Origin of the sequence: Lawsonibacter faecis, assembly GCF_014287675.1 — a bacterium.
GTDB classification, from domain to species: Bacteria; Bacillota; Clostridia; order Oscillospirales; family Oscillospiraceae; genus Pseudoflavonifractor; species Pseudoflavonifractor faecis.
On the sequence record NZ_JACOPQ010000004.1, the window covers coordinates 172,392 to 229,391 of the forward strand.

At 63.5% G+C, this 57,000-nt stretch carries 49 protein-coding genes, 1 tRNA gene, 1 pseudogene and 1 riboswitch (2 of these 52 running past the window's edge); of the genes and pseudogenes, 34 read left to right on the forward strand and 17 right to left on the reverse strand.

Annotated features, from left to right (window positions below; all coding sequences use genetic code 11):
* From H8S62_RS06615 to H8S62_RS06665, 11 genes are all read left to right on the forward strand, one after another.
* On the forward strand, positions 1-108 hold the end of the coding sequence (locus H8S62_RS06615) for a peptidoglycan DD-metalloendopeptidase family protein (protein WP_155150485.1). 1,443 nt of this gene lie to the left of the window's left edge; 108 of the gene's 1,551 nt are visible here — the last part of the coding sequence; its start codon lies off the left edge, out of view; the stop codon is at positions 106-108.
* A 273-nt stretch (positions 109-381) separates the two neighbouring features.
* Complete coding sequence (locus H8S62_RS06620; protein WP_155150482.1) at positions 382-723, forward strand: hypothetical protein; 342 nt, start codon at positions 382-384, stop codon at positions 721-723.
* 361 nt (positions 724-1,084) lie between these two features.
* Positions 1,085-1,987: a hypothetical protein gene (locus H8S62_RS06625; RefSeq protein ID WP_186918813.1), complete on the forward strand. Its 903-nt coding sequence runs from the start codon at positions 1,085-1,087 to the stop codon at positions 1,985-1,987.
* Entirely contained in the window at positions 1,984-2,529 is a 546-nt protein-coding gene (locus H8S62_RS06630; RefSeq protein ID WP_186918814.1) for a hypothetical protein, read from the forward strand. Before H8S62_RS06625 ends, H8S62_RS06630 begins: the two co-directional genes overlap by 4 nt.
* Positions 2,530-2,572: 43 nt before the next feature.
* A complete protein-coding gene (locus H8S62_RS06635; protein ID WP_173023889.1) occupies positions 2,573-3,073 on the forward strand; it encodes a shikimate kinase in 501 nt (166 codons plus the stop codon).
* Between the two features lie 252 nt (positions 3,074-3,325).
* Entirely contained in the window at positions 3,326-5,146 is a 1,821-nt protein-coding gene (locus tag H8S62_RS06640; RefSeq protein WP_155150472.1) for a DEAD/DEAH box helicase, read from the forward strand.
* Positions 5,147-5,581: 435 nt separating this feature from the next.
* Positions 5,582-6,445: a metallophosphoesterase gene (locus tag H8S62_RS06645; protein WP_186918815.1), complete on the forward strand. Its 864-nt coding sequence runs from the start codon at positions 5,582-5,584 to the stop codon at positions 6,443-6,445.
* A 43-nt stretch (positions 6,446-6,488) separates the two neighbouring features.
* Entirely contained in the window at positions 6,489-8,351 is a 1,863-nt protein-coding gene (mnmG, locus tag H8S62_RS06650; RefSeq protein WP_186918816.1) for a tRNA uridine-5-carboxymethylaminomethyl(34) synthesis enzyme MnmG, read from the forward strand.
* Between the two features lie 73 nt (positions 8,352-8,424).
* Positions 8,425-9,462, forward strand: coding sequence for a tRNA 2-thiouridine(34) synthase MnmA (gene mnmA, locus H8S62_RS06655; protein ID WP_186918817.1), 1,038 nt, complete (start codon positions 8,425-8,427; stop codon positions 9,460-9,462).
* A 232-nt stretch (positions 9,463-9,694) separates the two neighbouring features.
* Positions 9,695-12,979: a MucBP domain-containing protein gene (locus H8S62_RS18490; RefSeq protein ID WP_186918818.1), complete on the forward strand. Its 3,285-nt coding sequence runs from the start codon at positions 9,695-9,697 to the stop codon at positions 12,977-12,979.
* 317 nt (positions 12,980-13,296) lie between these two features.
* Positions 13,297-15,975: a MucBP domain-containing protein gene (locus tag H8S62_RS06665; RefSeq protein WP_186918819.1), complete on the forward strand. Its 2,679-nt coding sequence runs from the start codon at positions 13,297-13,299 to the stop codon at positions 15,973-15,975.
* A gap of 50 nt (positions 15,976-16,025) precedes the next feature.
* On the opposite strand, the gene typA is transcribed toward H8S62_RS06665, so the two are convergent.
* Complete coding sequence (typA, locus tag H8S62_RS06670) at positions 16,026-17,852, reverse strand: translational GTPase TypA (protein ID WP_186918820.1); 1,827 nt, start codon at positions 17,850-17,852, stop codon at positions 16,026-16,028.
* 256 nt (positions 17,853-18,108) lie between these two features.
* Between typA and H8S62_RS06675 the strand changes: the two genes are divergently transcribed.
* The 3 genes and pseudogenes from H8S62_RS06675 to H8S62_RS18500 form a co-directional block, all read left to right on the forward strand.
* Positions 18,109-18,185, forward strand: a tRNA-Arg gene (locus H8S62_RS06675).
* 140 nt (positions 18,186-18,325) lie between these two features.
* Positions 18,326-18,721: a hypothetical protein gene (locus H8S62_RS18495; protein ID WP_341481028.1), complete on the forward strand. Its 396-nt coding sequence runs from the start codon at positions 18,326-18,328 to the stop codon at positions 18,719-18,721.
* Between the two features lie 6 nt (positions 18,722-18,727).
* Positions 18,728-18,889: pseudogene (locus H8S62_RS18500) on the forward strand (peptide chain release factor family protein); the annotation flags it as partial.
* Positions 18,890-19,023: 134 nt separating this feature from the next.
* Here H8S62_RS18500 and H8S62_RS06685 read toward each other — a convergent pair.
* Positions 19,024-19,455, reverse strand: a complete 432-nt coding sequence (locus H8S62_RS06685) for a flavodoxin (protein WP_186918821.1) — start codon at positions 19,453-19,455, stop codon at positions 19,024-19,026.
* 40 nt (positions 19,456-19,495) lie between these two features.
* Complete coding sequence (locus H8S62_RS06690) at positions 19,496-20,077, reverse strand: DUF3793 family protein (protein ID WP_155150447.1); 582 nt, start codon at positions 20,075-20,077, stop codon at positions 19,496-19,498.
* 333 nt (positions 20,078-20,410) lie between these two features.
* Between H8S62_RS06690 and H8S62_RS06695 the strand changes: the two genes are divergently transcribed.
* The 8 genes from H8S62_RS06695 to H8S62_RS06730 all read left to right on the forward strand — a co-directional run bounded on the left by H8S62_RS06695 (position 20,411) and on the right by H8S62_RS06730 (position 27,781).
* On the forward strand, positions 20,411-20,620 hold the full coding sequence (locus H8S62_RS06695; RefSeq protein WP_155150443.1) for a FeoA family protein: 210 nt from the start codon (positions 20,411-20,413) through the stop codon (positions 20,618-20,620).
* Positions 20,621-20,781: 161 nt separating this feature from the next.
* Positions 20,782-20,994, forward strand: coding sequence for a FeoA family protein (locus H8S62_RS06700; RefSeq protein WP_243141954.1), 213 nt, complete (start codon positions 20,782-20,784; stop codon positions 20,992-20,994).
* A gap of 108 nt (positions 20,995-21,102) precedes the next feature.
* Entirely contained in the window at positions 21,103-23,286 is a 2,184-nt protein-coding gene (gene feoB, locus H8S62_RS06705; protein ID WP_186918822.1) for a ferrous iron transport protein B, read from the forward strand.
* Positions 23,287-23,333: 47 nt separating this feature from the next.
* Positions 23,334-23,507, forward strand: a complete 174-nt coding sequence (locus H8S62_RS06710; RefSeq protein ID WP_186918823.1) for a FeoB-associated Cys-rich membrane protein — start codon at positions 23,334-23,336, stop codon at positions 23,505-23,507.
* Between the two features lie 153 nt (positions 23,508-23,660).
* The gene (locus H8S62_RS06715; protein ID WP_186918824.1) at positions 23,661-24,047 is read left to right on the forward strand and encodes a YbaN family protein; all 387 of its coding nucleotides are present in this window, start codon (positions 23,661-23,663) and stop codon (positions 24,045-24,047) included.
* A complete protein-coding gene (locus H8S62_RS06720) occupies positions 24,037-25,794 on the forward strand; it encodes an ABC transporter ATP-binding protein/permease (protein ID WP_480175763.1) in 1,758 nt (585 codons plus the stop codon). Before H8S62_RS06715 ends, H8S62_RS06720 begins: the two co-directional genes overlap by 11 nt.
* 5 nt (positions 25,795-25,799) lie before the next feature.
* The gene (locus H8S62_RS06725) at positions 25,800-27,431 is read left to right on the forward strand and encodes an amino acid ABC transporter ATP-binding/permease protein (protein ID WP_207723477.1); all 1,632 of its coding nucleotides are present in this window, start codon (positions 25,800-25,802) and stop codon (positions 27,429-27,431) included.
* The gene (locus tag H8S62_RS06730; RefSeq protein WP_186918826.1) at positions 27,431-27,781 is read left to right on the forward strand and encodes a nitrous oxide-stimulated promoter family protein; all 351 of its coding nucleotides are present in this window, start codon (positions 27,431-27,433) and stop codon (positions 27,779-27,781) included. The genes H8S62_RS06725 and H8S62_RS06730 overlap by 1 nt, the downstream gene beginning before the upstream one ends.
* A gap of 443 nt (positions 27,782-28,224) precedes the next feature.
* Here H8S62_RS06730 and H8S62_RS06735 read toward each other — a convergent pair whose 3' ends face one another.
* The 5 genes from H8S62_RS06735 to ybaK form a co-directional block, all read right to left on the reverse strand.
* A complete protein-coding gene (locus H8S62_RS06735) occupies positions 28,225-28,683 on the reverse strand; it encodes a low molecular weight protein-tyrosine-phosphatase (RefSeq protein ID WP_186918827.1) in 459 nt (152 codons plus the stop codon).
* Positions 28,684-28,704: 21 nt separating this feature from the next.
* A complete protein-coding gene (locus tag H8S62_RS06740) occupies positions 28,705-28,854 on the reverse strand; it encodes a hypothetical protein (protein WP_155150422.1) in 150 nt (49 codons plus the stop codon).
* A gap of 219 nt (positions 28,855-29,073) precedes the next feature.
* Complete coding sequence (locus H8S62_RS06745; protein ID WP_186918828.1) at positions 29,074-29,949, reverse strand: DUF4358 domain-containing protein; 876 nt, start codon at positions 29,947-29,949, stop codon at positions 29,074-29,076.
* Between the two features lie 103 nt (positions 29,950-30,052).
* Complete coding sequence (locus H8S62_RS06750; RefSeq protein WP_155150416.1) at positions 30,053-30,220, reverse strand: hypothetical protein; 168 nt, start codon at positions 30,218-30,220, stop codon at positions 30,053-30,055.
* 53 nt (positions 30,221-30,273) lie between these two features.
* A complete protein-coding gene (gene ybaK / locus H8S62_RS06755) occupies positions 30,274-30,753 on the reverse strand; it encodes a Cys-tRNA(Pro) deacylase (protein WP_155150413.1) in 480 nt (159 codons plus the stop codon).
* A gap of 109 nt (positions 30,754-30,862) precedes the next feature.
* On the opposite strand from ybaK, the gene H8S62_RS06760 reads away from it, so the two are divergent.
* Positions 30,863-31,873: a M42 family metallopeptidase gene (locus tag H8S62_RS06760; protein WP_423788666.1), complete on the forward strand. Its 1,011-nt coding sequence runs from the start codon at positions 30,863-30,865 to the stop codon at positions 31,871-31,873.
* 457 nt (positions 31,874-32,330) lie between these two features.
* Here the strand turns inward: H8S62_RS06760 and H8S62_RS06765 are convergent, their stop codons facing one another.
* Complete coding sequence (locus H8S62_RS06765; protein ID WP_186918830.1) at positions 32,331-33,395, reverse strand: branched-chain amino acid aminotransferase; 1,065 nt, start codon at positions 33,393-33,395, stop codon at positions 32,331-32,333.
* Positions 33,396-33,791: 396 nt separating this feature from the next.
* Between H8S62_RS06765 and H8S62_RS06770 the strand changes: the two genes are divergently transcribed.
* From H8S62_RS06770 to ftsH, 6 genes are all read left to right on the forward strand, one after another.
* Entirely contained in the window at positions 33,792-35,783 is a 1,992-nt protein-coding gene (locus tag H8S62_RS06770; protein WP_186918831.1) for a DHH family phosphoesterase, read from the forward strand.
* Between the two features lie 324 nt (positions 35,784-36,107).
* Positions 36,108-36,554, forward strand: coding sequence for a 50S ribosomal protein L9 (rplI, locus tag H8S62_RS06775; RefSeq protein WP_155150401.1), 447 nt, complete (start codon positions 36,108-36,110; stop codon positions 36,552-36,554).
* 102 nt (positions 36,555-36,656) lie between these two features.
* The gene (gene dnaB / locus H8S62_RS06780) at positions 36,657-37,997 is read left to right on the forward strand and encodes a replicative DNA helicase (protein WP_155150399.1); all 1,341 of its coding nucleotides are present in this window, start codon (positions 36,657-36,659) and stop codon (positions 37,995-37,997) included.
* Positions 37,998-38,133: 136 nt separating this feature from the next.
* Positions 38,134-39,507: a tRNA lysidine(34) synthetase TilS gene (gene tilS / locus H8S62_RS06785; RefSeq protein WP_243255461.1), complete on the forward strand. Its 1,374-nt coding sequence runs from the start codon at positions 38,134-38,136 to the stop codon at positions 39,505-39,507.
* Positions 39,508-39,512: 5 nt separating this feature from the next.
* Positions 39,513-40,058, forward strand: coding sequence for a hypoxanthine phosphoribosyltransferase (gene hpt / locus H8S62_RS06790; protein WP_173023577.1), 546 nt, complete (start codon positions 39,513-39,515; stop codon positions 40,056-40,058).
* 768 nt (positions 40,059-40,826) lie between these two features.
* Positions 40,827-42,845: an ATP-dependent zinc metalloprotease FtsH gene (gene ftsH, locus H8S62_RS06795; protein ID WP_186918832.1), complete on the forward strand. Its 2,019-nt coding sequence runs from the start codon at positions 40,827-40,829 to the stop codon at positions 42,843-42,845.
* Between the two features lie 279 nt (positions 42,846-43,124).
* Here the strand turns inward: ftsH and H8S62_RS06800 are convergent, their stop codons facing one another.
* Positions 43,125-44,309: an MFS transporter gene (locus H8S62_RS06800; protein ID WP_186918833.1), complete on the reverse strand. Its 1,185-nt coding sequence runs from the start codon at positions 44,307-44,309 to the stop codon at positions 43,125-43,127.
* Between the two features lie 113 nt (positions 44,310-44,422).
* On the opposite strand from H8S62_RS06800, the gene H8S62_RS18330 reads away from it, so the two are divergent.
* Entirely contained in the window at positions 44,423-44,545 is a 123-nt protein-coding gene (locus H8S62_RS18330) for a hypothetical protein (protein ID WP_256286067.1), read from the forward strand.
* 33 nt (positions 44,546-44,578) lie between these two features.
* On the opposite strand, the gene H8S62_RS06805 is transcribed toward H8S62_RS18330, so the two are convergent.
* Positions 44,579-45,196, reverse strand: a complete 618-nt coding sequence (locus H8S62_RS06805; RefSeq protein ID WP_186918834.1) for a TatD family nuclease-associated radical SAM protein — start codon at positions 45,194-45,196, stop codon at positions 44,579-44,581.
* Positions 45,197-45,337: 141 nt separating this feature from the next.
* Entirely contained in the window at positions 45,338-46,105 is a 768-nt protein-coding gene (locus tag H8S62_RS06810) for a TatD family hydrolase (protein WP_186918835.1), read from the reverse strand.
* A 169-nt stretch (positions 46,106-46,274) separates the two neighbouring features.
* Between H8S62_RS06810 and H8S62_RS06815 the strand changes: the two genes are divergently transcribed.
* Together H8S62_RS06815 and H8S62_RS06820 are read left to right on the forward strand one after the other, a co-directional pair.
* Positions 46,275-47,270 carry a hypothetical protein gene (locus H8S62_RS06815; protein ID WP_155150388.1) on the forward strand — a complete coding sequence of 332 codons (996 nt, stop codon included), beginning with the start codon at positions 46,275-46,277 and terminating at the stop codon, positions 47,268-47,270.
* 34 nt (positions 47,271-47,304) lie between these two features.
* A riboswitch (Fluoride riboswitch) is annotated at positions 47,305-47,377 on the forward strand.
* Between the two features lie 48 nt (positions 47,378-47,425).
* Positions 47,426-48,625 carry a chloride channel protein gene (locus H8S62_RS06820; RefSeq protein ID WP_186918836.1) on the forward strand — a complete coding sequence of 400 codons (1,200 nt, stop codon included), beginning with the start codon at positions 47,426-47,428 and terminating at the stop codon, positions 48,623-48,625.
* A gap of 602 nt (positions 48,626-49,227) precedes the next feature.
* Here the strand turns inward: H8S62_RS06820 and metG are convergent.
* From metG to H8S62_RS06835, 3 genes are all read right to left on the reverse strand, one after another.
* Entirely contained in the window at positions 49,228-51,198 is a 1,971-nt protein-coding gene (gene metG / locus H8S62_RS06825) for a methionine--tRNA ligase (protein ID WP_186918837.1), read from the reverse strand.
* Positions 51,191-52,096, reverse strand: coding sequence for a hypothetical protein (locus tag H8S62_RS06830; protein WP_186918838.1), 906 nt, complete (start codon positions 52,094-52,096; stop codon positions 51,191-51,193). The genes metG and H8S62_RS06830 overlap by 8 nt, the downstream gene beginning before the upstream one ends.
* 157 nt (positions 52,097-52,253) lie before the next feature.
* Positions 52,254-53,849: an ABC-F family ATP-binding cassette domain-containing protein gene (locus H8S62_RS06835; protein WP_155150381.1), complete on the reverse strand. Its 1,596-nt coding sequence runs from the start codon at positions 53,847-53,849 to the stop codon at positions 52,254-52,256.
* A 217-nt stretch (positions 53,850-54,066) separates the two neighbouring features.
* Here H8S62_RS06835 and H8S62_RS06840 point away from each other — a divergent pair, with 217 nt between their 5' ends.
* Together H8S62_RS06840 and H8S62_RS06845 are read left to right on the forward strand one after the other, a co-directional pair.
* Positions 54,067-54,432 carry a DUF1622 domain-containing protein gene (locus H8S62_RS06840; protein ID WP_155150379.1) on the forward strand — a complete coding sequence of 122 codons (366 nt, stop codon included), beginning with the start codon at positions 54,067-54,069 and terminating at the stop codon, positions 54,430-54,432.
* A complete protein-coding gene (locus H8S62_RS06845) occupies positions 54,429-55,250 on the forward strand; it encodes a putative RNA methyltransferase (protein WP_186918839.1) in 822 nt (273 codons plus the stop codon). The genes H8S62_RS06840 and H8S62_RS06845 overlap by 4 nt, the downstream gene beginning before the upstream one ends.
* A 166-nt stretch (positions 55,251-55,416) precedes the next feature.
* Here the strand turns inward: H8S62_RS06845 and H8S62_RS06850 are convergent, their stop codons facing one another.
* Both H8S62_RS06850 and H8S62_RS06855 read right to left on the reverse strand, forming a co-directional pair.
* The gene (locus H8S62_RS06850; protein WP_173023594.1) at positions 55,417-55,893 is read right to left on the reverse strand and encodes a GtrA family protein; all 477 of its coding nucleotides are present in this window, start codon (positions 55,891-55,893) and stop codon (positions 55,417-55,419) included.
* Positions 55,893-57,000, reverse strand: the 3' portion of a protein-coding gene (locus H8S62_RS06855) for a hypothetical protein (protein WP_186918840.1). 440 nt of this gene lie beyond the right edge of the window; 1,108 of the gene's 1,548 nt are visible here — the last part of the coding sequence; the start codon falls outside the window, past its right edge — the gene reads right to left on this strand; its stop codon occupies positions 55,893-55,895. Before H8S62_RS06855 ends, H8S62_RS06850 begins: the two co-directional genes overlap by 1 nt.

A 57,000-nucleotide genomic window follows, 5' to 3' on the forward strand; every position in this document is an offset into this window, starting at 1 on the left:
CAGGTCGTTGGCTACGTGGGCGCCACCGGCCGGGCCAGCGGCAACCACTGCCACTTCCAGGTGAAGATCAACGGCACCACCGTGAATCCCCTGTCCTATCTGCCCTGACCACAGACTGCAAGAGGCCGTCCGCTGCTGCGGACGGCCTCTTTTTCCACATCATGTTCACAAGTGTGGATTGTGTATACTTTTTTAAAAAAACCGCTTGCAATTATCGAACATATGTTGTATGATGTTCTCGAACGGGAGTTCTAAATACGGCAAACGAGAAACTTTTTTCCACAGGCGGCGTCTAAATGGGGAAAGCAATCAGAAAGTCCGTTTTTTGGGACAGGGCTTCCGGTATGCTGAGGGTACCGCAAAACGAATGGGGGAGATTTCATGGAGACCACCTACTACAATCTCGATGCCAAGCGCCTGACCGTGTACGACATGGCCAGCGGCGAGAGCGTGCCCCGGCCCCGCAGCTATACCTGCATCCGCCGCAGGTCCTCCCGGGCCAAGCCCGGACAAGTGCTGGATATGGAGGCATACCGCCGCAAGCTGGCGGGCGAAGAGGGCGGCCTGTCCGGCGAGACCGCCGGGAAGCTGGAACAGGCCGCGGCCCAGCCCAGGGCGCAGAGGCGGCTGCGCCGCTCTGCGCTGGTGATGGACTTTTGCGCCACGGCGGCCGTGGTGGTCATGGCCGTGGTGGTGATTAGCCAGTTTATCCACATTCTTTGAGGGTGCATGTTCAGAAAACAGATCCGCTGCAGGCCCAAAGGGCGGCGGCTGAATATCACAGGCAGGCCGGACAAAATGTCCGGCCTGCTTTTTTGCCTTACTCCACCCCCGGCGAAGCCGGGGGTGCGCTTATGCAGCTTTGGAGCGGATGCGGCGCCCGGCCCAGGCGGCCAGAGGGCACGGCGGTGATTGCGCGGTGCACTCTGCCTGTGGTATAATAACCGCAAAGACGTTAAAAGCCTGTTTTGGAGCGCGGCTGGCGCCTTCGCTGGGCGGAGGATCGCCGGCTGTGCCGGATACTCAAGACCCCGGCGCGTTTGTAAGAATCATTCAGGAGAGAAAGAGAGCGAGGTGTGCGCGTGTGAAGAAGGTGACATGCAAGGACTGCGGACGGGTATACGATTTCGACAAGGACGATTTCTGCCCGAAATGCGGGAGCTTTAATCCCCCCGTGGACGAGGGCGCCACCATATTGGAGCGGGACCTGCTCTCCCGCTTTGAGGGGAACCGTACCCAGCAGGCGGCGGACGGCGCGCGCCAGAGGGAGCGCCAGAAGGCGCGATCCACGGAGGCGATGCCCCAGCGCAGTTATTCTTACGCCTGCGCCCCTTCCGTGAAAGTGGCAGCGCCCCAGGCGAAGGGCCAGTACTGGCACGGCGGCGAGCCCTGCGAGGAGGCTGAGGCGAAGGGCGGCGCCCGCAGAGGGCTGATCGTGCTGCTGGCGGCGGGCGTTGTGCTGCTGGCCGCGCTGGTGGTCTTCGTGGTGCTGCCGACCCTGGGCGCGGATGGGGAGAGCGCATATGAGACCCACGCGCTCTCCGGGGATTTCTCCATGGGTGCGCTGGAAATCAGCATCGACGATGTGCGCTGGCTCACCCTGACCGAGGGGTCCCGGCTCTACCGGGAGGGGTACGACCTCCTGCTGGTGGACGTGTACATTACCGGCGGGGCGGAGTTTGACAGGCAGTTCCCCTTTGGGAGCGTCTACCTCGCCATGCCCGGGGACTGGTATATCCCCCTGGAGCGCGACGAGCTGACCGCCGGGCGGCTGAGGGATCTCTCGGTCTATATGGTGGAGCTGCGGGACGTGGTGTGGGAGGACCCGCTTATGGGTTCCTTCGCCTTCTATGTGCCCAGGGGGGTGGACACCGCCACGCTTTGCCTGGAGGAGACGGAGAAGAAGCTCTTCAGCGGCGAGGGCACGCTCAAGGCTGTCCATCAGGTGCCCCTGGAGCTGTCCGGACGTGAGGGGGCGGAGAAATGAGCCGGAACCTGCACTGCTCCGACTGCGGATATACCTGGCAGGGTGCGGGGGGCCAATGCCCCCGCTGCGGATCCCGCCGGGTGAGATACCTCCGGGAGGGCGGGAAGAGCCGGGGAATTCTGGCGGCGGCGGTGATCGCTGCGGCGCTCCTCTCCGTTCTCATTTTCACAGGCGTGGGGACCGAGTTGGCCCGCACGCTCACCGGGGGAAATAGCGGATCGCACATCGCAGTGGAGGAGATGGAGATGGAGGTGGAGCGCCTCTATGAGGAGCTCTACGCCGTGACGGTGACCATGCGCAACAGCGGGAGCGGTGCCATCCAAATCTCGCTGGACGACATGGACTTTTTGGACGACCAGTATGAGGAGCTTTTCCCTGCCGCCGTCTGGCCCGACGGCGGCGAGCACGACAGCGCCTATCTCCCCGCCGGGCGAGCGGGGGTCCTCACAGGGGTGGTGAGTCTGACCCCGGGCACGACAAGGGTGGGCCTCTACTTCTGGGACGGAGAGGAGAGCACCAGTCTGTGGGCGGACGTGGAGTAGCGGGTCCGGGGGCCAAACCAACAGCAATAAGGAGCCATCAAGCGTGAAAAACATCATACTCATCGGGATGCCCGGATCGGGGAAGAGCACCGTGGGCGTCCTGCTGGCGAAGACCCTGGGGTACGGCTTTGTGGACACCGACCTCACCATCCAGCAGCGGGAGGGCGCGCTCCTCCAGGAAATTCTGGACCGGCGGGGCCTGGAGGCCTTTCTGGACGCGGAGGCGTCGGCCATCTGTTCGGTGCGCTGCGAGCGCAGCGTCATCGCCCCCGGAGGCAGCGCCGTGTGCCGGGAGGATGCCATCGGCCATCTGCGGGACCTGGGCAGGGTTCTCTATCTGCGCGTCCCCCTGGAGGAGCTTCAAAGACGGCTGAGCGACATCAAGACCCGGGGCATCGCCATGGGACCGGGCCAGACCCTGGCGGACATCTACGAATACCGCGCGCCTCTCTACGAAAAGTACGCCCACACGGTGGTTGACGTGGGCGGAGAGAGCCTGGAGGAGACCGTGGCCGCGGTCCTCCGCGCCCTGATCGACGGCTGACTTGTAATTTCTCACCGTTGTGGTATACTATACTGTAATTTGAGGCGGTGCGGAGCCGCCTCCTACCGTGATGCACGTTGATACGGCTTGGGACCACGCCCACCGGGTTGGATTGGTGGGCGTCGTTTTGCTGTCACGCTCTGCGCCGCGCGCGGGCGGGAAACGGGGTCTGCCGCTGCCGGCAGGCCCGGACCCGTCCTGCGTGGGTCGGCGCAAAGCTCTCTCCGCAATTCAGTAAAAAGGAATGTATCTATGACTTTCAAAGAACTCGGCCTGATTGAGCCCATCCTGAAGGCGCTGGCCGAACAGGGCTATGAAAAACCCTCCCCCATTCAGGAAAAAGCAATCCCCCCCGCCCTGGCGGGCCGGGACGTCCTGGGCTGCGCCCAGACCGGCACGGGCAAGACCTGCGCCTTCGCCACCCCCATTCTCCAGGAGCTCAGCGCCCGCAAGAGCCAGGGGCGACCCATCCGCACCCTGATCCTCACCCCCACCCGTGAACTGGCCCTCCAGATTCAGGAGAGCTTCGAGGCCTACGGCAGGCATCTCCCCCTCCGTTCCGCCGTCATTTTCGGCGGCGTGGGGCAGGCGCCCCAGGTGGACAAGCTGAAGCGGGGCGTTGATATCCTGGTCGCTACCCCCGGCCGGCTCATGGATCTCCAGGGCCAGGGCTTTATCGACCTGTCCAAGCTGGAGATCTTTGTACTGGACGAGGCGGACCGGATGCTGGACATGGGCTTCATCCACGATGTGCGAAGAATTCTGAAGCTCCTGCCCAGCCGGAAGCAGACCCTCTTTTTCTCCGCCACCATGCCCCCCGAGGTTATGGAGCTGGTGAATACCCTGCTTAAAAATCCGGTCAAGGTGGCGGTGGACCCGGTGTCCTCCCCGGTGGAGGTCATTGACCAGACCGCCTACCTGGTGGACAAGGGAAACAAGACCAAGCTGCTCGCCGCCCTCATCCGGGAGATGAAGGTGCGCAACGCCCTGGTCTTCACCCGCACCAAGCACGGGGCCAACAAGGTGGCCGCCGACCTGGAGAAGGCAGGCATCACTGCGGCCGCCATCCACGGCAACAAGTCCCAGACGGCCCGGCAGCAGGCCCTGGCCGACTTTAAGGCGGGTAAGGTAAAATGCCTTGTGGCGACCGACATCGCCGCCCGCGGCCTCGACATCGAGGAGCTCTCCCACGTCTTCAACTACAACCTCCCCGAGGTGCCCGAGACCTACGTCCACCGCATCGGCAGGACCGGCCGGGCGGGCCGGGAGGGTACCGCCGTATCCTTCTGCGACTTCGGTGAGAAGCAGTATTTAAAGGATATTGAGAAGCTCATCGGTAAAAAGGTGCCCCTGGTGGAGGACCATCCCTGGCCCATGGAGGTCTTTGAGGTGGCCGTAAAGGACTCCAAGGGCCGCATGGTCAACGCCGACGACGCGGAGGCGAGAGCCGCCGCAAAAGAGCGCCGCCGGGCGCGGGACGCGGCCAACAAGGCGGCTGCAGAGGCCAGGAAGACCGGGGAGAACGCCGCCGACGCGGCACGCCAGGAAGCGCCCGCGCCGAAAAAGCGCAAGCCCCAGGAAAAGAAGGCCGCCGCCCCCGCGGCGCCCTCCCTGCCCGAGCAGCCCAAGAAGACCAAGCGGGGAGTCCGCCAGCAGCGGCTGGAGGACACGATGCCCGCCGCGCCAGCACAGGCCAGCGGCGATTTCCGCCGCCGGGATCCCCTGGCGGGGGATGTAATTATGGACTCCACAGCCCGGCTTCTGGCCCCCAGGCCCCGGACGGCGTCCACGCCCGCCGCGGCGCCCCAGCGGCAGCCGGGCGCCCAGCAGAGCCGGAAGAAAAAGGCGCCTCAGGCCGCCCCCCAGCCCAAGGAGTCGTCCCAGGCCCAGAAGAAGGCGGCGCCTGCGAGCGCGCAGAAGAGTCCCAAGAGCGGCGAGAAGCGCCATGACCGCAGCCGCGGCCGTGGCCGCCGGGGCGGCCCGCCCGAAGTGGTGCTCCGCACCGGCAACCAGAAGGACTCCACCGAGCAGCCCAGCCTGATGAAGCCCTACTATATCAGCTACGACGACTAAACCGTGGTCGAATGAATCAATGAGAAGGGGCCGTCCCGCGGGGACGGCCCCTTCTCAGTTTGTCAAAGAAGCCCTCGGGGCTTCTTTAACAGAAGGCTGCATGACGGATGGGGCAACTTCTTCCAAAGAAGTCGAGTCCCATCCGTCATGAGAAGCGTCGTTTCTCAGGCGCATGTCCCCAGAAATGACGGACTTGATTTTATGCCGTCGTCTGCGGACAACGCGGCACTGCGTTGCTTTCTCTGCTGAGGTTTTTGACAGCCATGCGTGGTGCGGAGCGTCTGACGGCGAAAGAAGGCCGTCGAGGCGTACTGAAGAGAAGGGATGCCCTGAGAGAAGCTTCCATGAATTGCAGCGCCCCGCGCCCTTTCTTTTCTTGCAAGCGGACGGCGAATCGTGTATACTGATTGGACTTCAATGCAGGAGGCCCTGCCCATGCGCACGCGCTCTCATCGTCCCCGGCACAGGGGACTTCGTATTCTGCTGATACTGCTGGTCCTGACTGTAGCCGGGTGCTGGTTTTTTTACGACCAGCAAAACCGCATCCAGACCGAGGAGCTGACCATCTCCTCCCCACGACTGCCCGCCGCCTTCGACGGGCTGCGGATTGTCCAGGTCTCCGATCTCCACGGCAAGGAGTTCGGCGCGGGCAACGCCGCGCTGCTGGAGAAGGTAGCCCAGCTGAAACCGGACATCATTGCCGTCACCGGGGACATCATTGACGATTCAGAGCAGTTTTCCATCATTGAGCCGGTGGCCCGGGGACTTGCGGCCATCGCCCCCACCTACTATGTCACGGGCAACCACGAGTGGGCCATCCGCGAGGCGTATACCGTGAAGTCCGCCCTGCGGGAGTGCGGCGTTACCGTCCTATCCAACCAGTGGCTGCCCCTGGAGCGGGATGGGCAGACCATGGTCCTGGCCGGAATTGACGACCCCAACGGGCCCTACGACCAAATGACGCCCACGGAGCTGGCGGAGGAGATCCGGCAGGCCCTGGGGGACCCCTATATCCTCCTGCTGGCCCACCGCAACGAGTACTATGGGGTCTACTCCGACGGCGGGTTCGACGTGACCCTCTGCGGCCACGTCCACGGGGGTATCATCCGCCTGCCCTTTACCGACGGGCTGATTGACAACACCCGCAGGCGGTTTTTCCCCTCCTACACGGCGGGACTCTACCCCCTGGAGAGCGGCGGCACCCTTATGGTCTCCCGCGGGCTGGGCAACGGCGGCATGGCCTTCCGGCTCTTCAACCGGCCCCATCTGCCGGTAATCGTCCTCCGGAGCGAAGAATAGGGGGAGCGGTGCCGCCCCAACAGAGAAACAGGGAGAAAATCGTATGGACTATTTTGCGGGAACATTTGATATTGCCGTGGTGGGCGCGGGACACGCGGGCATTGAGGCCGCGCTGGCCGCCGCCCGACTGGGGCTGAAGACCGTCTGCTTCACCATCAACCTGGACGCGGTGGGAAACATGCCCTGCAACCCCGCCATCGGCGGCACGGGCAAGGGCCACCTGGTCCGGGAGCTGGACGCCCTGGGGGGGGAGATGGGACGGGCCGCCGACGCCGCCTGCATTCAGTACCGTATCCTGAACCGGGGCAAGGGCCCCGCCGTCTGGTCCCTCCGGGCCCAGGCCGACCGGCGGGAGTACCAGAAGATTATGAAGCACACCCTCGAACTGCAGGAAAATCTTACCCTCAAGCAGGCGGAGGTGGTGGAGGTCCTGACCGAGGGGAACAGGGTTTCGGGCGTAAAGACCGCCACCGGGGCGGTCTACGCCGCCAAGGCGGCGGTCGTCTGCTCCGGGACCTTCCTGGGGGGGCGCACCATCGTGGGCGATCTCACCCGCCAGTCCGGGCCGGACGGGCTGGCCCCCGCCCTGCCCCTGACGGAAAACCTGAAGAAACTGGGTCTGGGTCTGCGCCGCTTTAAGACGGGCACGCCGCCCCGGGTGAACGCCCGCAGTGTGGACTTCTCCAGGATGGAGATCCAGCCCGGCGACCCGGACGCCCTCCCCTTCTCCTTTGAGACCGTGCGGCCCCCGGAGAACCGGGCCGTCTGCTACCTCACCTACACCAATGAGGAAACCCACGCCATCATTCGGGCAAATCTGGACCGGTCCCCCCTCTTCTCGGGCGTGATTGAGGGGATTGGGCCCCGGTACTGCCCGTCCATCGAGGATAAAATTGTCCGCTTTGCGGACAAGCCCCGGCACCAGCTCTTTATCGAGCCCATGGGGCTGGACACCGAGGAGCTCTACATACAGGGCCTGTCCTCCTCCCTGCCCGAGGACGTGCAGACGGCCTTTCTCCACACCATTCCCGGCCTGGAGCATGCGGAGATGACCCGGGCGGCCTACGCCATCGAGTACGACTGCGTGGACCCCACCGAGCTCGTGCCCACCCTGGAGCACAAGCGGGTGGCGGGCCTCTACGGCGCGGGGCAGTTTAACGGCTCCTCCGGCTACGAGGAGGCGGCTGCCCAGGGCCTGGTGGCGGGCGTGAACGCGGCGCTGAAAATCCTGGGCCGCCCCCCCATGGTCATCGGCCGGGAGCAGGGGTATATCGGCGTGCTCATTGACGATCTGGTGACCAAGGGCACCAATGAGCCCTACCGCATGATGACCTCACGGACGGAATACCGCCTCCTCTGCCGCCAGGACAACGCCGACCGGCGGCTGTGCGGCGCGGGCCACGCCGCCGGGCTGGTGAGCGACGGGCGCTATCGGGCCGTGCTGGACAAATACGCCGCCGTGGAGCGGGAGATTAAGCGCCTGGAGGGGAGCGGGACCGCCCCCTCCCCCGCGCTGGACGCGATGCTGGAGGGGCTGGGTGAGCCGCCCGCCCGGGACGGCGGCAGGCTCGCCGACCTCCTGCGCAGGCCCAGAGTGGGCTATTGGGATCTGGCACCCTTCGACCCGGGCCGTCCGGAGCTGAGCGCCGCCGTCTGCGAGGCGGTGGAGATCGCGGTGAAGTACGAGGGATATATTCAGCGGCAGCTGCGTCAGGTGGAGGAGATGCGTAAGCTTGAGGGCCGTCCTCTCCCGCCCGGCATCGACTACCTGGGCATTCAGGGCCTGCGGATGGAGGCCCGGCAGAAGCTGGACAAAATCCGCCCCCTCAACCTGGGACAGGCCTCCCGGATCTCCGGGGTCTCCCCCGCCGACGTGACGGCGCTGATGATCTTTCTGGAGCGGTAAAGCGCGATTATGAAGCGGCTGTCCGGTGCGGCCGCCCTGCCCGCCGCCGCTGGCATGATGATAAGGAGCTTCTATGAGAGAAAAGGTTGTACTCGGCCTCTCCGGCGGAGTGGATTCCGCTGTGGCGGCCGGGCTGCTGTCAAAGGAATACGAGGTGTACTGCGTCTACCTGGACATCGGGCTGGGCGGCACGGGAAGGGCCGACGCCCGGGCTGTGGCGGAGGGGCTGGGCCTCCCCTTCGAGGCGGTGGACATCCGCGCCGTGCTGGAGGCGGAGGTCTGCGCCCCCTTCGCCGCGGACTATCTGGCGGGCCGCACCCCCCTGCCCTGCGCCCGATGCAACCCCATGGTGAAATTTCCGGCCCTTTTTACCACGGCGGATCGCATCGGCGCACGCTTCGTCGCCACAGGGCACTACGCCCGCAGGCTGACGGGAGAGGACGGCCGGACCCTCCTCCTGAAGGGAATGCCCGCCAACGATCAGTCCTACATGCTCTCGCGCCTCCCCCGGGAGATGCTCCCGCGCATCCTGTTTCCGCTGGGTGACTACGAGAAGAATCAGGTCCGGGCGATGGCGGGGGAGGCGGCCCTCCCGGTGGCGGACAAGCCGGACAGCATGGAGATCTGCTTTATCCCTGATGGGGACTACGCCGCATGGCTGGACGCCCGGGGGGCCACACCGCCCCCCGGCGACTTTGTGGACCGGGCCGGCAATGTTTTGGGCCGGCACAGGGGCATCCACCACTACACTCTGGGCCAGGGCCGGGGGCTGGGGGTATCCGGGCCCCACCGGTATTTCGTCTCGGCTATCGAGCCTGAGGGAAACCGGGTGGTCCTCTCCGACGGCAGCGACCTCCACGCCGCCGCCGCCTACTGTGTGGACCCCAACTGGATTGCCGTGGACGGCCTGGAGAAACCCATGGAGGTCACGGTGCGACTGCGCCACTCCAGAACCGAGGCTCCGGCGGTGATACGCGGGATGTCCGGCGGGATATGGATTGAAATGCACACCCCGGCCCGGGCGCCCACGCCGGGCCAGCTCGCCGTCTTCTACCAGGGGGACGTGGTGGTGGGCAGCGGATGGCTGGCAGCCCCGGAGAGACGGGCGTAAAAGCGAAAACTGTTTGTAATTTATTGATGATGAAATACAGACGGGTTTAAAATGAAGTGGGACGCAGCATCAACGATTGATAGAGAGCGGACCCGCACGAAAGTGCGGGTCCGCTCTCTTGCTTTGAAGTAAATGGTTAAATATATTGAAAAACAATTATGGAAATGTAACCCGTTTGTTACCGGCCCACTGTATAGTAGGGGCAAGAAGAAAAACAGAGGAGGGCTTATCAGTGAAACAGAGACATCGTTTTCTTGCGATACTGACCGTGCTGTGCCTGCTGGGGACACTGCTCCCTGCGACCGTGCTGGCGACCGAGGGCCAAATGCCCGGGCATTTGAATGATTGCAGCTATTGCTGCAATCATAACCACACTGAGGACTGCGGCTATGCGGAGGCGGTCGGGGGACAGCCCTGTGGGCATATCCACGACGAGACCTGCGGCTATGCGGGGGAGACGGCGCAGGCCGACTGCCCCAACGGTGCGGACTGCACCGGCGGCGAGGACGGCCACGTGGACCATGCGGAGGCAATTCCCGGCTCGCCCTGCTGCCACACCCACGACGAGGGCTGTGGGTATGCAGCGGCGGCAGAGGGCCAGGACTGCGGCCACGTCTGCGGCGAGGACGAGTGGCTCTGCGCCGAGGGGTGCCCTGTGGCGGCGGCGGACGGAGAAGCGGGAGCCGCCAGTAAGGCCGCGGCCGTCGACGCTGAGGCGGAAGGCAGCTACGCCGCTTTGGCCAGCGACGCCCAGACCCGCTATGACACCGTGGCCGCGGCGCTGGAACATGCCGCGGATACCGATACGCTGGTCATTTACGGCCGTGTCCGCTGGGGCGGAGCGGCGGAGCAGGAGTATCCCGGCCGGGCGGTCACCATTACCGGGGCCGACGAGGGCGCGTCCATTGTGATGAACGGCGCCGACGGCCGCACGATGAATGGCTCCGGCGATGAGCCCATCGACGAGAGCCCCAACGTGACGGAGTTTCCCTGTGCGGTCACCTTCCGCGCCATCTCCCTGGAGACCAGCATGGGCATCAATTTCTTCTATGCCAACGGCTACCGGCTGGAGATCGACAGCGATGTGACCATTGAGACCAACGGGAGCATCTGCAGCAACGAGACCTCCGGCTCGAACCTCCTTGCCATCGGCGGCTCCTGGAACCACACTGTGGACAGCGCCGAGATGATTCTAAATGCGGGCAGATATGAGGCTGTTATCGGCGGCGGCATGGGCCAGAACGTGACGGGCAGCACCGCCGTTACCGTGGGCGGCGCCGCCACGGCGGGCGACGTGATTGGCGGCGGCTACAGGGGCGACGTAGGCGGCAGCACCCAGGTCACCGTCAACACCGCCGCGAACAAGGTCGCCGGCGGCGGCAATCAGGGTCACGTGGCGGGCGACACCGCGGTGACCATCAACGGAAGCACAAGCATCTACTCCGTCATCGGCGGCTGCTGGGGCTCCGGGCATGTGGGCGGCAATACCAGCGTCGTCATCTCCGGCGAAGGCAAGGTCACGGGCGGGTCGGTTTACGGCGGCTGTGACAGTGACAGCCGCGCGCTGGTCGCAACCGACAACAATCAGCGCTACTCCAAGAAGGCAAACGAGCAGGTTATGTACCCCGCCCCCCGCGCCATCGCCGGCGGGGAGTGCTACGTAGGCGGGAGCACCGCCGTGACGGTGGCCGGCGAGGTGGCCGGCGGCGTGTACGGCGGCTGCGACTACCCCGTCAGGGGCAACACCAGCGTAACGGTCAGCGGCACCGTGGGCACCAGCCCCGACTGGTACACCGGCGTGTACGGCAGCGGCAATCATAACCGCTACAATCCCGGGGCGGACGGCTCCGTGGGCGGCAATACCTATGTGGAAATTACAGAGAGCGGCAGGGTCCTGCGTGAGCTGACGAATTCCCTGGGCGTCTGCGGCGGCGTAGTGGGCGGCGGCTACAGCGGCGCCGTCAAGGGCGACACGATGGTCGTGATCAACGGCGTCGTGGGCAACGATGTGCTGGGCGGCACCGTGTTCGGCGGCGGCGCCCGGGGCGGGGACGTCCGGGGCACGGCCAACGTGGTAATCAACCGGCCCGTGGCGAATGCCACGGAGCAGGCGGACGACTGGTTCGGCTTCGGCGCATACGGCCTGGGGATCGGCAGAGTGTGCGGCGTGTACGGCGGCACCTTCAACGGGATTATGAGCGGCGGCACAAATGTGGTTATCAACGTCGATATGGGCGCCGCCCCGGTCTACGGCGGCAGTGTGGTCGGCAATGTGGACGGCAGCACCGCCGTCACCCTGAACGACGGCGCCGGTGCCCGGCTGGTGATGGCGGGCGGCGGCCTGGAGTGTCCCATGGGCTATCGGGAGGAAGGCACCGGCCTGGTCGGCGGCGGCGCGGCCGTCACCCTGAAGGGCAGCGCCACGGCCGGGACCATCTGCGGCTATGAAAATTATGAAACTGACGCGGGAACCGCGCGCAGCGTCAACGGCGCGGCCACGGTGCTCTTCGACGGCTGCACCGGCGCCGTGCAGCAGATTCAGAGCATGGATCTGGTCCGGGTGGCCAACGCCTCCGATACGACCATTGACAACGAGGGCAGGGACAACGAGCAGCTGATCAATGTGGCGGACCTGACCATCGACAAGGGCGGCAGGCTCCATCTGCTGGCCGACGCGCACATCCTGGGCAATTACGCCGGCGCCGCCGCGGAAGATAAGGGTACCCTGGTGATTTCCGCCGGCAAAACCCTGACGGCCGACGGGACCGTCACCGGACAGACCGACATCAGCATCGTGGACACCGAGACCGATAAGCCCGCCGAGGCCCAGGTCTATGTGGTCTCCGGCGCGGGCAGCGCCACAGAGAGCGGCGACTACCACTGGATTGACCGCCGCACCGGCCTGGCCATGGAGTGGAAGGCCAACGAGGACGCGAGCAGCCAGTGGTGGCTGGTGAAGTACGACGAGCCGGTGACGCCCCCCGACGAACCCGGCACGACCACCCGCTACACCGTCACCGTAAACTACCTGAGCGCCGAGGACGGCTCCGAGCTGGCCGAAAGCTATACGATCCGCCGCAGCGAGGGCAGCCGTTACGACGTGAGCGCCCAGGCGGCCAAGACCATTGCCGGCTTTACACTCGACCGGGTGGAGGGCGAGACGGAAGGCGCCCTCAAGGGCGACGTGACCGTGAACGTGTACTATACGAAGGACTCCGGCACTACCCCCGGCGGCGATCCCACGCCTCCCGTCACTGAGCCGGAGACCCCGGACGTGAACATTGACGACGGCGACGTGCCGACCGCCGACCTGCCCGAGCTTCCGGCCCAGCCGGAGACCACTGATGAGACCGTCATCGTGGAGGGCGAGGTCCCCCTGGGCGATCTGCCCCAGACCGGAACCGAAGCCGCCCAGGCCGATCCCGCCGTGACCCTGGGTCTGGCGGCCCTGGTCCTGTCCCTGGCGCTGGCGGGTGTGACCGCCACACTCTTCCGCAGAAAGGAAGACGCGGAATAATCAAGTGAAAACGGGCGGCCCCGCATTGAATAGTGCGGGGCCGCCCGTTCAGTTTGTCGAAGAAGTCCAGGGGGGGTTCTTCGACAAGCTGCGTGACGGATAGGGCTTGATTGCTTGGTAAAAAGCCGCCCCATCCGTCCTGATAAGTGTCATTTCTCAGGCGCTTGTCCCCAGAAATGACAAATATTCATTTAATTCCGATTATAGTCGGACGCAGTCGGTAATATATTAAAGCTCAATATTAAAAATGTAACCCGTTTGTAACCCCTGGGGAGTAGAGTACATCTCAGGAAGAGAAACCCAGGGAGGTTATTGATATGAAACACAACAACCGTTTTTTGGCGACCCTGACCGCGCTGTGTCTGCTGGGCACCATGGTTCCCGCGGCGGCTCTGGCCGCGGAGGGGCAGGAGGCCGGGCACCTGGAGGGCTGCGGATATGTCTGCAGCCATATCCATTCCGGGGAGTGCGGGTTTGCGGCGGCTGTGGAAGGCCGGGACTGCACCGACGTCCATGTGCATGACGCGGACTGCGGCTATGCCGAGGCTTCGGAAGAGGTAAACTGCATGAACGGGAACTGCGACGGGACTGAGGACGGCCATGTGGAGCATCAGGACGCCGTCTCCGCCGCCGACTGTGCCTACGTCCATGAGCACGGCGCGGAGTGCGGCTTTGCCGCGGAGACGGAGGGCTCCCCCTGCAGCCACGTCTGCGGCGAGGACGAGTGGGTGTGCGCCGGGGGGTGTCCCCTGGCGGCGGATGTCGGGGAGGCGCCCCTGCCCGCCCAGGTAGCCGTGGAGCTGGAGGCTGAAGCGGACCGGACTTATACCCTCTCCGGCGTTCAGGAGTGCGGCTATCTCTTCAGCGGCGCGGGCACGGTGGTGCTGGAGGACGTCGTGATCGCGGCCGGCGAGGGATTCTCCGCCGTTACGCTGGCCGACGGCGCTGAGGTGACCGTTGAGATCTCCGGCGCGTGCATCCTCACCGGCGGGGCAGGCGGCGCGGGTATCGCGGTGCCCGCCTCCGCCGTACTCACCCTCACCGGGTCCGGCAGCCTCACAGCCGTGGGCAATGGCGGGACCGACGAGGGCGGCCTGTCCGGCGCGGGCATCGGCGGCACCTACGGCCAGGGCGACAGCGGCGTGATTCACATCACGGATCTCACCGGCGGCCTGACCGCCCGGGGATACGGCGTCCACGCCTGCGGTATCGGCAGCGCCTACAACGGCAGCAGCATGGCAATCAATATCACCCGCTCTGTGATTGCGGAGTCCGTGGGCGGCTTTGAGCAGAACGACCAGAGCTCCGACTACGGCGTCGGTATCGTCACCAAGTACGGCAACAACGACCCCGAGGGCGGCGCGGCCATCGGCGGCGGCGGCAAGGCCGGGGACTGCGGCGACATCACCATCACCGACAGCACCGTGGCCAAGGCGTGGGGCGGCTCCAAGAGCGCGGCCATCGGCGGCACCTGCTGGGCGGACTGCGGCGAGATCACCGTGACCGGCTCCACGCTCCTCGACGTACTGGGCGGCTGCACTTCAGCGGGCATCGGCGTGGGCCGTGTCTCCGAGCGCGGAAGGGATACCGAGGCCAACGCGCAGATTGCCATTGTGGATTCCACCGTCTCCGCCCGGGGCGGCGTCTACGGCGCGGCCATCGGCACGGGCTACAACAGCGGCAGTGCGGGCAACCGCAAGTCCGAGGGCGTGCGGGAGCTGGCCATTACCACCGTGGAGATCTCCTCCAGCCATATCTCCGCTGTGGGCGGAAACGGCGGTGCGGGCATCGGCGGCGGCTATAAGGGCTACAATACCGAAATCGCAATCGACAGCGCCAGCACGGTTTACGCCCAGGGCGGCGTGCTGGCCGAGAAAGCCGACATCCTTGAGAACGGGGCCTGCGGAATCGGCGCGGGCGCCAACGGATCCGGCGTGTTCAGCGGCGGCGTCATCGCCATTGCGGCGGGCGCGGATGTAACTGCCGTCTCCAACGGCGGCAAGTGGGCTGTGGACATCGACGGCACCCGTGTACAGGGCGTTGAGAACGTCTATCAGAACCGCTTCCTGGTGGAGGACGGCAAGCTGACCATCGGCGCGGAAGGCGCGCCCGCCTATGTAAAGAATCCTGCGGACGACTGCACGGTCATCGACCCCGCGGTGAGGAATACCGTCATCCTCGGGGAAAAGACGGTCGACCTCCCCGCCGGGTATATCTGCGGCGCGGCCACCCAGTCCGGCAGCGGCGTCTACCAGAGCGTCACCGCCGACAAGAGCCAGCTCTTCAGCCAATACGGGAGCAGCGCCGAGAGCGTCGGCTACGCGGAAAAGACCACCGCCGAGGAGCTGGGCAAGGCCGCCGTGGATATGGCCGCGGGCAGCGACCTCCGGGCGAACTCCTATCTGTACGTGGCCCTGCGGGGCGATGAGGCGCCGCCCGCGCCTGTGGTCCCTGACGAGCCGTCGCCGGCCTCCTACCGGATTACTGTCAACTACCTGGAAGCCGCCACCGGCGATTCGCTGGAGAAGCCCTACACCCGCCGCCTCAGCGATGGCAGCAGCTATGATGTGACGGCCAGAGCCGCGCTGGAAATTGACGGCTATGTTATTGACCATGTGGACGGCGAGACCACCGGCATGCTGGACCGGGATGTGGTCGTGGACGTGTACTACGTGAAGGAGACCCAGATCACCGACCCCGAGACGCCCGCCGGCCCCAATCCCCCCGGGGTTGAGCCGGAGAGCCCGGAGGACGTGACCATGGACGACGGCGACGTGCCCACCGCCGCCCTGCCCGAGCTTCCAGCCGGGCCGGAGACCCCGGGTGAGACCGTCATCGTGGAGGGCGAGGTCCCCCTGGGCGATTTGCCCCAGACCGGCACTGCTGCCGCTCAGGCAAACCCCGCCGCGACCCTGGGCCTGGCGGCCCTGGTTCTCTCCATGGCGCTGGCGGGCGTGACGGCTGTGATAAACCGCAAGAGGGAAGACGCAGAATAAAAGAACGGGTCCCGCGGCGCTGCCGCGGGACCCGTTCTTTAAATATTTCATTACTTCTGTCCGCCCTTGAGCGCCTTCATCCGGTCGCCATGATCCAGAATCCGCTTGCGCAGGCGCAGGCTCTCCGGAGTGACCTCCAGCAGCTCGTCGTCCGCCAGGAACTCCAGGCACTGCTCCAGACTCAGGGTGCGGGGCGTCACCAGGCGCAGGGCGTCGTCCGCGCCGGAGGAGCGCATATTGGTAAGCTGCTTCTTCTTGCAGACGTTGACGCTGATATCCTCCTGCTTGGGGGTCTCGCCCACGATCATGCCCGCATAGACGGGTACGCCCGCGCCGATAAAGAGCACGCCGCGCTCCTGGGCGTTAAAGAGGCCGTAGGTCACGCTCTCGCCGGTCTCGAAGGAGACCAGGCTGCCGGTGTTCCGGCGGGCGATGTCGCCCTTCACGGGGGCGTAGCTGTCAAAGATGGAGGCCATAATGCCCTCGCCCTTGGTGTCGGTGAGGAACTCGTTCCGATAGCCGAAGAGGCCCCGGGCGGGGACCAGGAACTCCAGCTTCATGCGGTTCCCGACGGGGGTCATCTCCAGGAGGTCGCCCTTGCGGGATCCAATCTTCTCAATGACGCTGCCCACACAGTCGCTGGGCACGTCCACCACCAGGCGCTCGATGGGCTCGCACTTCTTGCCGTCGATCTCTTGGAAGAGCACGCGCGGGGGGGAGACCTGAAACTCATACCCCTCCCGGCGCATCGTTTCGATGAGGATGGACAGGGACATCTCGCCCCGGCCGGCCACGTTGAAGGCATCGGTGGAGTCGGTCTCGCTCACCTTCAGGGACACATCCTTCAGCGTCTCGCGGAAAAGGCGGTCGCGGAGCTGGCGGGAGGTGACGAATTTGCCCTCCCGGCCCGCATAGGGGGAGTCGTTGACGGAGAAGGTCATCTCAATGGTGGGGGCGGAGATCTTCACAAACTCAATGGGCTCCACGCAGTCGGGGGCGCAGATGGTGTCGCCGATGGTAATCTCGCCCATGCCGCTCATGGCGATAATGTTGCCCGCGGTGGCCTCGGTCACGGGGGCCTTGTTGAGCCCCTCAAACTGGTAGAGGGAGACCGCCTTGGCCTTCACCGGGGCCGCGTCCGGGGTGTGGTAATTGCACACCGCGATCTCCTGGTTCTGCTTGATGGTGCCGCGCTCAATGCGGCCGATGGCGATGCGGCCGACAAACTCGTTGTAATCAATGGAGGAGACCAGCATCTGGAAGGGGGCCGCGTCTTCGGCCTCGGGGCCGGGAATATAGTCCAGAATTGTCTCGAAGAGGGGCTTTAAGTCGGTGCCCTCCACCTCGGGAGAATAGGAGGCCGTGCCCTGACGTCCGGAACAGAAGAGCATGGGGGAGTCCAGCTGCTCCTCGGTGGCGTCCAGGTCCAGCAGCAGCTCAAGCACCTCGTCCACCACCTCGTGGATGCGCTGGTCGGGGCGGTCGATCTTATTGACCACCACGATGACCCGATGGCCCAGCTCCAGGGCCTTGGACAGGACAAAGCGGGTCTGGGGCATGGGACCCTCGGCGGCGTCCACCAGGAGAATGACGCCGTTGACCATCTTGAGGATGCGCTCCACCTCGCCGCCGAAGTCGGCGTGGCCCGGGGTGTCCACAATGTTAATCTTCACGTCGCCATACTGCACGGCGGTGTTCTTTGCGAGGATGGTAATGCCGCGCTCCCGCTCCAGGTCGTTGGAGTCCATGACACGATCGGACACGGCCTGGTTTTCACGGAACGCGCCGCCCTGCTTGAGCAGCTCGTCCACCAGGGTGGTCTTGCCGTGGTCGACGTGGGCGATGATAGCGACGTTTCTCAGGTTTTTGTTCTGCAAAGGGATGCACCTCAAATCTTCTTTCAACAAATACAGTTTCAAACTCGACCATGTATTATACCTTAATAAATCAAGAAACGCAACTTTTTTTGCAAAATGGGCTGAAAGGAGGGAAATAAACCGGCGCGAGTTGGCTTGGGTTGGTAAAAATATGCCCCTGGGGCCGACGGGAAGTTGACAGACAGGCTGTTTTGGGTTACAATAACCGGGCGTTCCACCGTGTGAGCAGATCGGCGGACGCGCCGAAGAAGAATATGCGCCTGTAGCTCAGCTGGATAGAGCGACCGCCTCCTAAGCGGTAGGTCGGAGGTTCGAATCCCCTCAGGCGTGCCAAAAAGAAGGACACGACGTAAGTCGTGTCCTTCTTTTTGGGCCTCGCCGCCCGAAGGGCGGTTCGCTCCAGGGCATTTCATCTGCTCAGGCGGAGTGAATCCGCCCGGCATCAAGATTTTTGCCTCTGGATAAAATGCTTGGTGGCATACCATAACCACGCCCTGCTCCGGGCCCGGCACAACCGCGCCGTCGTGGCGGAGAAACTGGTGGTCGGCCTGGGCTTCATCACCTATAAGGGTAAAGGGGGGCTGAGCATGAATATTCAATTAGGGCCCGTGGAATGTGAGCCGACTGTGGGCAAGCTGCTCCGGGCCCTGACGGCCGAGTATCCCGGCATAACGGTGCTGGAGAAGGTTCCCGGCGGCCGGGCGAACTGCTGTCAGTCCGTGCTGCTGCGCGCCGATGAAGACCTATCCCACTTGGAGGGCGCCGTCAGGTGGGTGTGCCGCAGTCCCTACCGGCCCGGGCATAAACGGAAGAACCGGCTCGTGGACGTGAGTCTCTGGGGCGAGGCGGCGTATGCCGTATACGACTGAGATGAGGTGCGGGTTGAGACCTTCCGCAGCGGAGGCAAGGGCAGCCAGAACGTGAACAAGGTGGAGACAGGCGTCCGGGCGGTCCATGTCCCCACCGGCCTGGCCGTGGTCTCCACTCAGGCCAGAAGCCAGCATATGAACAAGCGCCTGGACCTGGACCGGCTGGAGCACACCCGTCTGGAGCGGGGCGGCGCCGTGCGCACCTATGTGGGAACGGACTTTCGCCGGGTGGAATAAACGGACATAAATGGAAGGATTTAAAAAGGCCCGCCTATCTATGTCCCGTACGTCAAGGCTGCAACTCACAGTGCGGCGAGGCTTGCGCCCAGTGCGCGGCAGGCGTCCAGTCCCGCGTCGTCGGGGGCCTCGTTGAGCATCAGGCCGTCCGCGCCGCAGAGCACGGCCCCGGCTGCCCGGGCGCGGTCGCACCAGTCGCGCATCCATTGGCCGTCTCCCCAGCCGTAGGAGCCGAAGAGGGCTGTCTTCCTGCCGGAGAGGGAGCCCTCCAGCTCGGTGAAGAAGGGTTCAAATTCGCCCTCCTCCAGCACCTCCGCGCCCATGGCGGGGCAGCCCAGGGCCAGAACGTCATACTGCGCGGCCTGAGCCGCGCTGATCTCGGACACGGTGAGGACGCTTACCTCGGCGCCCGCGGCCTTGGCCCCCTCCCCCACGGCCATAGCCATGGCCTCCGTGTTGCCGGTGCCGGACCAGTAGATAACGGCGAGCTTGCTCATAAAAAGAACCTCCATACAGTCATAAAATGTGGATATCTCTTCACGCCGCCGGCGCGCTGGGCACGCCGAAGAGCCGTGAGAGCGTCATTCCGGCCCGGAGCCGGTCCAGGAGCGCGTCCCGGCACCGGTCGTAGCGGAGGAACTGCCGCCGGGCGCCCTCCACGTCGTGGTAGACCTTCCAGTACCCGCACAGGCGGCACCCCGCCCCGCCGTCCGTCTGGAACGCGGCCACGTCCTCGGACGGGTAGCCCAGGAAGAGGCCGATCTCGTGGGGAAAGTCCCCGCCCGCCAGAAGCCGCTGCCGCAGGCGGCGCAGCAGTGCGGAGAGCGGCGCGTCCCCGGGGTAGTCCGCATCCGCCAGCAGTTGAGCCGCCTGTGGCCGGGCGAGATGCTCTGCCAGCAGCTTCGGGCGGAAGACCAGCACCAGAAAACGGCGCCGGCACCGGCACAGGACCTCAAAGCGCAGGCCCTTCTCACCCAGCGCGCGGGTGTACTCCCCCACCGTCCGGGGGAGCCGGGGGTACTCTGCCGCGTCCAGAGAGATGAGGCACGCGGGCTTAATCCCCACCAGCGTGGGGGAACAGTGGCGGACCACCACTTCTTCAAAGCGGGCGGAATACATGGGAGACCTCCTTTGGTTGCTTTATGCTAACCATTGAGAAAAAAGAGGAGAAGGCAGCGCCTTCCCAAAGAGGTTAGCATAAACTAACTATAGGCACAAGATACCATCCTTTGGCCTGCCTGTCAACAAAAATTTACCCGACGAGAAAAAGGAAACAGTCCCGGCGGCGCAAGGGAGGGCGGCACTGTAAAAAATTTCTGAAAAGGGATTGACAGGGGAAGGTTAGCCGTGGTAAACTACGGTTGCTTCAGGAGGTTAGCCGATTCTAACCTCTGAATTAATCACTCTGGGTTAGTAGTTGCTAACAAAATTGAAAACGAGGTGAATCGTATCATGCCGCTGACGATGGCCCAAGCGGGCACGGAGAACACCGTACGCCGGATTACCGGCAAGGATGAGACCAGGCGCTTTTTGGAGAGCCTGGGGTTTGTGGAGGGTGGCACGGTCACTGTGGTCACCCAAATGGCGGGCAACCTGATTGTCAATGTCAAGAGCGCCAGGGTGGCCCTGAGCGAGGGTATGGCCAGACGCATTATGATTTAACCTCTGCCCACAGGCGGCTTGCTTTGTCTGTGGGCGAAGGCTCTGAAAAGCCGGGAGTCCGCCCCGGGAGGGGAGCCGTTGTGCAGGCCTCCTGATTGAAGAAAAGAGGGATTTTAGTGAGTACGACTGTAAGCGCGGCCGTTTCCGCCGCGCCCCGCACCCTGCGGGGCGTAAAGCCCGGACAGACCGTCACCGTGACCAAGCTCACCGGCGAGGGCCCCTTGCGCCGGAGGATTATGGACATGGGGATTACCAAGGGCGCCAGCGTCTATGTCCGCAAGGTGGCCCCCCTGGGCGACCCTGTGGAGATCACCGTGCGGGGCTACGAGCTCTCCATCCGCAAGGGGGACGCGGAAAACATCCTGGTTGAGTGAGGCGCGTGCCTGGGTGCCTGCTGCACTGCCTGACTGGGGCGGCGCGGGCCGCCCTTTTTGAATGGGAAATGGTTAGCTTCTGCTAATCGCTGAGGAGGAAAGACCAACATGGGAATTACAATTGCGCTTGCCGGCAACCCCAACTGCGGCAAGACCACGATGTTTAACGCCCTGACCGGCTCCAACCAGTACGTGGGCAACTGGCCCGGCGTCACCGTGGAGAAAAAGCACGGCAAGCTGAAGGGGCACAGGGATGTGACCGTCACAGACCTTCCGGGGATTTACTCCCTGTCCCCGTACACGCTGGAGGAGGTCGTGGCCCGGAACTACCTGGTCAACGACAAGCCCGACGCCATACTAAACCTGGTGGACGCCACCAACATTGAACGCAACCTCTATCTCACCACCCAGCTCACCGAAATGGGCATCCCCGTGGTCATCGCGCTGAATATGATGGACCTGGTAGCCAAGAACGGCGACGTCATCAACGTCCAGAAGCTGTCCGAGGCCATGGGCTGTCCCGTGGTGGAGATCTCCGCGCTCAAAAACAGGGGCGTGCTTGAGGCGGCGGAGGCCGCCATCAAGCTGGCCGAGGCCAACGCCGCATCCCACACCAGGCATACCTTCTGCGACAAGGTGGAGCAGGCCCTCTCTGAGATTGAGGCCCTGACCGAGGGCAGGGTCCCGGAGCGGAACGAGCGCTGGTACGCCGTTAAACTCTTCGAGCGGGATGCCAAGGTGCTGGAGCAGCTGAATCTGGGCTCCCACGCCCACGCCGTTGAGAACCTAATCCGCGCCTGCGAGGAGGAGATGGACGACGACGCAGAGTCCATTATCACCAACGAGCGCTATGAGTACATCTCCAAGGTGGTCAAGTCCAGTGTGAAGAAAAAGCGCACCGGTATGACCACCTCCGACAAGATAGACCGCATTGTCACCAACCGGGTGCTGGCGCTGCCCCTCTTTGCCGTGGTCATGTTCCTGGTGTATGCCATTGCCATGGGCGGCTGGACCATCTCCATCGGCACCATGGGCACCGACTGGGCCAACGACGTGCTCTTCGGCGACTGGGTGCCCAACGCCGTGGGCAATTTCCTGGCCGCCATCGGCTGTGCCGACTGGCTCCAGGGGCTGATTCTGGACGGTATCATCGCCGGCGTTGGCGCCGTGCTGGGCTTTGTGCCCCAGATGCTGGTCCTCTTCCTCCTGCTGGCCGTCCTGGAGGACATCGGCTATATGGCCCGGGTCGCCTTCATTATGGACCGCATCTTCCGCCGCTTCGGCCTGAGCGGCAAGTCCTTTATCCCAATGCTCATCGCCACCGGCTGCGGCGTGCCCGGCATCATGGCCTCCCGGACCATTGAGCAGGACCGGGACAGAAAGATGACCATCATGACCACGGGGTTCATCCCCTGCGGCGCCAAGATGCCCATAATCGGCCTCTTTGCCGGCGCAATATTCGGCGGCTCCGCCCTGGTGGCTGTGTCCGCCTTCTTCATCGGCATCGCCGCCGTGGTCATCTCCGGCATCATCATGAAGAAGTTTAAGGCCTTCGCGGGCGAGCCCGCCCCCTTCGTCATGGAGCTGCCCCCCTACCATGTGCCCTCCGCGGGCAACGTCCTGCGGGCCACCTGGGAGCGCGGCTGGTCCTTTATCAAGCGGGCCGGCACCATCATCCTGCTCAGCTCCATCATCCTCTGGTTCCTCCAGGGCTACGGCTTTGTGGACGGCGTATTCCAGGCCGTGGAGGACAACAACAACTCCCTGCTGGCCATCGTGGGCAACGCCATCGCATGGATCTTCGCGCCCCTGGGCTGGGTGGGCGACATGGCCTGGAAGGCCACCGTGGCCACCATTACCGGCCTCATTGCCAAGGAGGAGGTGGTCAACACCTTTGGCGTGCTTTACCACTTCGCCGGCGAGCTCAGCGAGGAGGGCAATGAGATCTGGCCCCTGGTAGCCGCCGACTTCAGCGCCATCGCGGCCTACAGCTTTATGATCTTTAACCTCCTCTGTGCCCCCTGCTTCGCCGCCATGGGCGCCATCAAGCGGGAGATGAACAACACCAGGTGGACCCTGGCCGCCATCGGCTATATGTGCCTGTTTGCCTACGTCATCGCCATGATTGTCTACCAGATTGGCGGACTCATCATCGGCGAGGTGGCCTTTAACGTGTTCACCGTTATCGCCGCGCTGCTGCTCATCGGCCTTATCTACCTGGTGTTCCGCAAGGGCTATCAGGGCGGGGGCGAGCGCCTTCGGGCCGTGGACGCGGCCCGTGCGGAAGTGTAAAACCGATAAATTCCCCGGGAAAATTGATTGAAAGGGAGGGCCTGCCCATGCCCAGTCCCGGTACCATCATCGTCGGCCTATTGCTCCTGGCCGTGGCAGTCCTCGCGGCCCGATCCCTCTGGAGAGGCCGCAAGAGCGGCGGAGGCTGCTCCTGCGGCGGCGGGGGCTGCAGCGGAGACTGCAGCAGCTGCTGCGGCCGCGGCAGCAAGCAATCCCATTGATTTGTAAGGGCGGTCCACGCCCTTGACCAACCGGTTCAGCGACCGAACGGATTCTCCCCCCAAAATTCCAAAGAACGACGGGTGCGGACCCTCTCCCGCGCCCGCCGTTTTTTGGCTGTTCCCAAATTGCCCTTAGCTATTAGGAGTGAAGATATGAAAATTGTCTATCTGGCCCTGGCCTTCCTGTTCCTCGCCATCGGCGCGGTGGGGGTCGTTCTGCCCGTCCTGCCCACCACCCCCTTTCTGCTGGTGGCCGGGGCCTGCTTTGCCCGCGGGTCGGAGCGGTTCCACCGCTGGTTTCTGGGCACCAAGCTCTACCAAAAGCACCTGGACAGCTTCGTAAAGAGCCGGGCAATGACCCTGCGGACCAAGCTGTGCATCCTGCTCCCCGCCTCGGGCATGCTCATACTCGCCATGGTGCTGGTGCCCATTCTGCCCATGCGGATTTTCATTCTCTGCCTCATCGCCTTTAAGTACTTCTATTTCTTTACCCGCATCAAGACCATCCGAGAGGAGGCCGCGCCCGTCTATGATGATTGATAAGCGACTCATCGGCACGGTCAAGGAGGCCCCCCGGTATATCGCGGGCAATGTGGCCTGCCAGTGGGTTGGCCTGCTGGCCAACGTGGCGGCAGTTTTTTCGGTGGCGAGTCTCCTGAACGCCGCCCTGGACGGGACCTGGACCGCCGGGGGCCTGGGCCTCACGGCCCTCACTGTGGCCGCCGCGGTGCTGGTGCGCTTTTTGTGCGCCGGGGCCGCTGCCCGTATGTCCTATAAGGCATCCTCCCGGGTAAAGAAGGTCCTGCGGGACCGGATCTGCGAAAAGCTGCTGCGGCTGGGCCCGTCCTATACCGGGCGGGTCTCCACCAGCGAGGTGGTGCAGGTCTCCACCGAGGGCGTGGACCAGCTGGAGACCTACTTCGGCCGCTACCTGCCCCAGCTTTTCTACAGCCTCCTGGCCCCCGTGACCCTCTTCGCCGTCCTGGCCCCCGTCCACCTCCCCGCCGCCGTGGCCCTGCTGTGCTGCGTGCCCCTCATCCCCATGTCCATCATCGCCATCCAGAAGGTGGCGAAAAAGCTCCTGGGCAGGTACTGGAGCGCCTACGCCGGCCTGGGCGACTGCTTTCTGGAGAACCTCCAGGGCCTCACCACCCTGAAAATTTACGGGGCGGACGGGGCCAAACACCAGGAGATGAACCGTCAGGCGGAGGCATTCCGCAAAATTACCATGAAGGTTCTCACCATGCAGCTCTCCTCCGTTACCGTCATGGACCTGGTGGCTTTCGGCGGGGCGGCACTGGGCGTCATTCTGTCGGTCACCGGCCTCCGGTCCGGGACGCTCAACCTGGCCGGGGCGGTGGCGGTGATCCTCCTCTCCGCCGAGTTCTTTATCCCCCTGCGGCTGTTGGGGTCCTACTTCCACATTGCCATGAACGGCATGGCCGCCAGCGAGAAGATTTTCCGCATTCTGAATCTGGACGAGCCCCCCGCCGGCCGGGAGGAGTCCGCACCCGGCGAGGCCCCCATCCGGTTTGAGGATGTGTCCTTCTCCTACGACGGAGAGCGGACCGTCCTCAGCGGCGTGAGCTTCACCGTGCCGCCCAGGGGATTTGTGTCCATCGCCGGGGTCTCCGGCAGCGGCAAGAGCACCATCGCGGGCCTGCTCCTGGGGGAAAACCGGGGCTATACCGGCAGCATCCGCCTGGGGGATCAGGAGCTCTCGGAGATTTGCACCGAGGGCCTGATGAGGCGCGTCACCCGCGTCTCCCACGACAGCTATCTCTTCGGCGGCACCGTGGCGGAGAACCTGCGCATGGGCAAGCGGGATGCCACCGAGGCCGAGATGAACGGGGTGCTCCGGGAGGTGAACCTTCTGGGCTTCCTCCAGACCCAGCGGGGGCTCGACACGGTCCTCACCGAGCAGGGCGGCAATCTCTCAGGAGGCCAGCGGCAGCGGCTGGCCCTGGCCCGGGCCCTCCTGCGGGAGAGCGACGTGTACGTCTTCGACGAGGCTACCTCCAACATCGACGCTGAGAGCGAGGCCGACTGCATGGCGGCCATTCACGCCCTGGCCCGGACGAAGACCGTGCTCCTCATCTCACACCGGCTCGCCAATCTGGTCCATTCCGACCTTATCTGCATGGTGGAGGGCGGGCGCATCGCCGAGCAGGGCATCCACAAGGCCCTGATGAAGAAAAACGGCCCCTACGCCCGGCTCTACCGGGAGCAGCAGGCCTTGGAACACTACGCGGAAGGAGGGGAAACCCTGTGCGAAGAAGCGGTCTGACCATCATGGGGCGGCTCATCGGCCTGGTGGCCCCCCTCCTGCACATTATGCTGCTGGCAGTATTAATGGGGGTGGCGGGTTATCTCTGCGCCATCTTCATCCCCGTGCTGGGGGGCTGGGCCCTGCTGGACGCCCTGGCCCTCCCCGCCCCTCTGGGGGTCACGGCGGCATTGGTCCTGGCGGCGGTCTGCGGCATCCTCCGGGGCGTGCTGCGGTACGCCGAGCAGCGCAGCAACCACTACATCGCCTTCAAGCTCTTGGCCCACATCCGGGACAGGGTCTTTACCGCCCTGCGGAGGCTGGCACCAGCCAAGCTGGAGGGTAAGGAGAAGGGGGAGTTAATCTCCGTTATCACCAGCGATATTGAGCTGCTGGAGGTCTTCTACGCCCACACCATCTCCCCCATCGCCATCGCGGCGGTGGCCTCCGCCGTCATGACGGCGTTTTTGTGGAGCTACCACCCCCTACCGGGTCTGCTGGCCCTCCTGGGGTACCTGACCGTGGGGGCGGTGATTCCCCTGCTGACCGCCCGGCTGGGCCGGGACGCGGGCATGGAGGCCCGAAAGGGCTTCGGCGCGCTGAACGCCTACTTTCTGGACAGCCTGCGGGGCCTGCGGGAGAGCATTCAGTACGGCACGGGCGAGGCCCGGCGGAAAAATGTCGCCGACCGCACCGACGGCCTGGACGACACCCAGCGTAAGCTCAAGGATGTGGAGGGAATCATCACCGGCGTGACCGGGGCGGCCATCCTACTCTTTTCCCTGGCCATGCTGGCGGTAACCCTCTGGCTCTACAGCCTGGGTGCGGTGAGCTTTGCCGGGGTATTGATCCCCACCGTGGCCATGATGAGTTCCTTCGGCCCGGTGACGGCCCTCTCCAACCTCTCCAACAACCTCTTCCTCACACTTGCCTCCGGAGACCGTGTGCTGGATCTGCTGGAGGAGGAGCCCCAGGTGGAGGAAGTGTCCGGCGGCAAGAAAGCTGCCTTCACCGGCGCCGAGTGCCGGAAGGTGGACTTCTCCTACGGCGCGGAGCCGATTCTCGACGGCGTGTCCCTCTCCGTTCCCGAGGGGAGGATTGTGGGTGTCTCGGGCCGCAGCGGATCTGGCAAGTCCACCCTGCTGAAGCTGCTCATGCGCTTCTGGGACGTGGGGAGCGGCGCGGTGGAGCTGTCCGGCACCGACGTGAAGGAGCTTAATACCGCCTGTCTCCGGGACCTGGAGAGCTACGTCACCCAGGAGACCATCCTTTTCCATGACACCATTGAAAATAATATTAAAATCGGCAGGCTGGACGCCACGCGGGAACAGGTGGAGGCGGCGGCGAAAAAGGCGGCCCTCCACGAGTTTATTCTCACTCTCCCACAGGGGTACGACACGCATGTGGGCGAGCTGGGGGACACCCTCTCCGGCGGGGAGCGGCAGCGCATCGGCGTGGCCCGGGCGTTCCTCCACGACGCGCCCTTTCTCCTGCTGGACGAACCCACCAGCAATCTGGACAGCCTCAGCGAGGGCATAATCCTCAAGGCCCTCCGGGAGGAGGGGGCGGGGCGCACCATCGTGCTGGTCTCCCACCGCGCGTCCACCATGGGCGTGGCGGACATCGTCTATAAGATGAACTCCGGGCGGGTGAGCTGATGGCAAAGACCGCTGAAAGGAAGCGGCAGGAGGAACTGGAAATGATCCGCTTGATGGTGGGCCTCTACTGCAGGGGAAACCACGGAAAACAAAGCGGTCTATGCCCGGGCTGTGAGGCGCTGTACGGCTACGCCGCCGGGCGCATCGCCCGCTGCCCCCACATGGAGACCAAGACCTTCTGCTCCGCCTGCAAAACCCACTGCTACCGCCCGGAGATGCGCGAGCAGATTCGGGCCGTCATGCGTTACGCAGGGCCCCGGATGCTCTTCCACCACCCGGTCGCAGCCGTCAAACACCTTCTGGTGGGCAGAGCGGCCAAATCAAAGAAAGAAGGAGGCCGCCTCGTTTGAGGCGGCCTCCTCGCCGCTTGTCCAAGAAGCCCCTTGGGGCTTCTTGGACAAGCGGCATGACGGATGGAGCTCAATTTGGTGAGAAAAGTCGCCCGTCCCCCTCTGCCATTCAGAGAAATATCCGCCCGCATCTCTCGGAGGACGGTGGAGTGGTCCGTCGGGCGGTGCGTGGGATGCCCCATTCTTGGAGAAACCACGCGGCAGAAATCGCCCCTGCTCCGGGTAATGTCATTTAGTTAAGCGCTTTCCCATTCATCTGTCATTTTTCGCCGGTGCTCCCGCAAGGGGTACGACGCATCCGTAAGGCGGCAAAGCCGCCGAAGGCTGCGCTGTGCGACCGGATTTGAATGACAGATTGGGGTAGAAAACGCGCTGAGAGCCTTAACTGATAACATTGCTGCTCCGGGTGGTGGCTCAGCCGGGGCAGCTTCGCATGCGCCATATCACCGCTCGCCCAGAAGCCGCGTCAGCAGGGCGGCGCAGCCGTCCCGCACGTCGATGTAGGTCTGGTCAAAATTCCCGGTATACCAGGGGTCGGCGATCTCGCCGGGGCGGTTCGTGAAGTCCAGCAGCAGCCTGACCTTTCCCTCGGGGTCCCCGCCCAGTATCCGCCGCATATTGCGCAGGTTCGCGCCGTCCATGCCCAGCAGCAGGTCGTATTTATCATAGTCCGCCGCGGTGAGCTGAACCGCCCGCTTGCCCGCCGTGGAAATTCCAAACTCCGCCAGCTTCCGCCGGGTGCCGGGGTGCACCCCGTTTCCGATCTCCTCCCGGCTGGTGGCCGCCGAGGCGATGTAAAACGCTCCGGCCAGCCCCCGCTTTTCCACCATATCCTTTAACACGAATTCCGCCATAGGACTTCTGCAGATATTGCCGTGGCACACAAATAAGATGCTGTACATACCTTGCCTCCCAAACAGCAGCTAAAAAATTAGGCTGGCCGGGTCGTCCCACTTGCTGTAGAGCTTGCGGTTAGGGCGCAGGATGAGATATTTGTACTCGTCCCTGCCGTCGGCCTTGGCCATGCAGTCCTCGTCCAGGACCGTGGACATATTCATCACGGAGTACTTCATCGCGCCGTACTCCAGGCGCGCTCCTCCACCATCTGAGCCACGCAGAATTTGCAGTTGTTGATGCAGCGCCCCGCGGGTACGACCACCGACAAGGACTGAATTTTCAAATGAGCTCAACTCCCGTGCGTTTATTCCTCCTGATGATAACACAGTTTCCGGTCACAAAAAAGGGCGTGCCGTTTTCCCAAACGGCACGCCCTTTATCGCGGTATGGGATGCTTACTTCTGGGCCTCGGCGAAGTCGTTGAAGAGCTCCACGCCCTTCTCGGCGGTCTCGCCGATGACATAGAGCACGTAGTCGCCGTTCACCACGACCTGCGCGGCCTCAACCTTGGGCAGGTTGTGGGCCAGGTACCAGGAGAAGGTGTCCTCCTGGGCCTGGCGGTCGGTCTCAATGGCCTCCTTCACGGCGTCCACGTCGGCGCCGTCGGCCAGCTTTGCCACCAGAAGGCGGTCGGGAGTGGTGTTGAAGCCGGTAAACATGAAGCCCTTCTCAAAGGTGCCCTCGGCGAGGCTGAAGTTCTCGGCAAAGACGGATATGTCGCTCTTCATGCCGGCATAGATGCCGGAGGCGTCCATAATGCTGTAGGCCAGCTTGATCATGGGATCGTTATTGGGGGTGGTGATGGTCAAACTGTCGCCGTCAGCGGCCACCTCAAAGCCCTCCACCAGATTGAGCACGCCGGCGGGGATGAAGGTCACGCCGCTGACTACCTCGGCAAGGCCCTCCACCGGAGCGTCGTTCACCAGAATGGTGTTGTCGGCAAAGTTGACGATGATGCGGGCGTCGCCCAGATAAAAGAAGCCCTGGTTCTCCTCCTCAAACCAGGAGGCGGAGCCGTGATCGCTCTCAGCCACCAGGCGCAGGGGCACCATATCGGGGCTCACGGCGGCGGGGATGGCGGAGCTGTCCAGCTCGCTCCCATTGAGCACCAGCTTGGCGGCGTAGCCGCCAGTCAGGGGGGCGGAGATGGGCATGACCCCAGCATCCCCGGCGGGCGCGGGAGAGATGAGCAGGCCGTCCGCGGCAAAGGCGGGGACGGTGAGGGACGCGGCCAGGGCCAGGGAGAGGGCGACGGTACCGAATTTCTTCATGTTATTTCTCCTTTTGTAAGGTTCTCAAACCGGCCGGGCTGGGCCCGACCACGAACATAGACGAACCGGAGAAAAAAAGGTTCCGTCCTCAAAGCAATCTTTTTTATTGATTTGTGTTCTTATCCTCAATCGCCTGGATAATAAAAAAGCCCAGAGTTGCAATTGACAAAATAATCCCTAAATAACCTTCCAGATTGAAGGCGGCGCCGATATAGATGCCGGCGAATCCCGCGGCTGCCGTTGAAATCAAGGCTTGAACCGGTCTGCTCATACCATCCTACGCTCCATCGTTCAAATTCTTCGGCAGCAACCGGGCGGTTTTCGTCATTCCTTGCTGACCGGGGCGAACACGGCCCGGATTAGTCCCGCCAGGGACGCCGGGGCCAGCTCCACCTGGAAGCCGATTTTTCCCGCGCTGACCACCATCCGCTCCACACCCCTTGCGCTCTCGTCGATGACGGTCTTGAACTGCTTTTTCATGCCCACCGGGGAGCAGCCGCCGTGGACATATCCCGTCAGCGGCTGCAGCTCCGCCAGCCGGATCATCTCAATGGACTTCTCCCCCACCGCCTTGGCCGCGGCCTTCAAATCCAGTTCCCTCATCACGGGCACCACAAAGACGTAATGCCGCCCGGCGGCGCCCCGGGTTACCAGGGTTTTGAAGGCTCGCTCCGGCTCCACGCCCAGCAGGGCCGCCACATGGGGGCCGTCCACCGGCCCGCCCGAGTAGGGGTAGGCGTGGGCGGTATAGGGGACCTTCTTCTGGTCAAGAATACGCATGACATTGGTTTTTTCTTCCGGCATGAGATGTCGCCTCACTTGTAATTCAGACACCATAACGGTATGATATAGAAAGTATAGCACAAGGAAAGGTGTGGATTCAATGGACACTCAAAATTGCAGAGCTTTTTTAATGGACACGGCCATGCGCCTGCTGACCACCGACAGCCCCAGCGGGTACACGGAGGAGGTGGCCCGTGTGGTGGAGGGGATTGCCCATGAGCTGGGCTACTGCGTCTCCCGAAACAACAAGGGAAACATCACCATCGACGTGCCCGGCCGGGAGAGCGGGAAGACGGTCGGCCTCTGCGCCCATGTGGACACCCTGGGCCTGATGGTCCGATCCATCACCGGAGACGGACAGCTCATGCTCACCCGCATCGGCGGGCCCATCCTCCCCACCCTGGACGGCGAGTACTGCAAAATCTATACCCGGGACGGCCGCAGCTATTCCGGCACCGTCCTCTCCCTCTCCCCCGCCGCCCACGTCTTCGACGACGCGGCCACCCGCGCCAGGGACGAGCAGAACCTGGCGGTGCGGATCGACGAGGTGGTCAGAAGCAGGGAGGACGTGGAGGCCCTTGGCATCCGGGCCGGGGACTTCGTCTGCTTCGACCCCAAGACTGTGGTCACCGACAGCGGGTTTTTAAAGTCCCGCTTCATCGACGACAAGGGCAGCGCCGCCTGTATGCTCACCCTGCTCAAGCTCCTCCGTGACCAGGGCCTGAGGCCGAAATGCGACACCAAGCTCATTTTCTCCGTCCATGAGGAGGTGGGTCACGGCGGGGCCACCCTGCCCCGGGACCTCTCGGAGCTGCTCATCGTGGATATGGGCTGCGTGGGCCTGGACCTCAGCTGTACCGAGTACCAGGTCTCCATCTGCGCCAAGGACGGCAACGGGCCCTACGACTATGAGATGACCTCCCGGCTCATTGAGCTGAGCAGGGCCAACGGCGTGGACTTTGCGGTGGACATCTACCCCCACTACGGCTCCGACGCGGGCGTGGCCTGGCACGCGGGGCTGGACGTCCGTGCCGCACTCATCGGCCCCGGCGTCCACGCCTCCCACGGCATGGAGCGGACCCACTGGGAGGGGATGAAAAATACGATTCAATTGGCGGCGCTGTATCTGGAGTGCGAGTGAGGCCGATGGGGACGCGACGGCGCGCGTATGCGCGTACAAGCGTTTTCCCCGCCGCAGGCGTGGAAAACCTTGATGCCGGGGACGATTCACTCGTCCCCGGCAGATGAAGTCACTTCGGGGTCCCCGCCCGGCCTCGGCCGGGCGGGGCGCGGACCCGCTGGGAGGGGATGAAAAATACGATTCAATTGGCGGCGCTGTATCTGGAGTGCGAGTGAGGCCGATGGGGACGCGACGGCGCGCGTATGCGCGTACAAGCGTTTTCCCCGCCGCAGGCGTGGAAAACCTTGATGCCGGGGCGATTCATTTGCCCCGGGCAGATATAAAGCACGGGGCCCCCTGCCGGCACAGCCGGGAGGGGCGCGCACCTACTGGCGCCGCGCCCTCCCCCGGAACCTGTTTTCCGACAAAAAGCGGCCCCCTCGGCGTCTGTCCGCCGAGGGGGCCGCATCATTCTGGTTTAGAGCTTCACGGTCCAGCCATAGGGGTCGGGCTCGGTGCCCCACTGGATGCCGGTGAGGGTATCGTAGAGCTTCTGGGTCAGGCCGCCGATCTTGCCGCCGCTGATGCCCACGTGCAGATCCTTCCAGCCCATCTCGCCGATGGGAGAGACGACCGCGGCGGTGCCGGTGCCCCAGGCCTCCTCCAGCCTGCCCGCCTGGGCGGCGGCGAAGAGCTCTTCGGCGGAGATCAGCCGCTCGTGGACGGTGATGCCCCAGTCCCGCAGCAGCTCCAGACAGGAGCGGCGGGTGATGCCGGGCAGGACCGAGCCGGTAAGCTCGGGGGTGATCACCTCGCCGTCCAGCTTGAACATGACGTTCATGGAGCCGACTTCTTCGATATACTTGCGGTGCACCCCGTCCAGCCAGAGGACCTGGGCATAGCCCTGCTCCTCGGCCCGGGCACTGGCGCGGATGGAGGCGGCGTAGTTGCCGCCGCACTTGGTGTACCCCGTGCCGCCCTTGACAGCCCGGACGTCCTCGTTCTCCACGTAGATGCGCACGGGATTGAGGCCCTCCTTGTAGTAGGCCCCCACAGGACAGCAGATGACGCAGAACAGGTAGGTGTGGGACGCGTGAACCCCCACGGAGGGGTCGGTGGCGATGATGAAGGGCCGGATGTAGAGGGACGTGCCGCTCTCGCTGGGCACCCAGTCGCTCTCCAGGCGCACCAGGGCCTTGATACCCTCCAGGGCGGTCTCCTCCGGGAGCTTGGGGATGCACATGCGCTCGCAGGACTCATTCATCCGGCGAACGTTGTCCATGGGCCGGAAGAGCTGCACGCCGCCCTCGGGGCTGCGGTAGGCCTTCATACCCTCAAAGACCTCCTGGGCGTAGTGGAAGACCATGGCGGAGGGCTCCAGGCACAGGGGGGCGTAGGGCACGATGCGGCCGTTATGCCAGCCCTTTCCGGTCTCGTAATTCATCAGGAACATATGGTCGGTGAAGGTCTTGCCGAAGACCAGGGTTTTGGGGTCGGGCTTGGGCTTGAGCGTCTCGGCCCGGGTGATGGGGAATTCCTGCATGGAGACAGCCTCCTCTTTTATTTCAAGTTTCCTGTTTTGACATTATACCAGCGCAGAAATGCGCCCGCAAGGGTGAAAACACCGGAGGGGGAAAAGCCGGCTTTGACTCATTGTGTCACGCCGCCCTTTTTAAGAATGTAAAGTAAGATACAATCGGGAAAGTAAAGGGTAAACCGATGAGCAGAAAAGGGGGCCGGACGCATCGGCGGCAGAGCCTGCGCCGCCGGGGAGCCGGGCGGCGGAAAAGCCGGCGGCGGCATTGCCCACGGCGGGCTTGGCCAGGATTTCGCTTTTTCACTTTTCAACTTTACTTTCCTTGTATTTGTGGGCGTAATTTGATATAATAAACTCTCTTGTTATGGCCTGCAGAGCGTGATTTTTGGGGGTGAAGCCCGGATGAAAAAGAAAAATAAGCTCAGCCACCTGCTGGAACCCAGCCTCCGGCTCTATTTTATCGCCTTGGTGCTCTTCACCGTGGCCTCCGCCTTCTTCAACATCTACCTGACCATTGCGGAGGCGGCGGTGGTGGTGATGCTCTACCTCTACTTCCGCCGCTCCAACAACCGCCGCAAGCGGGAGATCTTAAAGTATATCGACAATGTGACCTGCAATATTGACGTGGCCACCAAGGACACCATGGTGAACGCGCCCCTGCCCATGGTCATATTCAAGCCGGAGACCGACGAGGTCATCTGGTCCAACGAGCGCTTTCTCGCCCTCACCGGTGAGCGGGAGCACCTTTTCGACACCAAGCTCTCCGCCGCCGTGCCCGACTTCTCCTCCCGCTGGCTGATGGAGGGGAAGAACGAGTGCCCCACAGAGGTCCACGTGGGGGATTCCCGCTTTATGGTCTTCGGTCATCTGGTCCGTACGGACGACAAGAACCGCCAGTCCTTCCTGGCCACCACCTACTGGGTGGATGTGACCGAATTCTCCATGGTCCGGGAGGAGTACTACGCCGCCCGCCCCGTGGCCGCCATTGTCCAGCTGGACAATTACGAGGAGCTTTTGAAGGGCCTGACCGACAACGCCAGCTCGGCTCTCCTGTCCGAGATCAACGCCCGGCTGGACGAATGGGCCTCCCCCGTGGGAGGCATCTTCTGCCGCTATACCCGGGACCACTATCTGCTGGTCTTTGAGGAGCGGTATCTGGCCCAGCTCCAGGAGGGCAAGTTCTCCATCCTGGACAGCGTCCACGAGGTGGTGAACTCCAAGGGCATTCCCGCCAGCATCTCCATCGGCATCGGCAAGGATGCGGACACCTTTGAGGAGCTCTTCCAGTTTGCAAACCTCTCCATCGATATGGCCCTCTCCCGGGGCGGCGACCAAGCGGTGGTGAAGAATAAGTTTACCTTTGAGTTCTACGGCGGCCGCTCCAAGGAGCTGGAGAAGCGCACCAAGGTGAAGAGCCGGGTCATGGCAAACGCCCTCTCAGAGCTGGTGGGCTCCGCCTCCCATGTGTTCATTATGGGCCACAAATACCCCGATTTGGACTGTATCGGCGCGGCGGCGGGGGTGATGTCGGTCTGCCGGAAGCGGGGAGTTCCCGCCCACATTATCCGGGAGTCCGGCCAGAACCCGGCCAGCGGCATGGTGGAGAAGCTCTCCGCTCTCCCGGAGTACAAGGAGGCCTTCATCACCGCCCAGGACGCGCTGATTCTGGCCGACGCCAACTGCCTGCTGGTGGTGGTGGACACCAACCGGCCCGAGCAGGTCTCGGCGGAGGAGCTGCTCCTCTCCTGCAACAAGGTGGCGGTCATCGACCACCACCGCCGGGCGGCCACCTATATCGCCAACGCGGCCCTCAACTTCCACGAGCCCTACGCCTCCTCCGCCAGCGAGCTGGTCACCGAGCTTCTGCAGTATATCATGGAGCCCGCCGACCTCCTGCGCACCGAGGCGGAGGCCCTGCTGGCCGGCATCGTGCTGGACACCAAGCAGTTTACCATGCGCACCGGCGGCCGGACCTTCGAGGCTGCGGCCTTTCTCCGCCGATCCGGCGCGGACACCTGGGATGTGAAGAAGCTCTTTCAGAACGACCTGGAGGGCACCATCGCCCGGTATGACATCATCCAGAACGCCCGGATGTACCGCAATGACATCGCAATCGCCCGGGTGGACCACACCGTGGGGCGGGTAACCGCGGCTCAGGCTGCCGACGAGCTTTTGAACATCGCGGGCATTGACGCTTCCTTCGTCCTCTTCCCCGACGGCGACCGGGTTATCATCTCGGCCCGCTCCATGGGGGACACCAACGTGCAGGTGGTGCTGGAGAAGCTGGGCGGCGGCGGCAACGGCGCCACCGCGGGCGCCCAAGTGCCGGGCACCGTGGACGAGGTGACGAAGAACCTCCTGCGGGCCATCGATCAATATTTCGAGGATGAATAGCGCCGGAGGCCGCCCGCTGCCGCCGCCAGGGACCCGCCGGAGGCGGGACGCGCCTTTTGGCGCGGAGCCGAGGGCGAATTTATTTCGCCCCGGCGATTAATCAAAAAGAGAGGGGCCCCCGCCGGGCCCCGGCCCGACGGGGAGTGCAACGGCGCCACCGCAGGCGCTCAGGTACCCGGCACCGTGGACGAGGTGACGAAGAACCTCCTGCGGGCCATCGACCAGTACTTTGAAGACGAGTGACTTTATTGGAAATTGCAGGGATATGACTTATCGTTCCCGATATTGCGTTGAAAACAAAGACAAGCGAAAGGATTGAATACCATGAAAGTGATTTTACAGCAGGACGTGAAGGGCCAGGGCAAGAAGGGGCAGCTGATTGAGGCGTCCGACGGATACGCCCGCAACTTCCTGCTTCCCCGGAAGCTGGCGATTCTGGCAACCCCCGAGAACGTGAATACCATGAAGATGCAGGACAAGGCCAGGAAGGCCCAGGAGGCCGCCGAGAAGGCGGAGGCGGAGGCCGTCGCCGCCAAGCTCAGGGAGATCACCGTGAAGGTGACCGCCAAGGCCGGCTCCGGCGGGCGGCTCTTCGGCGCGGTTACCAGCAAGGAGATCGCCGACAGCCTCAAGGCCCAGCAGGGCATCGACATCGCCAAGACCAAGATCGTCCAGGACGAGCCCATTAAGAGCTTTGGCACCTATGAGCTGAAGGTTAAGCTGGGCTACGAGGTCAGCGGAACGCTGAAGGTGATGGTGACAGAGGAGTAATAGAGAAAGAAGAAAGAAAAAGCGGCAGAAACTGCTTCGGCCGCGGGATATGCGGGCGCATCTTCTTTCTTCTTACCTTGCTTTTGATTCGGTGGTGATATCATGGACGAACTTCTCTCCAAGCAGATGCCCCACTCGGTGACTGCGGAGCAGGCGGTGCTGGGCTCGGTGCTCATCGACGCGCGCTGTATGCCCGAGGTGGCCGAGGCCCTGCGGCCGGAAGATTTTTATATGGCCCAGAACCGGGAGATCTTTGAGACGATGATCTCCATGTTTAACTTCTCCGAGACCATCGATCCCGTGACCGTGGCAAACCACATGGTCCAGCGGGGCCACGAGGAGCGCGCCACCCGGGAGTATTTCCTGCAGCTCATGCAGGTGACCCCCACCGCCGCCAACGTGGGCGAGTATGTGGGGATAATGAAGGACAAATCCCTCCTCCGCCGGATTGCTGAAACGGCGGGGGATTTGACCGCCCTGGTGCAGGAGGGCTCCGGCACCGCCCAGGAGGTGCTGGAGGCCGCCGAGCAGCGGATTTACGCCATCCGCCAGGGCCGCAGCGCCCAGGGCCTGGAGCACATCTCCACCGTTATTTTAAGCGTGTACGACCGGCTCAACGAGCTGGCCGCCCAGGATTCCGATATCCCCGGCCTCTCCACCGGCCTGCCCGACGTGGACCGGGCCATCGCGGGCCTCAACAAGTCCGATCTGCTCCTCCTGGCGGCCCGCCCCGGCATGGGCAAGACCTCCTTCGCCCTGAACGTCCTGCTCCACGCGGGCAAATTCTCGGGCAAGGCGGTGGTCTTCTTCTCCCTGGAGATGAGCCGTGAGCAGCTCGCCATGCGCCTCATCTCCGGCGAGAGCTTTGTGGACAACAAAAAGCTGGTCACCGGCAAGCTCTCCGAGGACGACTGGGGCAAAATAGCCGCGGCCTCCGCGGCCCTCAACAGGACCAATATTTTGATTGACGACAACCCGTCCCTCTCGGTGGCCGACATGAACGCCAAGTGCCGCCGGGTGGATAATCTGGGCCTGGTAGTCATAGACTACCTCCAGCTTATGACCTCCGCCGGCGGCCCCAGCCGCAGCAGCGACAACCGCCAGCAGGTGGTCTCCGACATCTCCCGCGCCCTGAAAATCATGGCCAAGGAGCTCAACGTTCCCGTGGTCTGCCTCTCCCAGCTCTCCCGGGGACCGGAGAGCCGATCCGACAAGCGCCCCATGCTCTCCGACCTGCGTGAGTCGGGCGCCATTGAGCAGGACGCCGATATCGTCATGTTTCTCTACCGGGACGACTATTACGATAAGGAATCAGAGGCCCACAATATTGCCGAGTGTATTATCGCGAAGAACCGACACGGCGAGACCGGCACCGTGGAGCTGCAGTGGTTGCCGGAGTATACCACGTTCTCGTCGATTGAGCGTAGATATGAGGAGTACTGATTCAAAGAAGCGTGTAAAGAGAAGAAGCAGGTGAGTCGGCGGGTTGAATCGCGGGTGGCTGTGTGAGAACGTGCGGATACGAGCCGCTTATTTCTCATTTCTTTCTTCTTTTTGAAAGCGTTTGAGGTTGAGAGCTTTGCAGAAATTTAGGGATTTAGAGCGCGAATACGACATGCTCCCCGCCGGCGGGACGGTGCTCTGCGCCGTCTCCGGCGGGGCGGACTCCATGTGCCTGCTTCACCTGGCCGCCCGGCTGGGGGCCGAGCGGGGCTTTACGGTCGCCGCGGCCCACTATAACCATTGCCTGCGGGGGGCGGAGTCCGATCGGGACGAGGCGTTTGTACGAGACTGGTGCGGGGAAAACGGCGTGGAGTTTTATGCAGGCGCCGGCGACGTGGCGGCCCGGGCCGCCCGGCTGGGCCAGGGTGTGGAGGAAACCGCCCGCCAGATGCGGTACGCCTTCCTCCGCGAGACCGCCCGCAGCCTGGGAGCGGACCGGATCGCCACGGCCCACAATGCCGACGACAACGCCGAGACCCTCCTGCTCCACCTGGTCCGGGGCTCCGGACTCCAGGGCCTCACGGGGATCGCCCCCCGCCGGGGCGAGCTGGTGCGGCCCCTCCTCACCACCCCCCGGACAGAGATTGAGGCCTATGTATCGGAGCACGGCGTCCCGTTTGTGGAGGACAGCACCAACGCCGACACGGCCTTCACCCGCAACCGTCTGCGCCGGGAGATTCTGCCCCTTCTGCGGGAGCTGAATCCACGCCTCACCGAGAGCCTGTCGGACACCATCCGCTACCTGAGAAACGACAACGACTATCTCAACGCCCGGGCCGCCGAGGCCTGTCTCAACGCCCGCTGGGCGGAGGACGATCTGGTGATAGAGGCCCGTTACATCGCCGCCCTCCCCGCTGCCATCGCCCCCCGTGCCGCACGCCGGCTGCTGGAGATGATGGGGGACGGGGATACCGACTGCTCCGCCGCCCACCTAAACGCCATCGTGGACCTCTGCCGGGGAGACGACCCCTCGGCGGTAACCTTCCTGCCGGGCGGCCGTATGGCCCAGCGGGTATATAAGGAACTGCTGGTGACCCGGCAGGCCGACCCCCTCCCCCCCTTTGAGGCCGTGCCGCTGAAGCTGGACGGCGTTACCCGGGCGGGGGACTGGCGGGTGGAGTGCCGCCCGGCGGACGGTCCGGCGGACGCACGGCCGGACGGATACCACTTCATCCTGGAGGCCGCCGCTCTGGAGGGCGGCGCGGTCCTCCGCCCCCGGGCCCAGGGGGATGAGATCACGCTCCCCCGCCGGAGCACCAAGACGGTGAAGAAGCTCTTCATCGACGAGAAGATCCCCCGCTACGCCCGGGAGAGAATTCCCGTTCTGGCCTGCGGTGGGGAGCTGCTGGCCGTGGCGGGCCTGGGCGCGCAGGAAAAATATCTGGCCCGGCCGGACCGGGCCGGTTATGAGTTGCTTTTTACCCCCATGAAAGAGAGAATGGAAGGATGAAAACGATGTTGGATCAGGATATTGAGCGCGTACTGTTTACAGAGGCGCAGCTCGACACGCGCATCGGCGAGATCGCCGCGGAGATGAATCGGGACTACGCAGGGAAGGAGCCGGTGCTCATCTCGGTCCTACGGGGCTCTTTCGTCTTTATGGCGGATCTGACGCGGAAGATCACCCTGCCCTGTACGGTGGACTTTATGTCGGTCTCCTCTTACGGCGCGGGCACCAAGTCCTCCGGTCAGGTGCAGATCACCAAGGACCTGTCCGACGATATCGAGGGCCGGGACATCATTGTGGTGGAGGATATTCTGGACTCGGGCAACACCCTCAGCTACCTGCTGGAGATTTTGAAGGCCCGCAAGCCCGCCTCCGTGAAGCTGTGCACCCTTCTGGATAAGCCCGACCGCCGGGTGAAGGATGTCCATGTGGACTACTCCGGTTTCACCATCCCCGACGAGTTTGTGGTGGGCTATGGCTTGGATTACGCGGAGAAGTACCGCAATCTGCCCTACATAGGGATCCTCAAGCCCTGTGTCTACGGCGGGGAGTAAAAAATGCCCTCAGGGGTTCTGACGCCCTGCCGAAGCCTCCCCCGGCCTCCCCTCATAGGGGAGGCGCCTAAGTGCGCGCGCTGAGGCGGAGGCTTTCGCCAAGTCCTTTCGTCCATCGCCGCGGGTGCGGCGGAGACGGTCGGGATTCACTCCCGACCGCCGATAAATGAAAACCAAAGGGGCCCCCGGGTCAGGCGGAGCCTTTCGCCAAGTCCTTTCGTCCATCGCCGCGGGTGCGGCGGAGACGGTCGGGATTCACTCCCGACCGCCGATAAATGAAATCCAAAGGGGCCTCCGGGTCAGGCGGAGGCTTTCGCTTAGTCCTTTCGTGCATCGCCGCGGGTGCGGCGGAGACGGTCGGGATTCACTCCCGACTGCCGATAAATGAAAACCAAAGGGGCCCCCGGGTCAGGCGGAGGCTTTCGCCAAGTCCTTTCGTGCATCGCCGCGGGTGCGGCGGAGACGGTCGGGATTCACTCCCGACCGCCGATAAATGAAATCCAAAGGGGCCCCCGGGTCAGGCGGAGGCTTTCGCCAAGTCCTTTCGTGCATCGCCGCGGGTGCGGCGGAGACGGTCGGGATTCACTCCCGACCGCCGATAAATGAAAACCAAAGGGCCCCCGGGTCAGGCGGAGCCTTTCGCTTAGTCCTTTCGTCCATCGCCGCGGGTGCGGCGGAGACGGTCGGGATTCACTCCCGACCGCCGATAAATGAAATCCAAAGGGGCCCCCGCGGAAGGCGGAGCCTTTCGTGGGGAGTTGTTCGTCTTTGAAGAAAAAAATCAGTGTGCGCGACCTTATCTTCTGCGCGCTCATCGTGCTGGTCCTGGCCGCCGCCGTCTACGCCCTCCAGGGCGTGGAGGCCGGCCCCGCGGTCAGCAACTACTCCGAGGTGTACGACCTCTTCCGAGGCCAGCAGGTGCGCACGGTCAAGGTGGAGGACGACACCCTTTACCTGGAGCTGCGGGAGCCCGTGGGCGGCAACTACAAGGTCTCCTACAAGCTCTACAGCTTTGAGCTCTTCTATGAGGACTTTAACGATATTATTGTAAAGCAGCATGAGAACCACATCATCGACAGCTTTGACTATCCCGCCCCCTTCAAGGCCCCCTGGTGGTTCTCCTTTGTACCCATGCTGGTCATTGTAATCCTCTTCGGCGTGCTGTGGTACTTCATGTTCCTCCGTCAGGGCGGCGGCGCCGGAGGGGGGGGCGACAAGACGGCCCGCTTCGGCAAGGCCCGCACCAAGGTGGGCGGCGAGGAGGGCGGCAAGAAGGTCACATTTGCCGATGTGGCCGGGGCCGACGAGGAGAAGGCTGAGCTCCAGGAGGTGGTGGAGTTCCTCCGGGACCCCAAGCGCTTCACGGCTCTGGGCGCGCGGATCCCCAAGGGCATACTGCTGGTCGGCCCTCCGGGCACGGGAAAGACCCTCCTGGCCAAGGCCGTGGCCGGCGAGGCCGGGGTTCACTTCCTCTCCATCTCCGGCTCCGACTTTGTGGAGCTCTACGTGGGTGTGGGCGCGTCCCGTGTCCGCGACCTCTTCGACCAGGCCAAGAAGAACGCCCCCGCCATCGTCTTCATCGATGAGATCGACGCCGTAGGCCGCCAGCGCGGCACCGGCCTGGGCGGCGGGCACGACGAGCGGGAGCAGACCCTCAACCAGCTTCTGGTGGAGATGGACGGCTTCGGGACCAATGAGGGCGTCATCGTTATGGCCGCCACCAACCGGCAGGACATTCTGGACCCCGCCCTCCTGCGGCCCGGCCGTTTTGACCGGCAGATTTTCGTCGGGCAGCCCGATATCAAGGGCCGGGAGGACATCCTGCGTATCCATGCCCGGAACAAGCCCCTGGGCGAGGATGTGGATCTGCGCGAGGTGGCAAAGGCCACCGGCGGCTTTACCGGCGCTGATTTGGAGAACCTGATGAACGAGGCGGCGCTCCTGGCCGCCCGGCGGCACGAGCGTTTTATCACCATGCCGGACCTCCACGAGGCGGTCATCAAAGTGATTGCCGGACCGGAGAAGAAGAGCCGGGTGGTCATTGAGAAGGAGCGCAGGCTCACCGCTTACCACGAGGCGGGCCACGCCGTCGTCATCCACCAGCTGGGCACCGCCGACCCGGTCCACCAGATTACCATCATCCCCCGGGGAGGCGCGGGCGGCATGACCATCTCCCTGCCCCAGGAGGATATCTCCTTCCAGTCCCGGGAGGGGCTCAAGGAGCAGATTGCCAGGTGCCTGGGCGGCAGGGCCGCCGAGCAGATGGTGCTGGGGGACATCTCCACCGGTGCGGGCAACGACCTCCAGCGGGCCTCCGCCATTGCCCGGAACATGGTCATGCGGTACGGCATGAGCGATAAGCTGGGCAATGTGGTCTTCGACTCCGGCCACGACGAGATCTTTATCGGCCGGTCCATGGCCCAGGCCAAGACCTACTCGGAGGATACCGCCGACCTCATCGACCAGGAGGTCAAGGCTTTTGTGGACGAGGCGTACCGCCGCTGTGAGGAGATACTGAAGGCCCACCGGAAGGAGCTGGAGCTCACCGCGGCGTACCTCCTGGAGAACGAGACCATGGACGCCGCCACCTTTGAGAAGGTCTTTACCGACCCGGACTCCCTCCTGGGGCCTGACGGCAGGGTAAAGGCCCGTGAGGACGAAGAGACGGAGCCGTCCGGGAAAGAGGAGTTCTCCGCCGAGCTGATGCCTGAGGGCAAGCGCTCCGCCAAGCCGGAGGCCTCCTCCATCGACATTCCCGTCCCCGGCGACGAGGACCCATTTCAATGAACAAAAAGCACGGTGCAGAACGCTGTTCTGCACCGTGCTTTTTGTTCAGCTTGTCAAAGAAGCCCCGAGGGGCTTCTTTGACAGATGACTGCATGACGGGCAGGGCTCGGTTCCTTGGGAAAAAGTCGCCCCATCGGTCATGAGAAGTGTCCTTTGACTGCGTCGTCTGCGGAGGGCGCAGTTCTGCGGGGCTTGCTCTGCGGAGGGTTTTTGTTCTTTGAGGCGACCGGTTCCTGCGTGGGCGGCCATGGTCCGCCTGAACGGTCCCGCTTCACATTGCTACCGGCCCATCCTGTGGTTTATTAGCAGGGCCAGGAGCAGCAGGACCGGGAAGGCCGCGGCGCAGAGGATACCCAGGCGGAGATTGCCCCCCAGCGCGCCGGACGCCAGTCCCACGAGAGCGGGTCCGGCCGAACACCCCAGGTCTCCCGCCAGCGCCAGAAAGGCAAACATGGCGGTGCCGCCGCCGCGGATGCGCGCCGCAGCCAGGCTGAATGTGGCGGGCCAGAGAATGCCCACCGAAAATCCGCACAGGGCGCACCCCAGCAGACCCAGGACGGGGCTTGCGGGCAGGGAGGCAAGCAGATAGCTCACCAGGCACAGCCCTGCACACAGCGGCAGGGCCCGCTCCGCGCTCAGCCGGACGGTGCATTTGGAAAAGAGGAGCCGGGCCATACCCATCAGCAGGGCAAACGCGGTGGGGCCCGCCAGATCGCCCACCGCCTTGACCACCCCCAGCCCCTGCTCCGCAAAGGCGGAGGCCCACTGGCTCACCGCCTGCTCGCAGGCCCCGGCGCAGAGCATCAGCACCAACATCAGCCAGAAGACCCTTCTGGCAGCCAGGGCTTTCAGGGAGAGGGCGGGGGTCATATCGTCCTCCGGGCTGGGGACGGGCACCCGGGCGAAGAGAAAGGCGTTGGCAAGGGGCACCAGCGCCCAGATAAGGCTCAGCCAGGGCCAGCGCTCCACGCCCAGCAACAGGAAAAAGCCAGTGGAGAGAAGCACCACCCCCGCCTGCCCCCAGCAGTAAAAGGAGTGGAGCAGGCTCATGGCCGCCTCCTTGTTGTCCGTGGGGCAGGCCTCCACAATGGGACTCACCAGCACCTCAATGAGCCCTCCACCCACGGCGTACAGCGTCACCGCGCAGAGGATGCCCACATAGGGGTCCGGGAGCATTGCGGGCAGCAGCGCCATAGCCGCCAGACCTGCGGCGGCAAAGAGGTGGGCGGCGATGACCCCAGCCCGGTAGCCGATTCTGCCCAGCAGTGCGGGCGAGATCAAATCCACCAGGAGCTGTATGCCGAAATTAAAGGTGACCAACAGGGCGATGCGGTCCAGAGAGACCCCAAAGGAGGTCTGAAAGGTGACGAAGAGGAGCGGTGCAAAATTGTTGACGATGGCCTGGACGATATAGCCCACAAAACAGGCGCAAATCGTCCCCCTGTAGTTTCTCGTTAAGCTCAAAAGCGTCCAACCTTTATCATTGTAATTAAAAGTCCGTATTATGGGACATGTGCTCCGCTATACTGTGCTTGTAAGGCAGGAAACAGGTTACACACAGAAAGGAGCGTTCGGTTATGGAGTACAGAATTTGCTGGGTCAGAGGTCACGTGGAGGTCTACGACGGAGCCGGGCGCTTCCGTTTCTCCGCAGACTCCGAGCAGGAGGCGCGGGAGGAGATCGAGGCCCTGGCCGCGTGACGCCGGAAGCGGCGGGCATTGCCCGCCGCTTTTTCAGTCCGGTATGTACTCCCGCACCCGCAGCCTGGCCCCCAGGCGCTCCGCCAGGGTCCGGCAGGCGTCAATTTCGTCAGGCGTCTTGTCCTTGTTCACAATGGTCATCATGACGGTGGGGACGGTTTTCGCCGCCCTGCGGGTAAAGTCCAGCATGGCGTCCCAGGCGGCCGCGCCGTCCCTGGGCCGGGTGACGGCCACGTACTCCCCGGGTGTGGAGCCGTTGAGGGAGATGGACAGCACGTCGATGCGGCCGGCCAAATCCCCGGTCACATCCCGGCCCAGAATCAGGTTGGCGTGGCCGTTGGTGTTGATGCGCACCGGTGGCAGGGCGCTTACGCGCTCCTTCAGCTCGTCCACCAGCCACAGGATGTCGTCCGTGCGGTACATGGGCTCGCCGAAACCGCAGAAGACGATCTCCCGGTAGGATGCCAGGTCCCGCCGCAGGAAATCGGCCAGCGCCTCCTCCCTACCGGGCTCGTGTTCGAGCCAGAGGTCGTCTGCGTAGATACTGCCCTTGTGCCCGTTGCAGCGCAGGCAGAAGACGCAGGCGCAGTCGCAGCGGTTGGTGAGGTTCACATAGAGCGCGCCCTCATATTCATAGGTGATGGTCTCCATCAAAAACGCCTCCGATTCAGATGAGATTAAGCGTTCGTACCCCGGTAATTCTGCCGGGCGTCGCAACTCCGGGGGGCTATTTTCCCCTGACGGCGTGGGCGGGCCCAGTTCGGGCGCCGCCCATTCCATCGCCTGCGCCCCTTATGTGATCCCGAAAAACCGCTTTCCGTTCTCCGTGGTAATCCGGGCTACCTCGTCGGTGCTCAGCCCCTTGATCTGCGCAATGGCGTCCGCCATACGGAAAACGTACCGGGAGTCGTTGCGCTTGCCCCGGTAGGGCTCGGGGGCCATATAGGGCGCGTCGGTCTCGATCATGACCCGGTCCAGAGGGAGCCACTCCAGCACCTCCAGGGCGCGCCTGGCATTTTTAAAGGTGATGACCCCCGTGAAGGAGAGCATCCACCCCAGGATGACCAGGGTTCTGGCGTCCTCCACGCCGCCGGAGTAGCAGTGGAATACGCCCCGGGCGCCGTGGTGGGCCTTTACAATGTCCAGCGTGTCCCTGTGTGCCTCCCGGTCATGGACGATGGCGGGCATATCCAGCTTCTCGGCCAGGTCGAGCTGGGCGGCAAAGAACTCCCGTTGCCTGGCCCTGCCCGCCTCCTCTTTCTCCCAGTAGTAGTCCAGGCCGATCTCCCCGATGGCTTTCACCTTGGGATGGGCGGCCATGGCCTCAATTTGGGCCAGTTCCGCTAGGGACGCCCCGTCCAGGTTCTCAGGGTGGAAGCCCACCGCCGCGTAGAGATGGGGGTAGCGCTCCGCCAGGGCGACGCTCTGCCGGGAGGTCTCCAGATCGCAGCCGGGGCAGAGGACCAGCTCCACGCCAGCCTCCGGCAGGGAGGAGAGAACCGCGTCCCGGTCGGCGTCAAAGGCGTCGTCATAGTAGTGGGCATGGGTGTCAAAGTACATAAAGTCACCTCTAAAAGAACCGCGTCGGGAAGGACGCCGTTTTGCTGTATAAAGCGGTTATCCCAACACGTGTAAAAGCTGTCGGTTTATGCAATATTTATCTGTGCGGATAAAGTGGTTTATGATACAATACATCAGGAATCCTATTTTTGCAAGAGGTGAGAAACATATGAATCTGGAGGAGTTTACCCGATTTGCTCAGAGCCAGGGCTTCAAATGTCTGCCCAACGGCGTATTCGGCACGTATCGGGGCTATCCCCTCGCTGCCTCGTTCAAAGACCGGGCGGGCGGCATCGCGGTGGTCAGTCTGTCCGTCGCCGGCAAGGCGCGGGGCAAGCTGGTGCGCGAGGTGAAAAAGGCCCTGCCCAGGGGCTGCACCTTTGTGCTGGCCGCGGCCGGGCGGTACACCCTGACCTGCGCGGCCGGGGGCGAGGGGCTGGACCGCAATTTTATTTCCGCCATGAATACGGTGGTTTCCGCCTTTCGGGAGGCGAATCTGGTCCCGGAGGAGAAGTGCCCCGTCTGCCGCCAGGAGTGCTGCAACGCCACCGCCCTGATGAACGGCGCCTATGTGAAGGTCCACAAGGACTGTGTGGAACAGATGAGCGCCGGAACCATGGCCAGGGCGGAGCAGGCCATGCAGGGCAATTACGTCACCGGCTTCATCGGCGCCCTGCTGGGCGGCCTTGTGGGCGCACTGCCCGCAGTGTTCTGCCTGGTCATCCTGAACTATTATGTGGCGCTGCTCTACGCTCTTATTCCGCTGGGCGCCAACTACGGCTACCGCCTTTTTAAGGGGAAGCTCAATAAGGGTGCATTTGTCTGCACCCTGTTCTCGTCCATTGTGAATCTCTTTACCGAGGCGTTTCTCATGGGCTATGTCCAGCTCTCCGCAATGCTGCTGGAGGCGGGCCGGGAGCTGCCCACCTTTGGGTATGCCGTGCGCTTTATGACGGAGAACTCTGATTACATGACGGAGCATCTGATAATGGCGGTGATCTTCCTCGCGCTGGGTATCTGGATTGTTTGGGGGCAAATCCGCCGCACCGCCGTCCACGACGTCCGGGACGCGGGTGCGGTCCTGTCCAGTATGGTGGTGAACGGCGAGGCGCCGGTGAACGCGGCCCCCTCCGGTGACGGGCCTGGGGGCCCTGATCTCGCTTGACAGCCGTCCGGCACGATGGTACAATATTCCACAGCCAAACAAGGGGAATGAAGTGCTCCCCCGGCCACGGCCGAAACCGCGTCTATGCTGATGACTTCTGCATGTTTATGCAGGGGTCGTCAGCTTTTTTCGGGACTATTTGAGGGGGAATGAAGATGGAACAGGTAAAGGGGCTCTGGCGCAGTCTGCTGCAGCCCGGACTTTTGGGCGTGGCCATCGGGTGCGCCGTGGGCGGAGTGGACGCGGTGTTCGGCAGGGTGCTGCTCCGGCTCTCCGCCGTCCGGGACGCCCATGTGCTGCCGCTGGTGCTCCTTCTCCCGCTGGGCGGCGTGCTCATCGCCTGGGCCTACCGCACAGTGGGCAGGGGCACGGAGCGGGGCATGGGCCTGGTGTTTGAGGCCGGGCGGGGAGAAGCGGCGGAGATCCCCCTGCGCCTCATCCCGCTCATCATGGGCGGCACCTGGCTCACCCACCTTCTGGGCGGCAGCGCGGGCCGGGAGGGCGTGGCGGTCCAGATCGGGGCGGCTGTCGGCCACGGCGTGGGCCGGCGGACTGGCGGGAACGGCAAGGTCTTTCTAATCGCGGGTATGGCCGCCGGGTTCTCCGGCCTCTTCCGCACCCCCATCGCCGCCGTTTTTTTCGCCCTGGAGGTCATGACCGCCGGGGCGCTGGAGTACGCGGCCCTCTTCCCGGCCATGACGGCCTCTTTCGCCGCCTGCGCCGTGTCGGGGGCGCTGGGGCTGGAGAAATTTCAGGCGGCGGTCTCCGCCCCTGCAGGGCTGAATGCGGGCGGGGCGGCCGTCCTTCTGGCGTCGGGGATCCTCTTCGGCGTCACGGGTGGGCTCTTTGCACGGGCGCTGGCGGCGGCAAAGGGCTGGGCTGCAAAGGCGCTGCCCAATTCCCTGGCGCGGATCGCGGCGCTGGGCGGGGCCGCAGCCCTGCTGCTGATGCTGTGCGGCCGCGGACGCTACGCGGGCCTGGGCACCAATCTCATCGCCCAGGCCACGGGCGGCGGGACCATCTTCTGGTTTGACTTTCTGCTGAAATTCCTATTGACCGTCCTCACACTGGCGGCGGGCTTTCAGGGCGGCGAGGTCACGCCGCTCTTTGCCGTCGGCGCCAGCCTGGGCGCGGCCCTGGGGCCGCTGGTGGGAGTGGACCCGGCCTTTCTGGCCGCGCTGGGGTATGCCGCCGTCTTTGGCGGGGCCACAAACACCCTCCTGGCGCCCATGCTCATCGGCGGCGAGGTGTTCGGATTTGAGAACCTGCCCTGGTTCTTTCTCGTGTGCGCCCTCGCCTATCTCTGTAACGGCAGCCGCTCCATCTACACCGCTCAGCGGAAGCTGGCGCAGTAAGAGAGGCCCTGGGCGCGCTCTGCGCGCCCAGGGCCTCTCCGTAATTGCCGCATTTTCAGGAAGCTTTCGTTGGCGCGGCGTGGATGACAGATACTGCACCAATACGGCCGGCAATTCTTACTCTGCCTCCCAGACCTGCATGTAGTTGTACCCCTCGTCCTTCAGGGCCACGTCCCGCAGGACAATCTTCTCCGGGATGATCTCCACCACGGCGCACACGCCCTTCAGCTGTGCTCCTCTGGTTTATGCCGCATTCCTGGGTTCCGGGTCACACTCCGGCCTTAGCGCCCCTGCGTGTCTATCCTCGCGCTTCTTTGTCACGCTCGGATTGGACACGCGGCCGGGGCGCTATGTCCTCCGATTCGCCCCGGAACCGGAAAGCCTTCCGTGAGACGGCCTTCCTGGGTTCCGGGTCACACTCCGGCCTTAGCGCCCCTGCGTGTCTATCCTCGCGCTTCTTTGTCACGCTCGCGTTGGGCGCATGGACGGAGAGATAAGCCGCCATTACGCCAAAAATGCCGCCGGGCCTCGCGGGATACGGCCCGACCTGTTTTTTGTCTTCATGCCGTCTTATCTCCCCTATGCGCCTACGCTCGCGCTTCTCAACACATTTTTGCGCCGGCGGGGATGGCGTCGTCCACCATCAGCAGGTGGAGGACCTCCTCGCCCTTCTCGGTGTGGACGGCGGAGATGAGCATGCCGCAGCTCTCCTGGCCCATCATCTTCCGGGGGGGCAGGTTGACGATGGCCACCAGGGTCTTGCCCACCAGGTCCTCGGCCTTGTACCATTTGGCAATGCCGGAGAGGATCTGCCGGTCAGTGCCGGAGCCGTCGTCCAGGGTAAACTTGAGGAGCTTTTCGCTCTTTTTCACATTCTCGCAGGCCTTGACCTTCACGGCACGGAAGTCGCTCTTGCAGAAGGTGTCGAAGTCCACCTTCTCCTCGAGAAAGGGCTCGAGCTCCAAGCCCGGCAGGGCGGCCTTTCTGGCCTCCTCTGCGGCCTGCTCCAGGGCGGCGAGCTCCTTTTCCATGTCGATGCGGGGGAAGAGATTTTCCCCCTTGGCCACCACGGCGGCGGCGCTCAGGCTGCCCCAAACCCCGGCGCTCTCCCAGGAGCGGCAGCATTCGCACGCACCGATCTGGCCGAAGAGCTTGTCCATGGAGTCGGGCATAAAGGGCTGGAGCAGCACCGCGCAGATGCGCAGGGTCTCCAGCAGGTTATACATCACGGTGGCAAGGCGCGCTCCGTTGGCGTCCATATCCTTGGCGAGGGTCCAGGGGGCGTTCTCGTCGATATACTTGTTGGCCCGGGCGATCACGGCGAAGATCTCACTGAGGGCGGACTGGAAGGCGTACTTCTCCATGTGCGCCTCATACTTCTCCCGCAGGGCGGAGGCCATGGCGATGAGCTCGTCGTCCAGCTCGTCGGCCCGGCGCTCCTCGGGGAGCACGCCGCCAAAGTACTTGCCCACCATGGCGGTGGTGCGGGAGAGGAGGTTTCCAAGGTCGTTTGCCAGGTCCACGTTGATGGTGTTGATGAGGGCCTCGTTGCTGAAGTTGCCGTCGCTGCCGAAGGGGAAGGTCCGCAGCAGAAAGAACCGCAGGGCGTCCACGCCGAAGCGCTCGGCCAGCAGGTAGGGGTCCACCACATTGCCCTTGGATTTGCTCATCTTGCCGCCGTCCAGCAGGAGCCAGCCGTGGCCGTACACCTTTTTCGGGAGGGGCAGGCCCAGCGCCATCAGGATGGCGGGCCAGATGATGGAGTGGAACCGGACGATCTCCTTGCCCACAAAGTGGACGTCGGCGGGCCAGAATTTGTCAAAATCGGCGTATTTTCCGTTCTGGTAGCCCAGGGCGTTGATATAGTTGGAGAGGGCGTCAATCCACACGTAGACCACGTGGCCGGGGTCGAAGTCTACGCTCACGCCCCAGGTGAAGCTGGTCCGGGAGACGCAGAGGTCCTCCAGGCCGGGCTTGATGAAGTTGTTGACCATCTCGTGCACTCGGCTGCGGGGCTCCAGGAAGTCGGTGTTCTCCAGCAGGTCCTGGATGCGGTCGGCATACTTGGAGAGACGGAAGAAGTAGGCCTCCTCCTCCGCGTCCACCACGTCCCGGCCGCAGTCGGGGCACTTGCCGTCCTTGAGCTGGGTCTCGGTCCAGAAGGACTCGCAGGGCTTGCAGTATTTGCCCACGTATTTGCCCTTGTAGATGTCCCCCTGCTCGTAGAGCTGCTTGAAAATTTTCTGCACGGACTCCACGTGGTAGTCGTCGGTGGTGCGGATGAAGCGGTCGTTGGAGATGTTCATCAGCTTCCACAGGTCCAGCACGCCCCTGGGACCCTCCACGATGGCGTCCACAAACTCCTTGGGGGTCTTGCCCGCCTCGGTGGCCTTGTCCTCGATCTTCTGGCCGTGCTCGTCGGTGCCGGTGAGGAACATCACGTCGTACCCGCACAGCCGCTTGTACCGCGCCATGGCGTCGGTGGCCACGGTGCAGTAGGTGTGGCCGATGTGCAGCTTGTCCGAGGGATAGTAGATGGGGGTGGTGATATAAAAGGTCTTTTTCTCATTCATCGGGGGTTACCTCCGTTTCAGTCGTCTCAATTTCCGCCTCTTCCGTGGACGGGGGCATTCGCGGACCCTTCGGCTCCGGCTGGCGGTCGTTATGGAGGAGGACCGCCATGGAGACCGTCAGGGACAGGGCGGTAAAGCCGTACAGCGCAGTGAGGTAGAGCTCATGCCCGTCGGCCAGGGTGACGAGGGAGAAGTATACGCCCAGCGCGGAGAAGAGGCAGGCGCGGGTCGTCTTGGCCTTCTCAAAGGAAAAGCCGGCGATAAAGTAGAATGCCAGCAGTGACGCGATGATGGCCAGCAGCTCGTAGATATAGTCCAGCGTCACCGGGTCGCCGGCACGGACCTGATAGGCCGCGATGAGCCAGATGCAGCAGGCGTAGGCGGGGACCAGCAGGGACCCGCTGTACCTGCCCTTCCCCTCCCCCCGGTAATTGCCCCGGGCGGTGATGAGCGTGCACAGAAAGGCCGCGGCGCTCATTATCCCCAGCAGGACCCGGGGCAGCACGGAGAAAACGGGGTTGGCGTGGGTGTAGGAGACCATCTCCAGCGCCGTCTGGTACGCGGCGGGCAGCCCCATGAAGTTCAGCACCGCCGAACACAGCAGTAGAAACCCGGAGAGGACCGCCGCCGTAATATAGAGGGTGTTGCCCTTGGCGGCGAAGGCCGCGCCGTACCCGCCGGAAAAGGCCCGGTGCTTCCCCCGGCTCAACAGCAGGAAGGCCAGCAGCAAAACCGCCGAAAGGCAGATGAGCGCGTAGGTGGCGGGAGAGCCGGGAATGTGGAGACGAAAGCCCGCCTCCGGCGGCTCAAAGGCGGTGGCAAGCTCCCAGCGGCGCAGGGCCAGGCCGGCCGCTCCGCCCGCCACGGCGATCCCGGGCAGTAGTATCTCTTTTCGCATTGCGACAAGTCCTCTCTGATGGATTGGGACAATTATGAATCAGTATACCACAGATGCAGGGGAAAAGAAACGCCTCCGCCGTCCTCTGAGCCCGTTCAAGCGGGAGTGGCCGCTGCGAAGCGGACAGGCGCTATCTGGGCGGCGGCGTCCGGCGGGCTTACGCCTGGGCCTGGGACTCCAGGTACTCGTCGTAGCTCATGAGCCGGTCGATGAGCCTGCCGTCGTCGGTAAAGTCGAAGATGCGGTTACATACGGTCTGGACCAGCTGATGGTCGTGGCTGGACACCAGCACATTGCACTTCACGGCCTCCAGGCCGTTGTTCACCGCCGCGATGGACTCCAGGTCCAGGTGGTTGGTGGGCTGGTCCAGCAGGAGCACATTGGCCCCGGAGAGCATCATGCGGGAGAGCATGCAGCGCACCTTCTCGCCGCCGGAGAGGACCTTCACCTGCTTGTACACATCGTCCCCGGAGAAGAGCATCCGGCCCAGGAAGCCCCGGAGATAGGCCTCGTGCTTATCTTCGGAGAATTCCCGCAGCCACTCCACCAGGTTGTCGCCGTTGTCCTTGAAGAACTCGGTGTTGTCCTTGGGGAAGTAGGAGAAGGTGGCGGTCTGGCCCCACTTCACGGTGCCCTCGTCGGGCTCCATCTCGCCGGTAATGATCTTGAAGAGGGCGGTGTGGGCGTTCTCGTTGTCGCCCACAAAGGCGATCTTGTCCCCGTGGTTCACGGTGAAGCTCACCTTGTCCAGCACCTTCACGCCGTCGATGGTCTTGGAGACCTCGGTGACGAACAGAATGTCCTTGCCCACCTCGCGGTCGGGGCTGAAGGCCACCCAGGGGTACCGCCGTGAGGAGGCGGGAATCTCGTCCATGGAGATCTTCTCCAGCAGCTTCCGGCGGGAGGTGGCCTGCTTGCTCTTGGACTTGTTGGCGGAGAAGCGGGAGATAAACTCCTTCAGCTCCTGGGCCTTCTCCTCGTTTTTCTTGCTCTGGTTCTTCATCAGGTTCTGCATGAGCTGGCTGGCGTCGTACCAGAAGTCGTAGTTGCCCACGTACATCTTGATTTTGTTGTAGTCGATATCCACGATGTGGGTACAGATGGTGTTGAGGAAATGCCGGTCGTGGGACACCACGATGACGGTGCCCTCAAAATCCAGCAGGAAGTCCTCCAGCCAGTTGATGGCGTTGATGTCCAGGTTGTTGGTGGGCTCGTCCATCATCAGGATGTCGGGGTTGCCGAAGAGGGCCTGGGCCAGCAGGACCTTCACCTTCAGACGGCCGTCCACGTTTTCCATCAGGTCCTGGTGCATGGAAACCGGAATGCCCAGCCCCTGGAGGATGCGGCTGGCGTCGCTCTCCGCCTCCCAGCCGTTCATCTCGGCAAATTCCTCCTCCAGTTCGCAGGCGCGGATGCCGTCCGCCTCGGTCATCTCCTCCTTGGCGTAGAGGGCGTCCTTCTCCTTGCCGATGTCGTAGAGCCGCTGGTTGCCCATGATGACGGTGTCCATCACGGTGAATTCGTTATAGGCGTTCTGGTCCTGCTTGAGGACGGACATCCGGGTCTTGGGGAGGATGTTCACCTCGCCGCTGGTGGCCTCCAGCTCGCCGGAGAGAATCTTCAGAAAGGTGGACTTGCCCGCGCCGTTGGCGCCGATGATGCCGTAGCAATTGCCCTTGACGAACTGCAAATCCACATGGGAAAAGAGGGGCTGGCCGCTGTACTGCAAGCCCAGGTCGGAAACTGTGATCATGTCGTACTCCTTAAAACATAGTAAAAATCTTCATACAGCGGTTATTCTACCACAAATATAGGAAAAAGCATAGAGAAAATTGGGCCTGCCACAGGAAAAATCAGGCCGTGACCGAAATTTTCTTGTGTATTTTGCCCCAGTCCAGTATAATTGCGGGTGGTAAGCATACCGAACCTTCGTACCCGCGCTCTGAACTTGGAAAAAGCGAGGCGTCTATATGGAAGTGTTACATCAGGCACTGGAATTTGTGGTGGAGATCGGCATTCAGCTCTTTGAGTGGGTGGGCGTGGCCGTGCTGATCGTGGCCGGCGTCATGGGCATCATCAATTATGTCCGCCGGGACCCGGAGACCCGCCTCAAGCTGGCCCAGGGCCTGGCGATGGCGCTGGAATTTAAGCTGGGCGGCGAAATTCTGCGCACCGTCCTGGTCCGGGACTTGAAGGAGATCGCCCTGGTGGGCGCCATCATTCTCCTCCGGGCCGCCCTCACCTTCCTGATCCACTGGGAGATTAAAAATGAGGAGCGGAGCATGGGCGGCAGCGGCCACGCCGCGGCCCCGGACGAGGAGAAGGTGCGCAGATGAGCCTGCTCCGCTGTCCGCTCTGCGCCGCCCCTCTGGAGCGCCTTGAGCGGACCTATGCCTGTCCCGGGGGCCACAGCTTTGATATCTCCCGGGAGGGCTATGTCCACCTGCTGCCTCCCAACCAGATGCACTCCAGGCTCCCCGGGGACGACAAGGCCATGGCCGCCGCACGCAGCCGCTTCCTGTCCGGCGGCTATTACGCCCACCTCCTGGAGGCGCTGTGCGCCCTGGTGCTGGAGCACACCGGCACGGCCCCCGCTGTGCTGGACTCGGGCTGCGGCGAGGGCTACTACACCGCGGGCGTCTACGCCGCCCTGGCCGCCGCCGGGCGGACGCCCCGGATGGCGGGGGTGGATATCTCCAAGTGCTGCCTGCGCTGGGCCGCCAGACGGGAGAAGGGCGTGGAGTTTGCCGTGGCCTCGGCCTACCGCCTCCCCGTGGCGGACGGTGTGGCGGACCTGCTGGTCAACTGCTTCTCCCCCCTGGCCCTGGATGAGTTCCGCCGGGTCCTCAGGCCCGGCGGGGTGTTCCTGTATGTGGTACCCGCCCCCGACCACCTGTGGGAGCTCAAGCAGGTGCTCTATGAGCGGCCCTATGAAAACCCTGACGAGGCCGTCCCCTACGGGGGCTTCGACTATCTGGACGTAGCCCGCTCAGGGCGGACGGTGACTGTCTCACAGCCCCATCTGACCGACCTCTTCCAGATGACCCCCTACTTCTGGAAGACCCCCAAATCCGGCGCCGCCCGCCTCGCCGCGCTGGACCGCCTGGAGCTGCGGGCCAGCTTCCGCATCCACGTTTTCCGCAAGCAGTGGTAAACCGCAAGTAAGACGTTTGGCGCCCGGGGAGGGGCGCCGTCAGCCAAGCTGACCGGGAGATCTCCCGCGGAGGTCCCCCATCGCTCCCGACGAAGCCCGGTTGAATTCTTCCCAATCCACAAAAATGCCCCCCGGCGTCCACAACGCCGGGGGGCATTTTATATACTCACCTGAACACCCATAGCTTATTCATCAGGTAATTGTACACCATGGTCACGCAGGTATTGGGAATCTTGGCGGCCAGAGGGATGAGATCGTCCGGGATGATACCCGCGAAGGCGGGCAGGCTCAGAACGGACATGAAGATGGAGAGCCCAATGGAGGAGATGATGAGAAAGCCGCAGCTGGTGACAATATACCGCCCCACCTCCCGGCGGGTGAGCTTGTCCTTCTTCTCAAAGGTCCAGAACTTGTTCCAGAAAAAGCTGTGGATGTTGGCCACGATATAGGAGATGGTGTTGGAGATATAGGGCCCCAGCACCAGGGCCACACCAAAGAGAACCACCGACGGCCCGTTGCCGATCAGCTTGTTGGCCACAAAGAACACGGCGAAGTCCACCAGGGTGTTGAGCACGCCGATGAGGCCGAACTTGATAAATTTGCGCAGGTCAAAGACCTTCAGCAGGTGTTTTAGCTTTTCCATCATTCACTGTCCTTCATTTCGGGGGTGTAGCGGCGGGCGGTTCCGGTCTCGTGGTCATAAATCAGCAGGATATCAAAGCCAGACAAGTCCTCCTGGCCGGTGGGCAGGGGCGTGCAGTAGGGGAAATTGGGGTTGTCGCTCTTGTACATCAGCAGGCCCGTGAGGCCCCAGACGCTCTCGGTGGCGCCGTGGATATGCTCGTGATATTTGAAGTTCTGCTCCGGGAGGTAATCACTCTGGAGGCCGATGATCCCCACCTTCGCTGCGGCTGAGATGCCGTCTCCGTCCCCGAGGGCGTCGGTGATGGCGGCTGCTGCCCGCTGGTCGGCAAGATAGGTCTCCCGGTAGTCGTGCAGCTCGCTGACGGCGCAGACGGACGCGCCGAAGGCGAACACCGCGCACAAAATGCCCGCAATCAGGTTTCTTGCGCGCACGCCTCGGAATATCATATTGAAAAGCGCGTCCGCTGCCAGCGCGATCCCACAGAAGGAGAATACTGTGTTTCTCAGGGCGATGGACGGGTTGGAGAGGACAAAAAACAGGGTAATGGGGGCCAGAGCCATCAAAAAGCCCACAATCAGCGCTGCGGCAGGCCGTTTTCCCTCCACGGTAAAGCGCCTGGCGCAGAAAAAGAGCAAAATGCAGAAAAATACCAGCAGGAGCAGCCATAGCGGGTTCAGCTCCGCGAAAATACACTCCAACCCCCGCCGGAAACCGCGAAACAGGGTCTTGTAACCGCCCAGAAGAAAGGAAGTGCCGGTCTGCCTGGCGGCGGAGGAGAAGACCTCCCCCCAGCCCTCCTGCCAGGGCAGGGTCAGCTTCAGGCGGCTGCCCAGCTGGCCCGTGCCGGTGGAGAAGGCGCTGGTGAAGAGGAAGTAGATAATCACGTTGACGAAGGTCAGCAGGGAGAATAGCGCCCGTCTGCGCTGGCGGAAGAACTCCAGAATACCCACCAGCAGCACTCCTGTGATGGAGAGCACCAGTCCCTGCTCGTAAAAGCAGAAGGAGACGAGCTGGGTGACGAAATAGAGGACCAGAAAGCGCCGCTTCCCGCCGGTGCACCACCGCTGGAAGAGCCGCATGGCCAGGGCGATGAAAAAGAGGCTG

Excerpts from the sequence above, each read along its gene's own strand:
- H8S62_RS06620 (WP_155150482.1), top strand. The coding sequence starts at position 382 with ATGGAGACCACCTACTACAATCTCGATGCCAAGCGCCTGACCGTGTAC.
- H8S62_RS06630 (WP_186918814.1), top strand. The coding sequence starts at position 1,984 with ATGAGCCGGAACCTGCACTGCTCCGACTGCGGATATACCTGGCAGGGT.
- H8S62_RS06640 (WP_155150472.1), top strand. The coding sequence starts at position 3,326 with ATGACTTTCAAAGAACTCGGCCTGATTGAGCCCATCCTGAAGGCGCTG.
- H8S62_RS06645 (WP_186918815.1), top strand. The coding sequence starts at position 5,582 with ATGCGCACGCGCTCTCATCGTCCCCGGCACAGGGGACTTCGTATTCTG.
- mnmG (WP_186918816.1), top strand. The coding sequence starts at position 6,489 with ATGGACTATTTTGCGGGAACATTTGATATTGCCGTGGTGGGCGCGGGA.
- mnmA (WP_186918817.1), top strand. The coding sequence starts at position 8,425 with ATGAGAGAAAAGGTTGTACTCGGCCTCTCCGGCGGAGTGGATTCCGCT.
- H8S62_RS06665 (WP_186918819.1), top strand. The coding sequence starts at position 13,297 with ATGAAACACAACAACCGTTTTTTGGCGACCCTGACCGCGCTGTGTCTG.
- H8S62_RS06685 (WP_186918821.1), bottom strand. The coding sequence starts at position 19,455 with ATGAGCAAGCTCGCCGTTATCTACTGGTCCGGCACCGGCAACACGGAG.
- H8S62_RS06690 (WP_155150447.1), bottom strand. The coding sequence starts at position 20,077 with ATGTATTCCGCCCGCTTTGAAGAAGTGGTGGTCCGCCACTGTTCCCCC.
- H8S62_RS06695 (WP_155150443.1), top strand. The coding sequence starts at position 20,411 with ATGCCGCTGACGATGGCCCAAGCGGGCACGGAGAACACCGTACGCCGG.
- feoB (WP_186918822.1), top strand. The coding sequence starts at position 21,103 with ATGGGAATTACAATTGCGCTTGCCGGCAACCCCAACTGCGGCAAGACC.
- H8S62_RS06710 (WP_186918823.1), top strand. The coding sequence starts at position 23,334 with ATGCCCAGTCCCGGTACCATCATCGTCGGCCTATTGCTCCTGGCCGTG.
- H8S62_RS06715 (WP_186918824.1), top strand. The coding sequence starts at position 23,661 with ATGAAAATTGTCTATCTGGCCCTGGCCTTCCTGTTCCTCGCCATCGGC.
- H8S62_RS06720 (WP_480175763.1), top strand. The coding sequence starts at position 24,037 with ATGATGATTGATAAGCGACTCATCGGCACGGTCAAGGAGGCCCCCCGG.
- H8S62_RS06725 (WP_207723477.1), top strand. The coding sequence starts at position 25,800 with ATGGGGCGGCTCATCGGCCTGGTGGCCCCCCTCCTGCACATTATGCTG.
- H8S62_RS06730 (WP_186918826.1), top strand. The coding sequence starts at position 27,431 with ATGGCAAAGACCGCTGAAAGGAAGCGGCAGGAGGAACTGGAAATGATC.
- H8S62_RS06735 (WP_186918827.1), bottom strand. The coding sequence starts at position 28,683 with ATGTACAGCATCTTATTTGTGTGCCACGGCAATATCTGCAGAAGTCCT.
- H8S62_RS06740 (WP_155150422.1), bottom strand. The coding sequence starts at position 28,854 with ATGAAGTACTCCGTGATGAATATGTCCACGGTCCTGGACGAGGACTGC.
- H8S62_RS06745 (WP_186918828.1), bottom strand. The coding sequence starts at position 29,949 with ATGAAGAAATTCGGTACCGTCGCCCTCTCCCTGGCCCTGGCCGCGTCC.
- H8S62_RS06750 (WP_155150416.1), bottom strand. The coding sequence starts at position 30,220 with ATGAGCAGACCGGTTCAAGCCTTGATTTCAACGGCAGCCGCGGGATTC.
- ybaK (WP_155150413.1), bottom strand. The coding sequence starts at position 30,753 with ATGCCGGAAGAAAAAACCAATGTCATGCGTATTCTTGACCAGAAGAAG.
- H8S62_RS06760 (WP_423788666.1), top strand. The coding sequence starts at position 30,863 with ATGGACACGGCCATGCGCCTGCTGACCACCGACAGCCCCAGCGGGTAC.
- H8S62_RS06765 (WP_186918830.1), bottom strand. The coding sequence starts at position 33,395 with ATGCAGGAATTCCCCATCACCCGGGCCGAGACGCTCAAGCCCAAGCCC.
- H8S62_RS06770 (WP_186918831.1), top strand. The coding sequence starts at position 33,792 with ATGAAAAAGAAAAATAAGCTCAGCCACCTGCTGGAACCCAGCCTCCGG.
- rplI (WP_155150401.1), top strand. The coding sequence starts at position 36,108 with ATGAAAGTGATTTTACAGCAGGACGTGAAGGGCCAGGGCAAGAAGGGG.
- dnaB (WP_155150399.1), top strand. The coding sequence starts at position 36,657 with ATGGACGAACTTCTCTCCAAGCAGATGCCCCACTCGGTGACTGCGGAG.
- hpt (WP_173023577.1), top strand. The coding sequence starts at position 39,513 with ATGTTGGATCAGGATATTGAGCGCGTACTGTTTACAGAGGCGCAGCTC.
- H8S62_RS18330 (WP_256286067.1), top strand. The coding sequence starts at position 44,423 with ATGGAGTACAGAATTTGCTGGGTCAGAGGTCACGTGGAGGTCTACGAC.
- H8S62_RS06805 (WP_186918834.1), bottom strand. The coding sequence starts at position 45,196 with ATGGAGACCATCACCTATGAATATGAGGGCGCGCTCTATGTGAACCTC.
- H8S62_RS06810 (WP_186918835.1), bottom strand. The coding sequence starts at position 46,105 with ATGTACTTTGACACCCATGCCCACTACTATGACGACGCCTTTGACGCC.
- H8S62_RS06815 (WP_155150388.1), top strand. The coding sequence starts at position 46,275 with ATGAATCTGGAGGAGTTTACCCGATTTGCTCAGAGCCAGGGCTTCAAA.
- H8S62_RS06820 (WP_186918836.1), top strand. The coding sequence starts at position 47,426 with ATGGAACAGGTAAAGGGGCTCTGGCGCAGTCTGCTGCAGCCCGGACTT.
- metG (WP_186918837.1), bottom strand. The coding sequence starts at position 51,198 with ATGAATGAGAAAAAGACCTTTTATATCACCACCCCCATCTACTATCCC.
- H8S62_RS06830 (WP_186918838.1), bottom strand. The coding sequence starts at position 52,096 with ATGCGAAAAGAGATACTACTGCCCGGGATCGCCGTGGCGGGCGGAGCG.
- H8S62_RS06835 (WP_155150381.1), bottom strand. The coding sequence starts at position 53,849 with ATGATCACAGTTTCCGACCTGGGCTTGCAGTACAGCGGCCAGCCCCTC.
- H8S62_RS06840 (WP_155150379.1), top strand. The coding sequence starts at position 54,067 with ATGGAAGTGTTACATCAGGCACTGGAATTTGTGGTGGAGATCGGCATT.
- H8S62_RS06845 (WP_186918839.1), top strand. The coding sequence starts at position 54,429 with ATGAGCCTGCTCCGCTGTCCGCTCTGCGCCGCCCCTCTGGAGCGCCTT.
- H8S62_RS06850 (WP_173023594.1), bottom strand. The coding sequence starts at position 55,893 with ATGGAAAAGCTAAAACACCTGCTGAAGGTCTTTGACCTGCGCAAATTT.